Origin of the sequence: Streptococcus constellatus subsp. constellatus (genome assembly GCF_023167545.1) — a bacterium.
Classification (GTDB): domain Bacteria; phylum Bacillota; class Bacilli; order Lactobacillales; family Streptococcaceae; genus Streptococcus; species Streptococcus constellatus.
Map to the genome: position 1 here is coordinate 1,384,116 of NZ_AP014647.1, position 56,575 is coordinate 1,440,690.

General features: G+C 38.3%; 61 protein-coding genes, 2 pseudogenes and 1 riboswitch (2 of these 64 only partly in view). Of the genes and pseudogenes, 17 read left to right on the forward strand and 46 right to left on the reverse strand.

What is annotated here, in order from left to right:
- The 3 genes from feoB to SCSC_RS06735 all read right to left on the reverse strand — a co-directional run.
- On the reverse strand, positions 1-1,883 hold the 5' portion of the coding sequence (feoB, locus tag SCSC_RS06725) for a ferrous iron transport protein B (RefSeq protein ID WP_006269754.1). 262 nt of this gene lie to the left of the window's left edge; 1,883 of the gene's 2,145 nt are visible here — the first part of the coding sequence; its start codon is at positions 1,881-1,883; its stop codon lies beyond the left edge, outside the window.
- Positions 1,880-2,356 carry a FeoA family protein gene (locus SCSC_RS06730; RefSeq protein WP_006269767.1) on the reverse strand — a complete coding sequence of 159 codons (477 nt, stop codon included), beginning with the start codon at positions 2,354-2,356 and terminating at the stop codon, positions 1,880-1,882. The genes feoB and SCSC_RS06730 overlap by 4 nt, the downstream gene beginning before the upstream one ends.
- 167 nt (positions 2,357-2,523) lie before the next feature.
- The gene (locus tag SCSC_RS06735; protein ID WP_006267994.1) at positions 2,524-2,754 is read right to left on the reverse strand and encodes a DUF1797 family protein; all 231 of its coding nucleotides are present in this window, start codon (positions 2,752-2,754) and stop codon (positions 2,524-2,526) included.
- 238 nt (positions 2,755-2,992) lie between these two features.
- Between SCSC_RS06735 and SCSC_RS06740 the strand changes: the two genes are divergently transcribed.
- Positions 2,993-5,272, forward strand: a complete 2,280-nt coding sequence (locus tag SCSC_RS06740; protein WP_006269743.1) for an ATP-dependent Clp protease ATP-binding subunit — start codon at positions 2,993-2,995, stop codon at positions 5,270-5,272.
- Between the two features lie 46 nt (positions 5,273-5,318).
- On the opposite strand, the gene SCSC_RS06745 is transcribed toward SCSC_RS06740, so the two are convergent.
- From SCSC_RS06745 to SCSC_RS06755, 3 genes are read right to left on the reverse strand one after another with little or no spacing between them, the layout of a single operon-like run.
- The gene (locus SCSC_RS06745; protein ID WP_006269751.1) at positions 5,319-5,924 is read right to left on the reverse strand and encodes a GyrI-like domain-containing protein; all 606 of its coding nucleotides are present in this window, start codon (positions 5,922-5,924) and stop codon (positions 5,319-5,321) included.
- A 59-nt stretch (positions 5,925-5,983) separates the two neighbouring features.
- Complete coding sequence (locus tag SCSC_RS06750) at positions 5,984-6,706, reverse strand: helix-turn-helix transcriptional regulator (protein WP_003068187.1); 723 nt, start codon at positions 6,704-6,706, stop codon at positions 5,984-5,986.
- A complete protein-coding gene (locus SCSC_RS06755; RefSeq protein ID WP_003068185.1) occupies positions 6,672-6,875 on the reverse strand; it encodes a helix-turn-helix transcriptional regulator in 204 nt (67 codons plus the stop codon). The genes SCSC_RS06750 and SCSC_RS06755 overlap by 35 nt, the downstream gene beginning before the upstream one ends.
- Positions 6,876-7,031: 156 nt before the next feature.
- Between SCSC_RS06755 and SCSC_RS06760 the strand changes: the two genes are divergently transcribed.
- Both SCSC_RS06760 and SCSC_RS06765 read left to right on the forward strand, forming a co-directional pair.
- Positions 7,032-7,481, forward strand: a complete 450-nt coding sequence (locus SCSC_RS06760) for an NUDIX hydrolase (RefSeq protein ID WP_003068183.1) — start codon at positions 7,032-7,034, stop codon at positions 7,479-7,481.
- Between the two features lie 64 nt (positions 7,482-7,545).
- Positions 7,546-7,845 carry a DUF1827 family protein gene (locus tag SCSC_RS06765; RefSeq protein WP_003068181.1) on the forward strand — a complete coding sequence of 100 codons (300 nt, stop codon included), beginning with the start codon at positions 7,546-7,548 and terminating at the stop codon, positions 7,843-7,845.
- Between the two features lie 233 nt (positions 7,846-8,078).
- Here SCSC_RS06765 and SCSC_RS09545 read toward each other — a convergent pair whose 3' ends face one another.
- The 7 genes from SCSC_RS09545 to SCSC_RS06800 form a co-directional block, all read right to left on the reverse strand.
- Complete coding sequence (locus SCSC_RS09545; protein WP_269770895.1) at positions 8,079-8,531, reverse strand: transposase; 453 nt, start codon at positions 8,529-8,531, stop codon at positions 8,079-8,081.
- A 540-nt stretch (positions 8,532-9,071) separates the two neighbouring features.
- Positions 9,072-9,617 (reverse strand): tRNA 5-(aminomethyl)-2-thiouridylate-methyltransferase MnmM, encoded by a 546-nt coding sequence (gene mnmM, locus SCSC_RS06775; RefSeq protein WP_006269458.1) that lies wholly within the window; start codon positions 9,615-9,617, stop codon positions 9,072-9,074.
- On the reverse strand, positions 9,611-10,555 hold the full coding sequence (gene mnmL / locus SCSC_RS06780; RefSeq protein WP_021001949.1) for a tRNA modification radical SAM protein MnmL/YtqA: 945 nt from the start codon (positions 10,553-10,555) through the stop codon (positions 9,611-9,613). The genes mnmM and mnmL overlap by 7 nt, the downstream gene beginning before the upstream one ends.
- Positions 10,556-10,596: 41 nt before the next feature.
- Positions 10,597-10,923 (reverse strand): MGMT family protein, encoded by a 327-nt coding sequence (locus tag SCSC_RS06785; RefSeq protein WP_006269449.1) that lies wholly within the window; start codon positions 10,921-10,923, stop codon positions 10,597-10,599.
- A 22-nt stretch (positions 10,924-10,945) separates the two neighbouring features.
- Positions 10,946-11,596 (reverse strand): phosphatase PAP2 family protein, encoded by a 651-nt coding sequence (locus SCSC_RS06790; protein WP_006269455.1) that lies wholly within the window; start codon positions 11,594-11,596, stop codon positions 10,946-10,948.
- A complete protein-coding gene (locus SCSC_RS06795; RefSeq protein ID WP_003068171.1) occupies positions 11,586-12,149 on the reverse strand; it encodes an ECF transporter S component in 564 nt (187 codons plus the stop codon). Before SCSC_RS06795 ends, SCSC_RS06790 begins: the two co-directional genes overlap by 11 nt.
- A 148-nt stretch (positions 12,150-12,297) precedes the next feature.
- Positions 12,298-12,524: riboswitch (FMN riboswitch) on the reverse strand.
- A gap of 68 nt (positions 12,525-12,592) precedes the next feature.
- Positions 12,593-13,102, reverse strand: a complete 510-nt coding sequence (locus SCSC_RS06800; protein ID WP_006269444.1) for a tRNA (cytidine(34)-2'-O)-methyltransferase — start codon at positions 13,100-13,102, stop codon at positions 12,593-12,595.
- A 344-nt stretch (positions 13,103-13,446) separates the two neighbouring features.
- On the opposite strand from SCSC_RS06800, the gene trkA reads away from it, so the two are divergent.
- Together trkA and SCSC_RS06810 are read left to right on the forward strand one after the other, a co-directional pair.
- Positions 13,447-14,796, forward strand: coding sequence for a Trk system potassium transporter TrkA (gene trkA, locus SCSC_RS06805; RefSeq protein ID WP_006269456.1), 1,350 nt, complete (start codon positions 13,447-13,449; stop codon positions 14,794-14,796).
- Positions 14,797-14,799: 3 nt separating this feature from the next.
- Positions 14,800-16,239, forward strand: coding sequence for a TrkH family potassium uptake protein (locus SCSC_RS06810; RefSeq protein ID WP_006269470.1), 1,440 nt, complete (start codon positions 14,800-14,802; stop codon positions 16,237-16,239).
- A 32-nt stretch (positions 16,240-16,271) separates the two neighbouring features.
- Here the strand turns inward: SCSC_RS06810 and yidD are convergent, their stop codons facing one another.
- The 13 genes from yidD to SCSC_RS06875 all read right to left on the reverse strand — a co-directional run bounded on the left by yidD (position 16,272) and on the right by SCSC_RS06875 (position 24,632).
- Entirely contained in the window at positions 16,272-16,526 is a 255-nt protein-coding gene (yidD, locus tag SCSC_RS06815; RefSeq protein WP_003068165.1) for a membrane protein insertion efficiency factor YidD, read from the reverse strand.
- Complete coding sequence (locus SCSC_RS06820) at positions 16,526-17,251, reverse strand: pseudouridine synthase (RefSeq protein ID WP_006269463.1); 726 nt, start codon at positions 17,249-17,251, stop codon at positions 16,526-16,528. Before SCSC_RS06820 ends, yidD begins: the two co-directional genes overlap by 1 nt.
- Entirely contained in the window at positions 17,238-17,804 is a 567-nt protein-coding gene (gene scpB, locus SCSC_RS06825; protein ID WP_003068163.1) for an SMC-Scp complex subunit ScpB, read from the reverse strand. Before scpB ends, SCSC_RS06820 begins: the two co-directional genes overlap by 14 nt.
- On the reverse strand, positions 17,797-18,507 hold the full coding sequence (locus SCSC_RS06830) for a segregation/condensation protein A (protein ID WP_003068162.1): 711 nt from the start codon (positions 18,505-18,507) through the stop codon (positions 17,797-17,799). The genes scpB and SCSC_RS06830 overlap by 8 nt, the downstream gene beginning before the upstream one ends.
- Positions 18,507-19,238, reverse strand: coding sequence for a site-specific tyrosine recombinase XerD (xerD, locus tag SCSC_RS06835; protein WP_003068161.1), 732 nt, complete (start codon positions 19,236-19,238; stop codon positions 18,507-18,509). The genes SCSC_RS06830 and xerD overlap by 1 nt, the downstream gene beginning before the upstream one ends.
- Positions 19,235-19,696 (reverse strand): cyclic-di-AMP-binding protein CbpB, encoded by a 462-nt coding sequence (cbpB, locus tag SCSC_RS06840; RefSeq protein ID WP_003071900.1) that lies wholly within the window; start codon positions 19,694-19,696, stop codon positions 19,235-19,237. The genes xerD and cbpB overlap by 4 nt, the downstream gene beginning before the upstream one ends.
- Positions 19,693-20,214 (reverse strand): metallophosphoesterase, encoded by a 522-nt coding sequence (locus SCSC_RS06845; RefSeq protein ID WP_006269447.1) that lies wholly within the window; start codon positions 20,212-20,214, stop codon positions 19,693-19,695. The genes cbpB and SCSC_RS06845 overlap by 4 nt, the downstream gene beginning before the upstream one ends.
- Entirely contained in the window at positions 20,190-21,176 is a 987-nt protein-coding gene (locus SCSC_RS06850; RefSeq protein ID WP_006269452.1) for a nucleoside-triphosphate diphosphatase, read from the reverse strand. Before SCSC_RS06850 ends, SCSC_RS06845 begins: the two co-directional genes overlap by 25 nt.
- A complete protein-coding gene (gene racE, locus SCSC_RS06855) occupies positions 21,173-21,967 on the reverse strand; it encodes a glutamate racemase (RefSeq protein WP_006269459.1) in 795 nt (264 codons plus the stop codon). Before racE ends, SCSC_RS06850 begins: the two co-directional genes overlap by 4 nt.
- 92 nt (positions 21,968-22,059) lie before the next feature.
- Complete coding sequence (locus tag SCSC_RS06860; RefSeq protein ID WP_003068156.1) at positions 22,060-22,308, reverse strand: YneF family protein; 249 nt, start codon at positions 22,306-22,308, stop codon at positions 22,060-22,062.
- 337 nt (positions 22,309-22,645) lie between these two features.
- Positions 22,646-23,329, reverse strand: coding sequence for a Bax inhibitor-1/YccA family protein (locus tag SCSC_RS06865; protein ID WP_006269454.1), 684 nt, complete (start codon positions 23,327-23,329; stop codon positions 22,646-22,648).
- Between the two features lie 25 nt (positions 23,330-23,354).
- A complete protein-coding gene (locus tag SCSC_RS06870; RefSeq protein ID WP_003068154.1) occupies positions 23,355-23,846 on the reverse strand; it encodes an HDIG domain-containing metalloprotein in 492 nt (163 codons plus the stop codon).
- A 45-nt stretch (positions 23,847-23,891) separates the two neighbouring features.
- The gene (locus tag SCSC_RS06875) at positions 23,892-24,632 is read right to left on the reverse strand and encodes a TrmH family RNA methyltransferase (protein WP_006269450.1); all 741 of its coding nucleotides are present in this window, start codon (positions 24,630-24,632) and stop codon (positions 23,892-23,894) included.
- A gap of 31 nt (positions 24,633-24,663) precedes the next feature.
- On the opposite strand from SCSC_RS06875, the gene SCSC_RS06880 reads away from it, so the two are divergent.
- Together SCSC_RS06880 and yidC are read left to right on the forward strand one after the other, a co-directional pair.
- Positions 24,664-24,942: an acylphosphatase gene (locus SCSC_RS06880; RefSeq protein ID WP_003068151.1), complete on the forward strand. Its 279-nt coding sequence runs from the start codon at positions 24,664-24,666 to the stop codon at positions 24,940-24,942.
- A 79-nt stretch (positions 24,943-25,021) separates the two neighbouring features.
- On the forward strand, positions 25,022-25,939 hold the full coding sequence (gene yidC, locus SCSC_RS06885) for a membrane protein insertase YidC (RefSeq protein ID WP_006269468.1): 918 nt from the start codon (positions 25,022-25,024) through the stop codon (positions 25,937-25,939).
- Positions 25,940-26,013: 74 nt separating this feature from the next.
- Here yidC and SCSC_RS06890 read toward each other — a convergent pair whose 3' ends face one another.
- The 12 genes from SCSC_RS06890 to nrdR form a co-directional block, all read right to left on the reverse strand.
- Complete coding sequence (locus SCSC_RS06890) at positions 26,014-26,478, reverse strand: 8-oxo-dGTP diphosphatase (protein WP_006269462.1); 465 nt, start codon at positions 26,476-26,478, stop codon at positions 26,014-26,016.
- 76 nt (positions 26,479-26,554) lie between these two features.
- A complete protein-coding gene (gene greA, locus SCSC_RS06895) occupies positions 26,555-27,037 on the reverse strand; it encodes a transcription elongation factor GreA (RefSeq protein WP_003068147.1) in 483 nt (160 codons plus the stop codon).
- A 203-nt stretch (positions 27,038-27,240) separates the two neighbouring features.
- Positions 27,241-28,845, reverse strand: a complete 1,605-nt coding sequence (gene mltG / locus SCSC_RS06900; protein ID WP_006269457.1) for an endolytic transglycosylase MltG — start codon at positions 28,843-28,845, stop codon at positions 27,241-27,243.
- Between the two features lie 110 nt (positions 28,846-28,955).
- A complete protein-coding gene (locus tag SCSC_RS06905; protein WP_006269460.1) occupies positions 28,956-29,453 on the reverse strand; it encodes a GNAT family N-acetyltransferase in 498 nt (165 codons plus the stop codon).
- 2 nt (positions 29,454-29,455) lie between these two features.
- A complete protein-coding gene (locus SCSC_RS06910) occupies positions 29,456-29,974 on the reverse strand; it encodes a GNAT family N-acetyltransferase (RefSeq protein WP_006269453.1) in 519 nt (172 codons plus the stop codon).
- Positions 29,964-31,295 carry a UDP-N-acetylmuramate--L-alanine ligase gene (gene murC, locus SCSC_RS06915; protein ID WP_006269441.1) on the reverse strand — a complete coding sequence of 444 codons (1,332 nt, stop codon included), beginning with the start codon at positions 31,293-31,295 and terminating at the stop codon, positions 29,964-29,966. The genes SCSC_RS06910 and murC overlap by 11 nt, the downstream gene beginning before the upstream one ends.
- An 82-nt stretch (positions 31,296-31,377) precedes the next feature.
- Positions 31,378-32,010, reverse strand: a complete 633-nt coding sequence (zapJ, locus tag SCSC_RS06920; protein ID WP_006269471.1) for a divisome accessory protein ZapJ — start codon at positions 32,008-32,010, stop codon at positions 31,378-31,380.
- Positions 32,011-32,051: 41 nt separating this feature from the next.
- Positions 32,052-35,162 carry a pilus expression-regulating Snf2 family helicase gene (locus SCSC_RS06925; RefSeq protein ID WP_006269466.1) on the reverse strand — a complete coding sequence of 1,037 codons (3,111 nt, stop codon included), beginning with the start codon at positions 35,160-35,162 and terminating at the stop codon, positions 32,052-32,054.
- A 455-nt stretch (positions 35,163-35,617) separates the two neighbouring features.
- Positions 35,618-36,928: a ribosome biogenesis GTPase Der gene (der, locus tag SCSC_RS06930; RefSeq protein WP_006269446.1), complete on the reverse strand. Its 1,311-nt coding sequence runs from the start codon at positions 36,926-36,928 to the stop codon at positions 35,618-35,620.
- A gap of 78 nt (positions 36,929-37,006) precedes the next feature.
- Complete coding sequence (dnaI, locus tag SCSC_RS06935) at positions 37,007-37,906, reverse strand: primosomal protein DnaI (RefSeq protein ID WP_006269440.1); 900 nt, start codon at positions 37,904-37,906, stop codon at positions 37,007-37,009.
- Positions 37,907-39,058: a DnaD domain protein gene (locus SCSC_RS06940; protein ID WP_006269461.1), complete on the reverse strand. Its 1,152-nt coding sequence runs from the start codon at positions 39,056-39,058 to the stop codon at positions 37,907-37,909.
- Complete coding sequence (nrdR, locus tag SCSC_RS06945) at positions 39,059-39,532, reverse strand: transcriptional regulator NrdR (protein ID WP_006269445.1); 474 nt, start codon at positions 39,530-39,532, stop codon at positions 39,059-39,061.
- A 198-nt stretch (positions 39,533-39,730) separates the two neighbouring features.
- Between nrdR and SCSC_RS06950 the strand changes: the two genes are divergently transcribed.
- Complete coding sequence (locus SCSC_RS06950; protein ID WP_006269443.1) at positions 39,731-40,219, forward strand: hypothetical protein; 489 nt, start codon at positions 39,731-39,733, stop codon at positions 40,217-40,219.
- A gap of 46 nt (positions 40,220-40,265) precedes the next feature.
- Here SCSC_RS06950 and SCSC_RS06955 read toward each other — a convergent pair whose 3' ends face one another.
- The 4 genes from SCSC_RS06955 to gndA all read right to left on the reverse strand — a co-directional run bounded on the left by SCSC_RS06955 (position 40,266) and on the right by gndA (position 45,620).
- Complete coding sequence (locus SCSC_RS06955) at positions 40,266-41,081, reverse strand: endonuclease/exonuclease/phosphatase family protein (protein WP_006269465.1); 816 nt, start codon at positions 41,079-41,081, stop codon at positions 40,266-40,268.
- A gap of 16 nt (positions 41,082-41,097) precedes the next feature.
- Positions 41,098-43,287 carry a PTS transporter subunit IIBC gene (locus tag SCSC_RS06960; RefSeq protein WP_037565534.1) on the reverse strand — a complete coding sequence of 730 codons (2,190 nt, stop codon included), beginning with the start codon at positions 43,285-43,287 and terminating at the stop codon, positions 41,098-41,100.
- Positions 43,288-43,497: 210 nt separating this feature from the next.
- Positions 43,498-44,187, reverse strand: a complete 690-nt coding sequence (locus SCSC_RS06965; RefSeq protein ID WP_006269448.1) for a response regulator transcription factor — start codon at positions 44,185-44,187, stop codon at positions 43,498-43,500.
- 8 nt (positions 44,188-44,195) lie between these two features.
- Positions 44,196-45,620, reverse strand: coding sequence for an NADP-dependent phosphogluconate dehydrogenase (gene gndA / locus SCSC_RS06970; RefSeq protein ID WP_006269467.1), 1,425 nt, complete (start codon positions 45,618-45,620; stop codon positions 44,196-44,198).
- A gap of 204 nt (positions 45,621-45,824) precedes the next feature.
- Here gndA and SCSC_RS06975 point away from each other — a divergent pair, with 204 nt between their 5' ends.
- From SCSC_RS06975 to SCSC_RS06990, 4 genes are read left to right on the forward strand one after another with little or no spacing between them, the layout of a single operon-like run.
- Positions 45,825-46,490, forward strand: a complete 666-nt coding sequence (locus SCSC_RS06975) for a TetR/AcrR family transcriptional regulator (protein WP_006269469.1) — start codon at positions 45,825-45,827, stop codon at positions 46,488-46,490.
- Positions 46,480-47,214 (forward strand): ABC transporter ATP-binding protein, encoded by a 735-nt coding sequence (locus SCSC_RS06980; RefSeq protein WP_003029928.1) that lies wholly within the window; start codon positions 46,480-46,482, stop codon positions 47,212-47,214. The genes SCSC_RS06975 and SCSC_RS06980 overlap by 11 nt, the downstream gene beginning before the upstream one ends.
- Positions 47,198-47,926, forward strand: coding sequence for an ABC transporter permease (locus tag SCSC_RS06985; RefSeq protein WP_006269451.1), 729 nt, complete (start codon positions 47,198-47,200; stop codon positions 47,924-47,926). The genes SCSC_RS06980 and SCSC_RS06985 overlap by 17 nt, the downstream gene beginning before the upstream one ends.
- A complete protein-coding gene (locus SCSC_RS06990; RefSeq protein ID WP_003029926.1) occupies positions 47,926-48,153 on the forward strand; it encodes a hypothetical protein in 228 nt (75 codons plus the stop codon). The genes SCSC_RS06985 and SCSC_RS06990 overlap by 1 nt, the downstream gene beginning before the upstream one ends.
- A 266-nt stretch (positions 48,154-48,419) precedes the next feature.
- On the opposite strand, the gene SCSC_RS06995 is transcribed toward SCSC_RS06990, so the two are convergent.
- Positions 48,420-48,959, reverse strand: coding sequence for a DUF177 domain-containing protein (locus tag SCSC_RS06995; protein ID WP_006270463.1), 540 nt, complete (start codon positions 48,957-48,959; stop codon positions 48,420-48,422).
- A gap of 187 nt (positions 48,960-49,146) precedes the next feature.
- On the opposite strand from SCSC_RS06995, the gene SCSC_RS07000 reads away from it, so the two are divergent.
- From SCSC_RS07000 to SCSC_RS07010, 3 genes and pseudogenes are all read left to right on the forward strand, one after another.
- A complete protein-coding gene (locus SCSC_RS07000) occupies positions 49,147-49,347 on the forward strand; it encodes a hypothetical protein (RefSeq protein ID WP_006270459.1) in 201 nt (66 codons plus the stop codon).
- On the forward strand, positions 49,331-50,560 hold the full coding sequence (locus SCSC_RS07005; RefSeq protein ID WP_003029922.1) for an MFS transporter: 1,230 nt from the start codon (positions 49,331-49,333) through the stop codon (positions 50,558-50,560). The genes SCSC_RS07000 and SCSC_RS07005 overlap by 17 nt, the downstream gene beginning before the upstream one ends.
- Before the next feature lie 161 nt (positions 50,561-50,721).
- Positions 50,722-51,978 (forward strand): annotated as a pseudogene (locus SCSC_RS07010) (ISL3 family transposase).
- A gap of 41 nt (positions 51,979-52,019) precedes the next feature.
- On the opposite strand, the gene htpX reads toward SCSC_RS07010, so the two are convergent.
- Both htpX and SCSC_RS07020 read right to left on the reverse strand, forming a co-directional pair.
- Positions 52,020-52,922, reverse strand: coding sequence for a zinc metalloprotease HtpX (htpX, locus tag SCSC_RS07015; RefSeq protein ID WP_006270462.1), 903 nt, complete (start codon positions 52,920-52,922; stop codon positions 52,020-52,022).
- 1 nt (position 52,923) lies between these two features.
- Complete coding sequence (locus SCSC_RS07020) at positions 52,924-53,484, reverse strand: LemA family protein (RefSeq protein WP_006270461.1); 561 nt, start codon at positions 53,482-53,484, stop codon at positions 52,924-52,926.
- 147 nt (positions 53,485-53,631) lie between these two features.
- Between SCSC_RS07020 and rsmG the strand changes: the two genes are divergently transcribed.
- Both rsmG and SCSC_RS07030 read left to right on the forward strand, forming a co-directional pair.
- Positions 53,632-54,345, forward strand: coding sequence for a 16S rRNA (guanine(527)-N(7))-methyltransferase RsmG (gene rsmG / locus SCSC_RS07025; RefSeq protein WP_006270458.1), 714 nt, complete (start codon positions 53,632-53,634; stop codon positions 54,343-54,345).
- A gap of 130 nt (positions 54,346-54,475) precedes the next feature.
- On the forward strand, positions 54,476-56,002 hold the full coding sequence (locus SCSC_RS07030) for an IS1182 family transposase (RefSeq protein ID WP_115342911.1): 1,527 nt from the start codon (positions 54,476-54,478) through the stop codon (positions 56,000-56,002).
- 86 nt (positions 56,003-56,088) lie between these two features.
- Here SCSC_RS07030 and SCSC_RS07035 read toward each other — a convergent pair.
- Positions 56,089-56,575, reverse strand: a pseudogene (locus SCSC_RS07035) (glycosyltransferase family 8 protein) (it continues 285 nt past the right edge of the window).

The following is a 56,575-nucleotide window of genomic DNA, read 5'->3' on the forward strand; positions in this document are numbered from 1 at the left end:
GCAAAACAAGGGGCACAAAGCAAGTTAAAGACAAGAAATGAATAGGCAGAAAGTGCCGTATAATGCTGTTGGAGATTGCTCCATAGTTCTTTCGTAGTCTCTGTCGCATCAGTCACTTTATACAAAATTCCAAAAGTCGAAATCACCGTCTCTTTAGCTAATAAGCCGGTGATGGCCGCTACAGTTGCTCGCCAATTACCAAATCCAAGAGGAGTAAAGATCCAAGCTAGTCCCTTTCCTAAGGTCGCTAGAATACTATTTTCCGTTTTGACAGCCTGCAAGCTAAAATTGTAAGAGCTAGCAAACCAAATAAAAATGTTGGTCACAAAGATAATCGTTCCAGCCCGTTTGATAAAACTCAAAGCCTTCTGTCCTGCATAACGCAAAACAGTTTTGACTTGTGGCAAATGATAACTCGGCAGCTCCATGATAAAAGGTGCCACAACACCACCGAGAATCGTTGTCTTTTTCAGAGCAATTCCCGATAAAACAATGGCTCCCATTCCAACAAAATAAGCGCTTGGTGCAATCCAAGGATTATTAGGGAAGAATGCTCCAGCAATCAAAGAAATAATTGGTAATTTGGCGGAGCAAGGCATAAATGTTGTTGTCATAATCGTAATCCTACGGTCACGTTCATTTTCAATAGTTCTACTCGCCATAACGCCAGGAACACCACATCCCGTAGAAATCAGCATAGGAATAAAAGATTTCCCAGATAAGCCAAAGCGTCTAAACAGCCGATCCATAACAAAGGCAATCCGACTCATATAACCAATGTCTTCCAAAATTCCCAAGCAAACAAATAAGACGAAAATCTGCGGAACAAAGCCCAAGACAGCTCCACAACCTGCAACAATCCCATCAACAATCAAAGATTGAAGCCAATCAGATACTGCTAAGTGTTCCAACAGTGATTTGATACCATTCGGAATCCATTCTCCAAAGAGGATGTCGTTTGTCCAATCCGTTCCCATCGTTCCAATCGTTTGAATAGAGAGGAAATACACCAACCACATAACAAGCGCAAAGATTGGTAAAGCTAAATAACGATTGGTCACAATACGGTCAATCTTGTCTGACAAACTTAATTTAGTAACATCGGCTTGCAGCACCATTTTGACTGCTGACTCAATAAACTCATAGCGCGCATTAACAACAATGGTCTCTGCGTCTTCAGTGTAGATTTCCTCCGTAATCCTAATCGCATCTTCAATCTCCGCTTTTTGGAAATCAGACAACACCAGCTGTTCGGATAATTCTTTATCGCGTTCAAAAAGCTTAATGGCATAAAAACGAGCCTGTTTTTGAGGCACTGCATTTCCTAAAATGCGGATAATTTCTGACAAAGCCGCTTCAAAATGACTGTCGTAAACAGGATAGAGCGTTTCATCCGTGCGCTCCATTTCTCGTAAGACCTGCTGCATGACTTGGTCAATCCCAGTCTTTTTCAAAGCACTGGTCGCAACGACTGGCACACCTAGCTGATAACTTAATTTAGTCGTATCGATCCATTTCCCTTGTTTTTCAACGACATCGCTCATATTTAAAGCCAGCACAACCGGAATTCCTGTCTCAATCAATTGCAAGCTCAAGTATAGATTTCGTTCCAAATTGGTTGCGTCAACTACATCCAAAATCCCGTCTGCATTACCGCTTAAAAGATAATTTCTACTAACCACTTCTTCAGAAGTATAAGGCGACAACGAGTAAATTCCCGGTAGGTCTTGGATAATAATTTTTTTGTTTTTGCTAAACAGACCACTTTTCTTCTCGACAGTGACACCAGGCCAATTTCCCACATGCTGGCTACTACCAGTTAATAGGTTAAACAAACTAGTCTTTCCACTATTCGGATTTCCCGCAAGCGCTAATTCTTTCATTGTTTTGCTTCCTTTTCACCTTTCACCACACTAATCAAGCTAGCCTCCGACTTTCTTAAGGTCAAGTCATAGCCCCTAAGCTTAATCTCAAGTGGATCACCCAACGGTGCAACTTTTTGCAATTGAACGTTTGTGTTTTTGGTCAACCCCATGTCCATCAACCGTCGTTTTAAAGCACCATCTGCATGAATTGCTTCGATGTATGCCGAATCTCCAATAGCCAACTCAGATAAAGGAAGAGAAGATTTGCTACTGCCCTTTGGCACAACATCCAGTTTTTTCAAAATAGAATTATCCAAGGCAATCCTCGCAGCTCGAACTAAGAGAATAGCTGTGTCGTTTGTTTTTGAAATGACTTGAATAAAACTGCCTATCTTAATCCCTAGATCAGCTAAATGACGGACACTCGCTTCCTCTAGATCGATTCCGACAATTTCATATTCTGTTACTAATTTTATTTGAGATAAATCCATACTCTCTCCTTTTTATTTTGTCAAGAAATATGCTTACTACCATCATTAGTATACCACTTTTTTCTAAGAATTTCTGACAATTCTAAGATAGATAAGCAAAAATTATTGCAAAATAAATATCCCCTAAGCAGATGCCTAGAGGACATATTTATTAGAGACTAACAAATTTAATATAACAATTCATAGATTTCCATTGCAATCAAATCAATGCTATCAAAAGTATAGGTTTCACGCGCTGCAACATCGCGAAGAGTGAATACTGAGCCATTTTCTTCGTCATAGCTATAAGTTACTTCTGCTACAACAACCCCGTCACGTTCAAAATTACGTTTCAAATTGCCACCATCTTTTGTCATAGCATCTAAACGATTGATAATTCTTACTAAATGTGATTCCATTTTCCTTCTCCTATTCATTTATACGTTACTATTTTACCACAAATGAAAGATGAAATACCAGCAAAAGACCCATTTTTGGTAAATTTAACACAAAATGAAACGCTCAAATATAAAATTCTATCTTTTAACACTTTATTCTTGCAATGTTTTAGAATACTGCTATAATGAAAATAAGAAGTTTGACTATTATTGACCAATTGATTTCCGTCAAGCAAATTTTAAAAGAAAGAGGTAGCACATGCTTTGTCAAAATTGTAAAATAAACGAATCAACTATTCACCTTTACACAAATGTGAATGGAAAACAACACCAAGTTGACCTCTGTCAAAATTGTTATCAAATCATGAAAACAGACCCAAATAATGCCTTATTTCGTGGCATGACCAATATGAACAATCAAAATAATTTAGACCCTTTTGATGATTTCTTTAGCAATCTAGGGAATTTTCAAAATCATCAAGAACCGCAGACCCCTCCTACTCAATCAGGTGGCGGATACGGCAACGGAGGCTATGGTTCCAATCAAGGTGGCAGCACGCGCCAACAAGTACCACAACAACCCAAAGGCCTCCTAGAAGAATTTGGTATCAATGTAACTGAATTTGCTCGGCGGGGCGAGATTGACCCTGTAATTGGTCGTGACGAAGAAATTGTGCGCGTCATTGAAATCCTCAATCGTAGAACGAAGAACAATCCTGTCCTCATCGGAGAGCCCGGTGTCGGTAAAACAGCAGTTGTCGAAGGCTTGGCTCAGAAAATTGTAGACGGTGATGTGCCACATAAACTCCAAGGCAAAGAAGTCATTCGTTTAGATGTCGTTAGTTTGGTTCAAGGGACTGGGATCCGTGGTCAATTTGAAGAACGAATGCAAAAACTCATGAACGAAATTCGCTCTCGTCAGGATGTTATATTATTCATTGATGAAATTCACGAAATTGTTGGAGCTGGTTCTGCTGGCGATGGAAATATGGATGCTGGAAACATCCTAAAACCAGCACTTGCTCGCGGTGAACTCCAATTAGTCGGTGCCACAACTCTCAATGAATACCGGATTATCGAAAAAGATGCTGCACTGGAACGCCGTATGCAGCCTGTAAAAGTTGATGAACCAACAGTTGAAGAAACGATCACTATCCTCAAAGGTATTCAAAAGAAATACGAAGACTATCACCACGTCAAATACACAGACGATGCCATTGAAGCAGCAGCTGTCTTGTCCAATCGTTATATCCAAGATCGCTTCTTGCCTGATAAGGCCATTGACTTGCTAGACGAAGCAGGCTCTAAGATGAATCTGACACTTAACTTTGTCGATCCAAAAATCATTGATCAACGATTGGTAGAAGCTGAAAACCTCAAGGCACAAGCTACTCGTGATGAAGATTTTGAAAAAGCTGCTTATTTCCGTGACCAAATTGCCAAATACAAAGAAATGCAGCAAAATAAAATGGCTGATCAAGATACGCCTCTTATCAGTGAAAAAACCATTGAACATATCATTGAGCAAAAGACAAATATTCCAGTTGGCGACTTGAAAGAAAAGGAACAATCACAATTGATTAGTCTGGCTGATGATTTGAAAGCTCATGTCATTGGTCAAGATGATGCTGTTGATAAAATTGCGAAGGCCATTCGCCGTAATCGAGTTGGACTAGGTACACCAGACCGACCAATTGGTTCTTTCCTTTTTGTTGGGCCAACCGGTGTCGGCAAAACAGAACTTTCTAAACAACTAGCGATTGAGCTCTTTGGTTCAGCTGACAGCATGATTCGTTTTGATATGAGTGAGTATATGGAAAAACATAGCGTAGCAAAACTCGTCGGAGCGCCTCCAGGTTACATTGGCTACGAAGAAGCTGGACAATTAACAGAACGTGTACGTCGTAATCCTTATTCTCTCATTTTACTTGATGAAATAGAAAAAGCTCACCCAGATGTCATGCATATGTTCTTACAAGTACTGGATGACGGACGTCTGACAGATGGACAAGGTCGGACAGTCAGTTTCAAAGATACGATTATCATTATGACTTCCAACGCCGGTACTGGAAAAGTCGAAGCAAACGTTGGATTTGGTGCAGCGCGTGAAGGACGAACTAATTCTGTTATCGGTGAATTAGGAAACTTCTTCAGTCCAGAATTTATGAACCGTTTCGATGGTATTATTGAGTTCAAATCTCTTAGCAAGGAAAATCTCCTACAAATCGTAGATTTGATGCTTGAAGATGTGAATAAACGCTTAGCTGTAAATGGTATTCACCTAGACGTAACAGACAAAGTCAAGGAAAAATTAGTTAATCTTGGTTACGATCCAAAAATGGGAGCTCGTCCACTTCGTCGGACAATCCAAGATCACATCGAGGATGCTATCACCGACTACTATCTTGAACATCCAAGCGAAAAAGAGCTCAAAGCTGTCATGACGAGCAATAGCAAGATTGTTATCAAGTCGTCCAAAAAGTCTGAAAACGAGACCGAAAAAGAAATTAAAACAACAGCAGACGACACTGCTAACTGACTATGAAAATCACTCCTTAGAAGTTTCTCTAGGGAGTAATTTTTCGTTACTGAACTCTATATCTCAAAATTGTCTTCAACTTCTGGAGAGCTGTTCGATTTTTATTGTTCAAATAAATTTCACGATGATATGCTGTGCAGCGTTTTAACCCATTTTCTTGACAGAAAGCATCCATTTTCGCGAAGATTTGTGGTTCATCGTCAAATGATCCTACATGAAACATGGAAACGCTGCTTCCTTCGCTTATTCGTTCAAAGCGAATCTCATTATAAAACGGATTTGGTTTTTTCACTTTTACTTTTTCGAGAGCTGTTTCAACCATTTCATTTGTAATAAACTCTGGCTGAGCAATCATAATCGTATAAACCAAGTCATCTTTTACTAAAACTTCTGCTTCTTTTTGCCACCAAATCCCTTCCAGCGGATAGACTGTAAAATCTGTCACTTCTAGCTCTGGATTGGATTTTTTATAATCCATTTTAACTGCATAAGCAAGAGAGTGCAGAGCCAAAACCCGCTCAGAGAAATCAGGGCTATTTGGATTGCCTGCTCCGTCAATCATAATGAAAGCTTGCTCCGGAACCGTTACTAGCGTCGGACTTGCCTTTACACCATATATAGCTTTTTCAGCCCTTCTCCATTCATATTTCATTTGTTCACCCCTTCCGTTTTTCTATCATCAGCATAACAAAGTAAACTTGTCAGTTTCTGTCAACTTTTATATTTTTGGGAAATTTCGTTTAATTTTTTTGCTAATTTCTGTCGCACTTCAGGTGGACCTAACACTTCCACTCCGTCCAAAAAGGATGAAAGATAAGCATAAAGACTGTCATGATTCGGAAATTCTGCTTCTACAAGTAAATTTCCTACCACATCTGTCGAAATCAAACCAGAAAATTCTTCATAGACACGAAAAGCTTGATGTTTTTCAAATTTCAATTGTAGCCGAATTGTTTCTTTTTGGCTTTCTTTACTTTGAAAGTCAGCTTGTCTTAACTCTCGGTCAAATATTTCAGTTGATAGCTGGCAGTGATTGACTCGACTTAGTTTGAATAACCGAAAATCCTGTTTTCTCCGACAAAATCCATATAAATACCAATCTTGACTTTTAAAGATCAATTGCATAGGTTCAACCCATCTGCTTGTCCCTTCACCCTGTTGATTCAAGTAGTCAAACTGAAGAAGCCACCTCTGAAAGATTCCTCTCTTAATCTGCTCAAACATTTCTTGATGGTATTTTTGCCCACGCCAATCTGTAAAATCAATTTGTAGCCAGTTATCCATTTTAATTTGAAACAAAGCCTGCAGCTTTTCTAATACTTGATGTTCTTCTCGTAAAGTTTGTAAGCCTTGTACAGATAAAAGCAATTCTTCTTGCTCCTGAGCCGATAGTAAACTTTTATCCAGTACAAATGAATCCAGTAAAAATACCACCGCCTTTCCCCGGATTACAATAAATAGGGATACCTACACTGCTTAACCGATCCACATCACGATAAATAGTACGAATCGACACCTCAAACTTCTCAGCCAATGCTGGTGCTGTAGCATGTCCATTTCCCAGTAGATAATAAATGATACCTAGTAATCTTCCTTGAGTCATGTTCTCACCTCTCTATAATTATACCACTATAACTTGCCAAATCTTGTCTCGTTTTAATACCAAGTGATTGAACAAAAAGAAATCTTATTAAACCCTTGACAGTAATCACTTCATCCTTTATGATAATAGTAAACTAGTCACAAAAGAGGAACAAATATGACAGTCGCAACTTTTGGAGAAAAGAAAGAAAGCGTTCAATATGTAAATCGCTATGGTGTTTACGCAGTTATTCCAGATGCTAAAAAAGAAAAAATCATCTTAGTGCAAGCACCAAATGGAGCTTGGTTTTTACCAGGTGGTGAAATCGAAGAAGGTGAAAACCATCGAACCGCACTTGAACGCGAATTGATTGAAGAACTTGGCTTCACAGCTGAAATCGAGCAATATTACGGACAAGCAGACGAATACTTCTACTCTCGCCATCGTGATACCCACTTTTACAATCCTGCCTACATTTACGAAGTAAGCCATTATGAGCAATCACAAGCACCTTTAGAGGATTTTAATCAGCTTGCTTGGTTTCCAATCGAAGAAGCTATTTCCAAACTAAAACGCGGAAGCCATAAATGGGGAATTGAAATGTGGAAAAAGAGTCATAAAGTCTGAGAAATTGTTCACATTTCTTATGGAAAAGTGCTATAATAGGGTTAGCATATAGGAGGAAATCATTATGAAGCTTATCAATACAACCAATAGCCACGCGAATCTTGTCCAAAGCCAGTTAGAAAGCACAGATGCCACTTTAGTTGAAACTTTTTCTGCTGGAAATACAGATGTTGTTTTTACGCAGGCTCCACTTCATTATGAAATCCTGATTTCAAATAAACACCGCGCTATTCGCGAACAAGAAGTTGAAAAAATTCGGGAATTTTTCCTAAAACGAAAAATTGATACAAAATTGATTGATGCATCTCGAATTAAAACACTCTACTCTACTAACTTGATTGAAATTTCTATTCCAACAAAATAAGCCCACAAGGGCTTATTTTTTATCTTGCATTTCGCGCTTAAGAAATCACCCCAAAAGTTAGATAGAAAAATCTAACTTTTAAGACGATTTTTATTTCGCCAAACCGCTTTTCTCTAACTATGACTTAAATCTTTTACTTCCATAACGTGCTACGAGATAAATAATTAAAGCAGAATATATACAAGTAAATATAGCTAGAAAAACAGTACAAGAAACAATAGATACTCGCGTTGCTAGTTGATAAAAAATTCTAAATGGTAGGCTAAAAGAACCTGTTCAATCTCCAATTGCCATCCTGCTAAAGACCTAACAATCGGGTGCTCAATGTCAAACATTGCATTTAGAACAAAGATTCGAATTTCAATAGTTCTTCGGATGGCTAGAATTGCAGGATTGTTATGCTCATCGGCGCTCTCCATATTTTTACAAAGCGGCGTCCAAAGATGAATCCCCTTTGCCTCCAAGCGTTCTTTCAACTCTTTACTTAGGTATCCCAAATCTCCTAAAATGCGAGAATAAGGGACACGGTCTCCAGCAATTCTTCTGCTACCTGAATAGGCAAGGGTAACCAGATAATCCAAAATATAGCCCGACTCTGTCACCGCCAAATGCACTCTCAAACCGTAAGACCACATCTTTTTGGAAGTACAGTAACCAATGTTGACCACCTCATTCAAAACCTTGATCCGATGATTTCTGACAGGCTAGCAAAGGAGGAGGACTGGAAAACTATCGATGATGACCAATTCATCAAAATCTAGCTGATTGAAATAGAGGCGAATCAACCGAAATAGGGGCATTAAATAACAAGAACGACGATAAAAGCAGCTTCTCTCCAGTCCGGTGAATCCGAAGAAATTGCAAATCAATTGGTAAAACCTTCGCTGTGACTTCATTCCAATTTCTGCCTGGAACAGCATTAAGGTCAAAACAGAAACATCTGAAACCTTGCATTGCTCTACATTCTTACAATGAACCAGCTCATCAGGAGCAATCTTTTGATATAAGTCACATCAGACTTCACGAAGCTGTGGCATACTGAGTTGAAGAGGATGACGATTCGGTGTATATAATGGAAAGTGTCCATTTGGTTTACCTCTCTGCTTTTTTCTTCACTTGCAGTGTACACCAAATGGGCTTTTTTGTGAAGCAAAATCAACTAGCAACAGGGGTATATGTAATATTTTTTAGCCTAACTAGGCTTTACGCTATCCTGACTGAGTTAATTACGAATTAAATTTCTCAATCATTACCAAAAAAGGCGGTTGATTGATCTGATTGATAGTTTTATACAAAGTCACGGTAAATTCCTGTTGGGGTAGATGGCTCGCAAAATCTAGTACCGCATCCCGCTCTATCTCGCCACCTATATGCCCATAGTAAATCATGAGCGCAATCCGACCGCCAGCTTCTAAACGCTGACATAATTTTTCCAAGGCCTGTATGGTTGTATGTGTCTGGGTAATCACCGACTTATCTGCCGATGGAAGATAGCCCAAATTAAAAATAGCTGCTTTAATAGTTTCAATGTATTGATCCACATTTTCGTGACCTGTTAAAAGCAATTCAACATTGTCTACTTTAGCTTCTACCAAGCGCTTAGTGGTTTGCTTAATAGCTTGTTCTTGAATATCAAAAGCATAGACTTTTTTAGCCAATTGTGCCAAGAAAAGGGTGTCATGCCCATTTCCCATAGTAGCATCTACGACTATATCTTCTTTGGTTATGATTTCTGATAAAAAGGCATGTGCCATCTCCAACGGTCTCAACATGTATATCTTTGCTCCTTTGCCCTACAACCTTGCACGCTACCACGACGTTTCATTTCTTGCTCAATCGCATTTAGCACTTCCCACTTTTTGAGACTCCACATGGGTCCAATGAGCATGTCCCGTGGCGCATCTCCTGTAATTCGATGAATGACGATATGTTCAGGGATTATTTCTAATTGATCACAGATAATAGCAACATACTCATCTTGGCTAAGCAACTGCAAGCGTCCTTCATGATAATCTCGTTGCATCCGTGTGTTAGTCATTAAATGCAAAAGATGTAATTTAATCCCCTGAATATCATTGTCTGTCACACAGCGGCGAACATTTTCTATCATCATCTCATGGCTTTCACCAGGCAAACCATTGATTAAGTGGGAAACTATCTCGATTTTTGGAAATTTCCGCAGCCGTTGAACCGTTTCAACGTATAATTCATATGAATGTGCGCGGTTAATCAATTGCGAAGTAGTTTCATAAGTCGTCTGCAGGCCCAACTCTACCGTCACATGCATACGTTCAGATAATTCTGCTAGATAGGCAATCGTCTCATCAGGCAGGCAATCTGGTCTGGTACCGATATTGATACCTACAACCCCTGGCTCATTGATGGCCTGTTCATAACGCTCACGAATAACTTCTACCTTATCGTGGGTATTGGTGAAATTTTGAAAATAAACTAGATATTTTTTGACTTCAGGCCACTTTCGATGCATGAAGGCAATTTCTTTATAAAATTGTTCACGAATCGGTGCTTCAGGAGCTACAATCGCATCACCAGAACCTGACACCGTACAAAAAGTACAGCCACCGTGAGCAACCGTTCCATCTCGATTGGGACAATCAAATCCCGCATCAATCGGAACTTTAAAAGTCTTCTCTCCAAATAGTTTTCGATAATAAGCATTCAAAGAATTATAAGGTTTCATAACTTTCATTGTACCACAAAATAAAACAGAACTCGCGCTCGGAGTTCCATTTACACTTTACTAATATCCGTTGGCCTCCATTGGTGTTTTTTTAAATCCACACAGCCATTCGTTTTAAAAGTCACTCCTTCGGCCCAAAGGAGATGTCTCTGCTCCTCCCACGCTGGCGCTAAGCGTCCTGCGGAATTAACCACACGATGGCAAGGATACTTCCCATAAAGTCCAGCCTGAGACAGGACGCGACCTACCAAACGAGCATTTCTTTCTCGCCCAATCAACTGCGCAATTTGCCCATATGTCGCTACGCTTCCTAAGGGAATACAGGACACAACTGATAAAATTTGATGTACTAACTTGTCATTTAACACTTTTCGCATCATCTTTTTCCTTGTAGCAATGCTATTTTTGTTTTCCTTTGAAACGCCATTGAAAACGCAACTTATCATAATAAGGAAATTCAACATGCAAAATTCCTAGGCCTAAGAGAAAGCTTCCCAACACATCTGTCGGATAATGTACTCCCAGATACACACGTGACGTCATAATGATAAAAATCATCACAATCATCAAACTTTGCAAGATACGCTTCGTCTGCACTGATTTTATTCGTTGACTAACGATAATCAACAGCGTACCAAAGATTAGTGTAGAAGCCAAGGCATGCCCACTCGGAAAAGAAAATCCACCTTCTTCTACCAAATGTTGAATAGCAGGACGCGAATGTTGATAGATATTTTTCAAAAAAGCAACTAAAAGCCCCGTCAAGGCAAGATTCCCAATTAAAAGAATAGCCTCACTCCACCATTTCTTATAAAGGAAAAAACCAGCCAAAACTGCGACCCAGGTCATAATAACGGGCGTATTAATCAGACTCGTTACGCTAGAAAAGAAAAATGTCAAAGTATGTGGCAAATCTCCACGTAAAGTTATCTGAATTAGACTATCAAAGTCTTTTAAATAATTAGGATGAAACTTGACAACATAGCCTAGAATCACAAAAAGTAAAAGGGCAAAAGAGCCCTTGGTTAAAAAAGTTTGTTTATTTTTCATATTTAATTAAAATCGGTTTTAAAAGCAAGTTAATGACCCAAAAGGCAATTGCAAAAACTACACCTTCCAATAGATTAAATGGAATGACCATCGCAAACAGATAATTTGCTACACCAAGAATCTTTGAAATATCAAAATTAGCAAACGTTGCATATAGCGGAATTGCATAGATATAATTCAAAAGAAGCATTGCCACAGTCAATCCCAGTGTTCCCACCACAGAAGCAATCAGAAAACGAACGATTGTCTGTTCTTTTTTCCAAATAAGCGCAAAAGCGATTACGAAAACAGCAACTGCAATGATATTCATCGGCAAACCAATGTAGGTATTGACCCCTTGGTTGTTCAGTAGAAGTTTGAGCACTGAACGAACCAGTAAAATGCTTAAAGCTCCTCTCAGATTCAGTACCACTAATCCCAATAGAATTGGTAAAATACTAAAATCCAACTTCAAAAAGCTGGCTCCCGGCAAAATCGGGAAATCAAAGAACATCAGCAAAAATGAGATAGCTGAAAGAATGGCAATAATAGCCATTTTGCGTGTATGTGTCATAACAGGTTCCTCCAATTTTATTAAATTAGAGAAGCTGGAAAGGCTTGCTGAAGAATAACTTATCCCAGTCAGTGAAACCTTTATGATAGTATAAGGAAGTCTCCTTAAATAAAATTAAAAGCCACAGTCTTGGGACTTCTCCCCTGCCTTTCGTCTTCTCTCATCCAGACTGTACTGTCGGTTGTGGAATTACACCACATCAGCTTGCGCTCGCGGACTTAAAACAGTTCCCTTAGTCGACAAAGATTTTATTTTTAGATGATGTTGCACCTCAAAGATCTATCAAGAAGCTACATTACTATATAAAAAGTAAAAGATTGTCAACGACTGAAAATTACCGCCGGTCGGGAATTTCACCCTGCCCTGAAGACCCTTTAATCATAACAAAAAAAGCCTGCAAGAGCAAGCGTTTTATCTGATATACAAAAATTATTCTGATACCATTATTTTAATTTGTCATGTTCGTATTCGTGTACTAGATCTAATCCTGTAAAATCTTGCTGCCGCAGGGCTTCATACACCATCATACAAACTGTATTTGACAAATTCAGACTTCTGACATGCTCATCGTTCATCGGAATACGCAGGGCTTTTTCAGAATGAGCACGCATAAAATCCTCTGGCAATCCTTTATCCTCACGCCCAAACATAAAATAATGATTTCCAGCGATTGTAAAATTTTCTGCTGCATAAATCTTCTCCGCAAATTTAGAAATCAAATAGAGATGTCCATCCATTTTACTCATAAACTCTTCTAAATTGTCATAATAAGTAATATCCAGCTTATCCCAATAGTCCAAACCTGCTCGTTTCATCTTACGATCATCAATCGGGAATCCCATTGGTAAAATAATGTGAAGTGGTGAATTCGTTGCTGCGCAAGTCCGAGCAATATTACCCGTATTCTGTGGGATTTGCGGTTCAAAAAGAACAATGTGGTTTTTACATATCATAATTTTTCATTCCTGATTTCATTACTACTATAAAAAAATAGCCACACTGCTCGGAGTCAAGCTCAGCAAACAGCGTGGTTAAGGCATCATTAACTTACATCACAACAGGTTTGAGGTAAATCAATGAAGGTACTTTCTTAGTATATCACTTTCTTTGCACATGTCAACAAAAAAAGCTTAAAATTTTCATATTTTCTAGATTATTTGTCAATTTTTTCAAGAATTCTCTTATCGTTTTCATCAGGACGCTTTAATAAGACAAAATATACATTTTTCTTTCTTCAAAATGATGAAATTTTTGCAAAAAAAGAGTATGATATAGAAGTATACTTGGGAGGTATAACATGAAAATTATTGTCGTTGGTGGCGGTAAGGTCGGATCTGCACTCTGCCGTTCACTTGTGGCTGAAAAACATGATGTGATTCTCATCGAGCAAAATGAGTCCGTACTCAATCGGATCACAAAACGTTATGATATTATGGGCATTGTGGGTAACGGTGCTAATTTTAAAATCTTAGAGCAGGCTAATGTAGAGCATTGTGATATTTTCATTTCCATGACAGAGCATGACGAAGTCAATATGGTGTCGTCTGTGCTGGCTAAAAAAATGGGGGCAAAAGAAACGATTGTCCGCGCTCGCAATCCAGAATATTCAAATTCTTATTTTAAAGAAAAAAATATCCTTGGTTTTTCACTTATTGTCAATCCTGAGCTACTAGCAGCCCGTTACATTGCCAATATCATCGAATTTCCTAACGCACTTTCTGTAGAACATTTTTCAAATGGACGTGTCAGTTTAATGGCATTTAAAGTCAAACAAAATAGTAATCTGTGTCAGATGACTTTATCTCAATTTCGGAAGAAATTTGGAAATGTCTTGATTTGTGCTATTGAACGTGATAATCAATTGCTCATTCCAGATGGTGAAATTACCATTTTGCAGAATGATATAATCTATGTCACTGGAAATCGGGTGGATGTTATTCTTTTCCATAATTTCGTTCGACCAAAAGTTATAAAAAGTTTGATGCTCATTGGAGCAGGGAAGATTGCTTATTACCTACTCAATATTCTAAAAAATAGCAAAATCAAACTGAAAGTGATTGAAATTAATTCAAAACATGCTGAATGGTTTAGTCAAGAATTTCCGCATTTACATATTGTTCAAGGTGATGGTACTGCAAAAGACATTTTACTAGAAGAAAGTGCTCAACACTATGATGCAGTTGCGACCCTGACTGGTGTAGACGAAGAAAATATCATTTCTTCTATGTTCCTTGAAAGCATGGGGGTTCAAAAAAATATCACGAAAGTCAATCGGACTAGTTTACTTGAAATCATTGACAGTCAGGAATTCTCAAGTATTGTGACGCCTAAGAGAATTGCAGTAGATACAATTATGCACTTTGTCCGCGGACGTGTGAATGCTCAGTATTCCGATTTGCAAGCTATGCACCACTTAGCTAATGGACAACTTGAAACCTTGCAATTTCAAATCAAGGAAGAAAATAAAATGACTGGAAGACCACTTTCTAGTTTGAAACTAAAGAAAGGTGTCTTAATTGCAGCCATTATCCGAAATGGAAAACCTATTTTCCCGACGGGTGAGGATTACATTCAAATAGGTGACCAAATCATTGTCACAACGCTCATTCAAAGTATCACACAAATATATGATTTGTTAGAGAGGTAAGCCATGAATAGAAATATGATTCGTTTCCTCCTCTCCAAGTTGTTAATCATTGAAGCTGGACTACTTCTAGTTCCACTCATTGTGGCTTTCATCTATCGCGAGCCTCATCAAAATTTACTTTCCATTAGCATCACAATTGGAATCCTCTTGGTGGTCGGACTTTTAGGCAGTTCTTTTAAGCCCAAAAATCATCATATTTATGCCAAAGAAGGGGTTTTAATTGTCGCCTTATGCTGGATACTTTGGTCCTTCTTTGGGGCACTTCCTTTTGTTTTTTCAGGACAAATTCCTCACCTCATAGATGCTTTCTTTGAGATCAGTTCAGGCTTTACAACAACAGGTGCCTCTATCTTACCAGATGTCTCTGTCTTATCACATTCTCTACTCTTTTGGCGTAGTTTCACCCACTTAATTGGAGGTATGGGAGTCCTCGTCTTTGCCCTTGCTATCATGGAAAATAATAAAAATAGCCATTTGGAAGTGATGCGAGCAGAAGTTCCTGGTCCTGTCTTTGGTAAAGTTGTCTCTAAATTAAAAGACACGGCACAAATTCTCTATTTACTCTATTTGGCACTTTTTGCTATTTTTGTAGTAATCTATTACCTTGCAGGAATGCCTTTATTTGATAGCTTTATCATCGCCATGGGAACAGCTGGTACAGGAGGCTTTGCAGTTTACAATGATGGTATTGCTCACTATAACAGCTCTCTCATTACGTATCTAGTCAGTTTTGGAGTACTTATCTTTGGAGTAAATTTCAACCTCTACTACTTTTTACTATTGAGAAAATTTAAAGCATTCTTTGGAGATGAAGAATTGCGAACCTATCTCATTATTGTAATATCAACTACTCTTCTCATCTGTTTGAATGTCTTTCATATTTATCAAAATATAGCTAAGACTTTAGAAATTTCTCTTTTCCAAGTAGCGAATATCATCACCACCACTGGTTTTGGTCTTGGTGACATTACCTCTTGGCCACTCTTTTCCCAATTTATTCTCCTCATTCTCATGTGTATAGGAGGTTCTGCCGGATCAACTGCAGGAGGTTTAAAAATTGTTCGTGGCTTAATCTTAGTCCGCATTGCTAAAAATCAAGTTTTATCCACTCTCTCACCAAAACGTGTACTGACCCTGCATGTCAACCATAGCGTGATTGACAAAGATACGCAGCATAAAATCTTAAAATACCTTGTGCTTTATACGATGATTATCATCAGTCTTATTTTCATTGTCAGTCTAGATAATAATAATTTGATGACCGTCGTGAGCGCTGTTCTTAGCTGTTTCAACAACATTGGACCAATGCTTGGTACAACAGAGAGCTTTGCAATCTTTAGTCCAATTTCCAAATTCCTGCTCTCTCTTGCTATGATTGCTGGACGTTTAGAAATTTACCCAATGATTCTGCTCTTTATGCCACAAACTTGGTCCAAACGATAACTAGATCCAATAAAAACTCGCCAGTCAATAGACTAGTGAGTTTCTTTATTTTCTGAGTGATTGCGTCTCAAGCTAAAATCATCCGGTACAGGATCATCTCCTCCATTCGCCCATGGATGGCAACGCAAAATACGTGCAATCCCCATCAACAAACCCTTGATGCCATGTTTTTCTATCGCTTGAATCATGTAGTTTGAGCAAGTTGGCTGATAACGACAGGAAGGTGGAAAAGCCGGTGAGATAAATTTTTGATAAAAACGGATTAGCGCGATAAGAACTTTTTTCATTATTTTTTCTTTGTAACAGCTAGATTATGTAACTGACTGACCTCTTTTTTATTGAGACGGCGAGCTTCACCTGGACGAAGACCAGTTAAATTTAGATGGCCAAATTGCGTGCGGGAAAGTTTATCTACTTGCAAACCAACAGCCTCAAACATCTTTTTTACTTGATGATTTCGTCCTTCATGGATCGTCAACTGGATAATCGAACGATTCTTAACCGAATCTACTTTCAGAATTTCATAAACAGCTGGTTTGGTTTTCTTACCATCAATTTTTACACCTTTTGTCAACGGTCGAAGGACCTCTTTATCAGCTATCCCCTTGACACGAGCGACATAGACCTTATCAATCTCATTTCGAGGATGAATCATTTCATCTGTAAAATCTCCATCATTTGTCAAAATTAAGGCACCTGACGTATCCCAATCAAGCCTCCCTACTGGATAAATCCGTTCTGTGACATTTGGTAACAAATCAACTACTGTTGGACGACCTTTGTCATCTGTCACGCTAGAAATAACACCACGTGGCTTATTTAAGAGGTAGTACACTTTTTCTTCATTGTAAATTGGCTGACCATTTACCTCCACGCGATCTCCAGACTTGATCGTCGTTGCCAATTCACGAATAACTTGTCCGTTTACAGTGACCAGCCCTTGCTTTATCAATTCTTCTGCTTTTCTACGACTAGCAATCCCAGCATGGGCAATATATTTATTGATTCTCATCCTCTATCCTTTCAACAAATAGTTGACTTTCCTCTGTTATTAACTCTGTTTCTTCCACTACTGGCAATTCTTCTATACTATTGATGCCCATATAATCCAAAAAATAATCAGTCGTCACATAAAGATTTGGGCGACCAAGCACTTCTTTTTTCCCATTTTCGCGAATCAAATCAAAAATCTGTAATTTAGAGATTGCACCACTAGAATTGACACCACGAATCTCATCCACTTCAATTCTTGTAATGGGCTGCTTGTAAGCAATAATCGACAAGGTTTCAAGTGCAGCTCTTGATAAACTTTGATTGATCGGAGCTCTTGAATATTCCCGTAAAAGGTCAGCGAAATCTTGTTTGGTAACAATTTTATAAGCATTCGATGTCTCTAATAGAGCAAGACTTGAATCTTCGTCTTTTCGATATTTTTCTGCTAATTTCTCCAAACTCTGTATCACACCCGTAGGCGGTATAGAGAGGAGATCTGCTAGTTGACGGACACGCAAGCCGTCCTCACCTGCTACAAAGAGCAAGGCTTCAATCTCTGCTAATTTACTCATTTCTTTTTCCCATTAGATAAATATTCCCAAAATTTTCTTCCTGCACCACTTGAATTTCTTGCACTTTTACCAATTCCAATGTTGCTAAAAATAGAGTAATGACTTCATTTATATCTTTTGTTTCTGAGAAGATCGCTTGAAGAGCAATTTTTTCTTGTAGATGGCAACGATTGCGTATTACATTCATCATGTCTTCAATTTTATATTCGTCTTTGACAATGGTTGTGTGGTTTTGAGCAAATTCTTCTCTTTTTTGTGTCATCAACTTTGAAAAGGCCAGAAACAAATCAATCGTTGTTTTGTCATGACGTAACTCAGCATTTCCATATACCAATTCGATTTTAGGCTTGGAGTAATAAAGAGCCCGTTCTTCATGCTGCTCTGCCATTTTCTCACCTAACAATTTGAATTTCCGATATTCTTCGATTTGAGCAAGTAAATCTTGCTCCAGATTCTCTTCAGTTTCTACGGTATCCGCCACTTTTGGCAAGAGCTTCCGACTTTTAATCAACATGAGCTGACTCGCCATGACCATATATTCACCTGTCACTTCTAACTTCATAGCTTGAAGGGTCGCTACATAAGCTAAGTACTGCTCAATAACCTCTGTAATCGGCACATCATAGATATCCATTTGGTATCTTGACACCAAATGAAGTAATAAATCCAACGGGCCTTCAAAATCTTTAATTTTTATGTCCATTATCTATATTTTTCCAACGTCATCATTGTTTTCAAACCTAAATTGCGCGCAATTTCATATATTTCTACGCCTTTCTCTCGCTGACGTAAAATATATTGCTCTCGCAAACTCTGAGCAGATAAAGTAGCTTGATTTTTTTCAATCAAAAAAGCCTCTAATTGACGAAAGCCCCATTGCCGTGAATAGGTTTTCCCATTTTTTTCTAACAAATAAGTCCCTTCCAGAGTCGTTCCCAGTTCTCCAATCAATTGATCTGGAATAGGAACAATACGCTTTTGACCTGCTTTCTCAATGCGAATAATCTGAAAATCTAGATTTACATCTGCTACTTTTAACTGCAAAATTTCACTTGGTAACAGCCCCATTTCCAAAATGAGAAGTGCAATCAAACGACCGTTGTATTGATTTGTGTCGGCATAAAAATTAGATAAGTCCAAAATCTCCGCATCGTGTTCTTTCGGAATTCCAACTTTTGGCAATTCCAGGCGATAAAAATTTGAAATGAAGCGTTTGTTGTATAAATAATACAAAAATTGATTGACAGCAGATAGCTTTCGCTTTTGAACAGAAGGTTTGAAGTCAGCAATAGAAGCCCGATAAATTCGAAGATTAGTATCTGTAATTTTTGCATGAATCACATCTACAAACTGCTCCAAATCATAAAAATAAGCTGTTTTTGAATTATCAGATAAATTTTTTCCTTCTAAAAAGGTGATTATTTCTTCTTTCATTTTGGATGGATCTCGTATTCATTCGCAAAGCTGTGTAAAAGAGCATTGACTGCTTTTAAGATAGATTTACGCGTAATAATTCCTTGAAACGTATTTTCCTGATCAACAACTGGCAAGAAGGACTCATCTACTAATTTATGTAGTACTTCTGTCAATGTAAAATCTGGGCCGACAGTTAGGTCATCTTTTTTTGCCATATGCACAATATCAGTTGTCATAAACTCCTCATCAGGGATTTCGTGCTGCATTTGATAAGACAAGATATCTGTTAGCGAAATCGTACCCACAAACTTTTTCTGATCCGTTACTACTGGTACTCGTGAGTATGTCATTTGACTCAGTAATAAAATAGCATGGTCTGCATTATGGGTATCAATCAAGACAGCCAAGTTTTCTGCCGGTGTTAAAAAAGTGTCTTCTTGCTGTAAAAGAAAATTTTCAAATTCTTTGGCAATCATCGAGAAAACTCCTTTGAGAGGCGAGAGTATAGCTCGTGCTGACGTGTATAGTAATCTACATGGAATGCATCATCAGTAATCTCTACCTTGGCATAAAGTCGCTCATTAATAACACCTCGTGGTTGACTGATCGACCCCGGATTTAAAAAGAGCGTTTTTCCTTCCATCCACGCATCTGGAATATGCAAATGCCCATATAAACAAATATCCGCATCTACCTCTTGTGCCCACAAATCCAATTTTTGAAAACCAAAGTTGATATGCTGAAGGTGACCATGAGTTTGTGCAATAACGGTACCATTTAAATCCGTCACCAAACGATCTGGATAGCCACCATAGAAATCCATGTTCCCTGCTACAACATAAATTCCTTGCCACACTTCGTCATCACTTGGCAGCTCAGAATCACCATTATGAAAAATAGCATCTACTTTTCCGAGATAATAGGTCTTTATCTCTTCTACAATAGCACGATCTCCATGAGAATCACTCATTACGATGATGGTTTGTTTTGCCATGTTGGAAATACCTCCACTAATTTTTGAACTGCTTGAGCTCGATGTGATTGAGCATTCTTTTCTTCCATTGTTAATTCTGCAGATGTTTTGCCTGTTTCACCTACTAAAAATAACGGATCATAGCCAAATCCATTCTCCCCTTTTGGCTCAAAATTAATATAGCCTGCCCAGTCAGCCTCCACGACCAGACTTTCTTCAGTAGGACTTGCTACCACAAGAGTTGTATGAAACTGTGCTGAGCGATCTTTCAACTCGAAAACCATTGCCAATTCATGTAGTAGTTTTGCATTATTTTCTAAGTCTGTCGCATCATTTCCGGCAAAGCGAGCAGACCAAACTCCAGGCAGACCACCTAACGCATCTACTTTTAAGCCTGAATCATCTGCCAATACCATTTTGCCAGTCAGCTTAGAGATAGTCTCTGCTTTTAAACGAGCATTTTCTTCAAAAGTCATCCCAGTTTCTGCGACTTCTGGTAAATCAGGATAATCATTCAGATTTTCAATCTGATAGCCTAATTTTTCAAAGATTCTGCGGAATTCAGCGGTCTTTCCCTCATTACGAGTAGCAATTAAAATCGTATCTCCTACTGTCAAACCTGACAATTCTTGTTGAGAAAAGAAAACATTTAATTTGACACCTTTTTTAGGTAAGTGCACTAAAACTAATTGTTCCTTTTCCGTGATTAAAATAGCACCCTTATGAAATTGTGCCTGAAACTGTGATCCTTGATTTTCATTGATTAGTTGCAAGACGAATTGAACAAAAGACATGATTGAGTTATATTGAATCACTGCAACAGAAAAAGACTGTCCTTCAACTACTAATTGACGGAGCTCTTCCTCTATTCGACTAAGTTCTTCTGAAATGACATCTTTAAAATAGAATCCGCCGCCATAGGAAGACCATTCTCCAACATACCAATCTTGAGCATCTTTATACTCATAAACTTTATTGCTCATAATGTTACATGCTCCACATTTATTTTTTTGTTTAACCACGTTTCTGCAATTTCAGCAAACCTTTTCGCATTAGCTGTTGTAAAAAAGCAGTGTTGTGGAACTTTTCCTTCTCTACTGTGGTTGATTTCAAAATAGTTTAGTAAGACAGAAATGTCTCGTACACATTCTGCTCCACTATCAATCAATTTCACAGTTGGTCCCATCACATTTTGAATGATTGGTTTTAGTAAAGGATAATGAGTACAGCCTAATACTAAAGTGTCCACCTTGCCTTTTAAAGGCATTAAGCTTTCATACACCACTTTTTTCGTAATACTAGACGACAGTTCATTAGATTCTACTAGCGGTACAAATTTGGGACAAGAAAGACTTGTCACTTCCACTTCCGGTAAGAGACGTTCGATTTTTTGACGATAAATATCTGATTGAATCGTCATTGGCGTTCCTATAATGCCAATCGTTCCGTGTTGAGATGCTTTGATTGCTGCACTAGCTCCTGGTAAGATGACTCCTAAAACCGGGATATCTAATTTTTCTTTGATTTCTTCCCAAACCACAGCAGTAGCTGTATTGCAGGCGAGAACAATCATTTTGACATTTTGGGTTAAAAGGAATTGTACCAATTGCCATGTGTACTCACGAATCTGCTCTGCAGGTCGGGGACCATAAGGCGCACGTGCAGAATCGCCAATATAAATTACTTCCTCATGTGGAAGTTGCCGCATCAACTCACGAACAACTGTCAAACCGCCCACGCCTGAGTCTAAAAAACCAATTGGTCGATTATCCATAAGTTCTTCTTTCTAAAGAAGGGACTGGGTGCAAATCCCAAATCCCCATTCATTTATCTCTTTAAAAATCAATTTATCGTATAAAACAAAGATTATTTTTTCTTTTTAGCATTTTCAAGTGCTGCTTTTTGTTGATTTTTAATTTGACGATACACTTGTTGTACCTTTGCTTCATTTGGTTTTTGTCCGTTTGCGGATAGCATCGTACGGACAGCATCGATATTCAAACGTGGATTGTCTGCAAATTCTTTTTCAATTTGTTTGCGGACAAGATACATGCCAGCGACCATGCCACCAAAAAAAGCAAGAATAATCAACAAAATAGCTAATAGTAAATTCATAAATATGTAATCCTCTTTTCCCTTTTTACATCTTCTTATTATATCAAAAATTGTCTATTTTTCAAAGTCCAAACTATAGAAAACGATACTCTTGTCAATGGGCTAAGACATCTAACAAGCTCATTCTTTCATAAACAAAAAGAGACTGAGACAAAAATTCTCAGTCTCCTAAAACTATGTAGCAAAATTTGCAAGACGCAGTCACTGTCTGGCTTTAAAGGCGCTTATATCAAGCTTTTTAAAGCCTAGCCATCGTTGCGGGGATGGGACGACAAAATCGAACTCTTCGAGTTACCGATTTTTGTCCCACTTCCAATCATTAATATTTCTTTCACTCCTAATTATCTCTTCCAAAAATACGAAGAATACTTAGGAATAAATTGATAAAATCAAGATACAAACTCAAGGCCAATGAAACTGCCCAACCAGCTGCTACATTTCCTCCCGATTGCTCATAGACATAGCGGATTCGTTGATTATCCCAAGCAATCAAACCAGAAAAGATAATCACACTAATAATACTAATGATGAAATCCAGTCCAGAGCTCCTAAGGAAAATATTCACCAAACTAGCAATAATAATTCCAATCAGACCTGCAATAAAAGCTCTGCCTAGACCAGACAAATCCTTCTTAGTAAATTTGCCAATCAGTGCCATCGCAAAAAACATTGCAGAAGAAGTAACAAAGGCTGCTAAAACTGTTGCTTGTGTGTAAAGAGCCAACACTAAACTAATCGTAAAACCATTTAAAGCTGAATAAATTAGAAAAGTTGGCAATGCAGCTGGATTGTTTTTGACAGACATGCCCGAAGCCACCCAGACAAGGATCAGCTCAGCAAAAATTGCTAAGTAAAAAATCCAAGTATTTCCTGTCATGACAGACAAAATCACATCTTGAAAGATGGTCAGCATTAGTGCTGATACAAGAGCAGAAATACCAATCCCCATTCCAACTAAAGAGTATACTTTTACATAAAAACTATTGATGCCACTATTTTCTTGAATAATTGTATTGTTCATAAGCTCTCTCCTTTATTGTTATATGTTATGATTTTAACATTTTTCTGTGGAAAAGTCTTCTTTTAGCAATCTTTTTCCGAACTGGTGCTATTGCTTCCTTGATTGCCCAGTATTTATCCACCATGGTGACAATATAGCCCTCTTTATACCGCGGTGGCGCTACTGTTGCACCCCACATGTGTTTGAGAATGATATCTTCTTCGACTTTATTTAGTTTGGTTACTTTCCGTGCATTCCTCACCGCTAACCGAGGATGTACCCAAGCATGACTTTTATTAAATTTCGTTTCTCGCCAATCATAATAAAACATATCGTGCAAAAGACCTCCACGCGCGGTACTTTTTGCATCCCAACCTAATTTCTTAGCAATTTTATAACTCGTATAACTAACATGAATCGAATGTTCCAAACGGTTGGAATAAATGTGATGTGTTATGGTTTTTAATTTCTGGACGCGTGGTTGAGCAATCAATTGTCCAACATGCTCCATATACTCTTTATCTTCTTTATAAAGCATAGAACCACCTCCATGTGCTTCAAATTATAAATATATTTCTAAATTTTAACTTAAAGAAAAGATGAGAATTCCTGCTGCAACGGCTACATTTAAACTCTCAGCTCGTCCTTTCATCGAAATATGAACCAGTTGATCTGCCTTATCCATCATCTGCTGGCTGATTCCTTGCCCTTCATTTCCCAATACAAGAACAAAATCTGTCATTGGTACTAATTCTCGATAATCAATAGAATCTCTTGAAAGTGTCGTTGCCAAGACCGGCAATTGTATTTGTTTGGCAAGCTCAAGAAAATCTGATGTTTTCATTTGATAAATAGGCAAATGAAAATGACTGCCCTGCATGGAACGTAGGGTTTTAAGATTGTAAATATCTGCCGAATGCTGCGAAATAAACACTCCATCATAACCAGCTGCATCAGCCGTTCGGATAATCGTTCCTACATTTCCGGGATCCTGCACATCTTCTAAAAAGAGATATTTCCCTTTGAGAAATGAAGGAGCAGATTGTTTTTCAAAAGCAATCTCTGCCACAATGCCCTGCGGCGTTTTCGAATCAGCCAAATCAGTCAAAATTTCTGAGGTTACCACATGAACTTGAGAAAAATCTTTCACTTTATCAAAAAAATTTTTTAAAACAAAGATATGTCGAATCTCAGCTTGTGCATTTACTGCTTCTTCAAATAAATGCCAACCCTCAATTAAGTATGAGTCCTTCCGATACTTTTTTTGAAGTAATTTTTTAGTATTTTTTACCACATTATTAGCTTTTGAGGTTATAATATTCATAGGTATATTATATCACAAAAAGGAGGCTCGCATGCAAAAAGTAAGAATGATTGCACAAGGTCGCGTACAAGGGGTCGGATTCCGTTGGGGAGTCTATAGGCTTGCTACAGAAATTGGTGGCATTACAGGGCGTGTCTGGAATAATGAAGATGGTACCGTAGAGATTTTGGCGCAAGCAGAAAACTCTGCCCTTATGGCAAAATTTATCCAAGAAATCCGCAAAGGACCAACGCCATTTTCAAAAGTCAGCTATTTAGATGTTACAATGACGAATTTTGAATCCTATTCAGATTTTAAAATTGCAAATTAAGTCCTAAGAACTATTGTATATTTAGGAAAAAAACAGTAGAATAGAAAGGTATTATTTTTTAGAAAAAGGAAACAAACACGTGAAAAAATTAAATCGTATTTTATTCTCAGGATTAGGGTTATCTATGCTTCTGCTGCTCTCAGGATGTGTGCAAGTAAAAGATGGTAAGCCTGCTGGGTTTGTCTGGGATATCATTGGAAGACCAATGAGCTTTGCCATTCAGTATTTTGCTAATAACATGGGGCTAGGTTTTGGTGTTGCTATTATCATTGTTACCCTGATTGTGCGGCTGATCATTTTGCCACTGGGACTTTATCAATCATGGAAAGCAACTTATCAATCTGAAAAGATGAACTACTTGAAGCCTATTTTTGAGCCTATCCAAGAACATATGAAAAATGCTGAAACACAAGAAGAAAAACTTGCTGCTCAGCAAGCACTCATGGCTGCTCAAAAAGAAAATGGTGTCAGCATGTTTGGCGGGATTGGCTGCTTACCATTACTGATTCAATTGCCTTTCTTCTCGGCTTTGTACTTTTCAGCTCAATACACTGAAGGAATTGCACACAGCGTATTTTTAGGTATTCCACTTGGAAAAGCCAGCATTCTCCTTACTGCTATCGTCGGTGTTTTGTATTTCATCCAGTCTGCTTTAACTCTTGTCGGTGTTGATGAAGTTCAAAAAGAACAAATGAAAAAAATGATGTACATGAGCCCGCTCATGATTGTTATCTTTTCTTTCACAGCTCCAGCAGGTGTAACACTTTACTGGGTAATCGGCGGTTTCATTATGATCATTCAACAATTGATTATCAATCATTACATCCGTCCTCAGCTCAGAAAACGCGTAGCTGAAGAATACAAAAATAACCCACCTAAAGCCATTAAAAATTCTACTTATAAAAAGGATGTAACCCCTCAAGCACAGGCCGTTATCGAAAATAGAAAACAAAATAAAAAGAAAAATCGTAATGCTGGAAAACAACGTTCAAGATAAACAAAAAAAGCTGGGATAATCATTCCAGCTTTTTGCTTGCCGTTCAATTTAAATATTCTCATTCAAAAATAAACTTACCAAAATTCACGAACAAAATCATTTTCTAAGCGCTCACTATAAAATAATTCTGACAACGATTTATCATCAAAAATACGTAGTAGATTTTTTAAATCATAAGCCAACTCCATAGTATCTAGGTCTTCACGCGCCACCCACATAACTTCACCTTCTTCTGACGAACGAATATGACCAGAAAATTCATTTGTACGATAAAGAAAGACCAGATAACGAATACCTTCCGCCGTGTACCAATGTTTCATACCAACCAGTCTAGGACGATGGATTGTTAATCCCGTTTCCTCATATACTTCACGCACAACTGCTTGGTGGAGACTTTCTTTTTCTTCTATATGTCCGCCAGGTAGAGCTGCTCCTGACCAAGAATACCGTTTTGGATCCCGAATCTGCATAACAATACGATTCTGATCATCTTCAATTAGACACATGTTGGTTAAAATCACTTGGGACTGATGGGACATGTTTCCCTCCTCTATGTTTTACTGAGACGCGCCCCGTGATTGTGATGATACCATGGGGCGCGTTTTCTTTTTTTAATTATGCTGTTTTTTCGACTTTTAGGATTTTTACATCATAACTACCAATAGGTGTTTCAACTGTAGCTGTGTCACCTGTTTTCTTGCCAATTAGAGCTTGTCCAATAGGACTTTCATTAGAGACTTTTCCAGCAAAAGCATCTGCTCCAGCTGCGCCAACAATCATATAGACTTCTTCGTCTGTTTCACCAACTTCTTGAATCGTAACAGTCTTACCAATAGCGACTTCATCATGAGCTACTGCATCGCTGTCTACAATTTCAGCGTAACGAATCTTGGTTTCTAGACTAGATATTTGTCCTTCAACAAAAGCTTGCTCATCTTTGGCTGCTTCATACTCACTATTTTCTGATAAATCTCCATAAGAACGAGCAATTTTAATACGCTCTACTACTTCAGGACGGCGAACCAATTTAAGTTCTTCTAATTCTTTTTCAAGTTTTTCCTTTTCTTCAAGGGTCATAGGATAAGTTTTTTCTGCCATTATTTTCTTCTTTCTATTTTTTAAACAAAGAGATTGGGACAATAATGTCCCAACTTTCTAATATCGTGTGTGATTCCTTTGCAAGGCACAATCTCCATCCAGTCTAAAATATGCTTATTGCACTCTATTTCAGACATAATTTTCATTGCGCTAAAGGAGAATCAAATCAAGTTCTACGAAGTACCGATTTTGCCCTACTCCTTTTAATTCGAACTACTTGGCTTTGTCAATTTACTATTGACATGCTCCTGAACATTTTTCTCATGTTCTGCATAGGTAGTTGCGAAATAAACTTTTCCTGTTTCTGTATTAGCTACGAAGTATAGATAATCAGTTTTAACTGGATTAACCGTCGCTTCAATAGTAGAGAGACTCGGATTATCTACAGGGCCAGGCATTAAACCAGTGTTTTTATAGACGTTGTAAGGCGAATCAATATTCGTATCAATTGCAGCGTCTTCCGATAAGGTCGTTTTTTGTCCAAGTTTTCCTTGAGCATACAGAATTGCAATATTGCTTTGTAAAGGCATATTTTGATTCAAACGGTTGTAAAAAACACTTGCAATATTTTTCCGATCTTGATCCGTTGAACCTTCTTTTTCAACCAAGGATGCAATTGTTAAAACATCGTGCACCGTCAAGTTCTTCGTTGCTAAAACATCATAATATCGTGACATAGTCTTATCCATTGCAGCTAACATTTGATCAATGAGAGTTTCAGCTGTTGTACTATCTGTCACATTGTAAGTAGCAGGGAAAAGATAGCCCTCTAAGCGATACTTCACACCACTCTCTTTTTTAGCTAGGCTTTCCAATAATTTCGGATATTTCGCAGCTTCCTGAGTGATAAAATTATCATCTTGTATTTTCTTTAAGAAAGCTTCTGAAGATAATTTATTTTTCTTCAGCTTCGCAATCATTTTTGCAATTTGTTCAATCGTATATCCCTCTGGAATCGTCAATTTTTCCATTGATGGATCTTGCGGAGTATCTGTTCCACCTTGCTGTAGTTTTTTAGCAATTGCATCCAAATTCATACTCTTTTGCAGATTGTAATAACCTGATTGGAAATCTGCATAATTGTTAAATTTGGCATAATAGCTAAAAATCTGAGCATTTTTGATCAAACCAGCTTTTTCCAAGACCGTTCCAATTTCTTTGGTACTCGATCCAGTCGGAATCTTAACCGTCACATACTTGGTATTTTTCGCATCAACTGGTTGTAGTGCCGACGCAACATAACGATAAGCAAAGAAACCAGTTATTCCAATTCCTAAAAGCAGTAATATCAAAACAGTTTTAACAATTTTTCCTGCGATTTTGTTTTGACGCTTCTGAGTAGTGACTATCTGAGAAGTCCGATTTGAACGAGAAAGTTGCTTTGTTTCTTTCTCTGTTCCGTAAACTGCAGGCTGAACCAATTCTTCTGGAACCTTGATTTCTTCGACCGCTTTATTGATTGGGTAAGAAACAGGGACTTTCGTTGTATGAGTATTAAACTCTTTCTCTTCCCTAGCTGCCGCTTCGGCTTCTATTTGCTCAATGGTTGGAAGAGGACTTTCTAATGGAGCCGGCTCTGGCTCGTTAGTTTCTTCTTTTTGCACCTGTGGTATATCCATTTCAGAAGCAAGTGTTTCCTCTTCTTCCTGAATAGAAGGAAGTGTCGATTGGCCTAGCCCCAACTTTTCGTGTAAATCATTAGATTTTTCTACAGGGGTAGGTTGTTCAGTCCCCTTTGCTCTAGCTAAGTCTCGCAGAATTTGCTCTTTAAAACTCAACCCTTCTTTTTCTTGTGAATCTTCAGCCAAATAGTTGACCTCCTTGTTCAATATCCCTACTATTATATCTTAAAAGGAAAAGAAAAGCAATAAGAGAAAGCCTTTCTTTCAGGCTTTCTACGAAATAATCAATACGTCTCTCAATTACTAGGCGTTTCCCAAACCATATCATACCAAAGTTCACCTGCATAGGTAGATTGAGACAGGCCCTCATTGATAAAACCATGCTTTTCATAATATCCGACTAAATAATCATGACAAGTTAAGTTGATTCCCAAGCGCTGGTCTCGAATAGCAATCTCTTTCATTGCATCCAACAAGCTACGACCTAGTCCCATATTTTGCGCATTTTTAGAAATCGATAAACTGGTCAACGAAATATAATGATTCGGTAAATGACTATAATCTTTTACTTCTGAAGTAAAGGATTGGTCTACTAGATGGCGTTCTGGACGAACAGGTCCCTCTAGGTAGCCTAACATCTGACCGCCTCGTTCAGCGACTAAGAAACTTGTTGTTAATTTTTGAATATGAATTTCTAAAATCTCTCGACTTAAGGCTTCCTCTGGTCCAAAATTCTCCAACTCAATAGCCGCAATAGCATCCAAATCTGCTAAATTTGCTTGTCTAATCTTCATTTTTACTCCTTAAAATACGGATTATCCCAAACCATATCATACCAACCAACTCCAGCATGAACGGAATCTGAAATTCCTTCATTCTTAAAATTATTCATTTCATAATAGGAAATCAAATAATCATGACAAGTTAGATTGATCCCTGGTCGATTTTGAACGACTGCTTTTTCTTTTAAAGCTGCAAGTAGCAGAGTTCCAATTCCCTGTCCTTTAAAATCCGGATGAATTGATAATCGTTGAATCGTCATAAAATCAGAATCTTGTTGCCATTTTTCCAAATTGTCTGATGTATTATTTTTCAAACGATATGAAAAAACGGCTGCCCCGACAATATAGCCAGCTATTTTTTCATTTAATTCTGCTATTAAGCATGTATTTGGAACATGTGCAATCCATTTTTGAATAGTTTCTGCACCAACCGCTGTTGTGGAAAAATTCACCTGTTCGATAGCCTTGATTGTTTCCAAATCTTCCAAAATAGCTTCTCGAATAGTGACTTGAGGAGTTAGATTACTGGACATTGCTTGTCAAATTGGATAATAAGCGTTCAAAAGAATATTCATAGGTTTGAATATCACCAGCCCCCATGAAAACGTAAACCGCATTTGGATGTTCTAGTAAGGGAGAAACATTGTCAACGGTAATGATGTCTGCTTTTTTCACGATCTTCGCTGCCAAATCTTCTACTTTGACATCTCCATGATCCACTTCACGTGCAGAACCATAAATCTGTGCTAAATACACTGCATCTGCTTGATTCAAAGCTTCTGCAAATTCGTCCAAAAGTGCGATAGTCCTAGTAAAGGTATGGGGTTGGAAAATTGCAACGATTTCTTTGCTTGGATATTTCTGGCGAGCTGCATCTAAAGTTGCAATGATTTCAGTAGGGTGATGAGCAAAGTCATCAATAATTGTCGTTCCATTCACCATTTTTTCAGTGAAGCGACGTTTCACACCACCAAAAGTAGCCAAATGCTCTCGAACCAAAGTCAAATCAAATCCAGCTGTATACAATAAACCAATAACAGCTGTTGCATTCATAATATTGTGGCGACCAAAGCTAGGAATCTTGAATTCTCCTAATTCTTTTCCGCGGAAAGAAACTTTAAAGCTGGAACCCGTCGTAGAACGAAGCAAATCATGAGCGACAAAGTCATTTCCTTCCTTAAAACCATAATAATAAATAGGAGCATTGGCTGTAATCCGACGCAACTCCTTGTCTTCACCGTAAACAAACACCCCTTTGCTAACTTGTTTAGCATAATCATTAAATGCATTGAAAACATCTTCTAAGCTGGTAAAATAATCTGGGTGGTCAAAGTCAATATTCGTAATAATCGAATATTCAGGATGATAAGGCATAAAGTGACGCTCATATTCATCTGCTTCAAACGCAAAATATTTCGCATTTGCAGAGCCACGTCCCGTACCGTCACCGATGAGATAACTAGTATCTGTAATATTTGACAAAACGTGTGCTAACATGCCAGTCGTTGATGTCTTTCCATGTGCACCCGCCACCCCCATGCTGACAAAATTACGCATAAAGATTCCAAGAAATTCATGGTAACGCTTATAAGAAATGCCATTTGCATCGGCGTAGGCAATTTCAAGATTATTATCCGGACGGAAAGCATTTCCTGCAATAACTTCTACATCTGCTTGAAGATTTTTTTCGTCAAAAGGCAAGATTTTAATTCCTGCTTGTTCTAAGCCACGTTGAGTGAAATAGTATTTTTCAACATCGCTTCCTTGAACTTGATGTCCCATTTGATGCAGCATCAATGCTAAGGCACTCATTCCAGAGCCCTTAATCCCGATAAAATGATAGGTTTTTGTCATAATTTCTCCTTAAATACAAAGAACATTAAATAGGTGAAATCGCGTTCACACCAAAACGTCTTTACTTTTTGTCAACATTCAATTATTTTTCTTCCAACCGTGTTAAATTTAGCTCTTGCGCTATCCGACGCTCTCTTTGCTTTTGCAATTCTTTTTTGTTATAAATTTGACTTGTTTTTAAAAAGTCATAATTATTTTTAGATTTTTTGGGTGATTCCTTCGGCAAAGAGGTATTTACTTTGATATCTGCTAAAATATAATGATCCTGCTTTAAATTTCGACTATATTTTGATAACCCACTACCATTTTCCTTTTGGAAAAATGCTGTTGGTTGATGTGAAATAGCTGTATTAGCAGTATTAACAGCAGGATGGGAGCGTTTTTTAGTTATAAAGTCTGAAGTCAAATAAGCTGCTGAGCGTTTCTTTTTTAAATCCGCTCTGGCTTCTTCTCTAGCCAATTCTGCATAGCTTTTTGGGGCAGGTTTGGCGACTTCAGCAGACGGAATAGCTGAAGTTGCTTGGTAAGCTTTTCCTTCTTTTACCTGACTATCTGCAATTTTCTTTACAATTGGTTCCCATTCTAAATAATTTTTATCAACATAGTCACCATTAATATTGCTGATAAGATCACTTTCATCGTAAAGGTTCATACGCGGCATTTCTGATAACATGATTTCATCATCAGAAATCAACGGAAAAGTTTTTTCTTTCATGAGCACATTTCCTTTCAACACTTCATTATAACCTATTGGTGCTATTTTTCAAGTGTTTCTGTAGAAATTCCTAGAATTTCTCGTATTTCAGCAACGGTTAGGCTACTACGGGATTCTGTTCCATCTAGGATAGTTGATACGAGATGACGCTTGCTTTCCTGCAACTCTTGAATTTTTTCTTCAATCGTTCCTCGCGTAATCAATCGATATACTTCTACATTTCTTTCTTGACCCATACGGTGAGCTCGACCAATTGCCTGAGACTCTACTGCTGGGTTCCACCAAAGGTCTACTAAGATAACAGTATCAGCACCAGTTAGATTCAAGCCAACACCACCAGCTTTTAAAGAGATTAAAAAGGCGTCTCCTTCCCCATTATTAAAAGCATTTGTCATTTCTTGTCGCTCTTTTGCTGGTGTAGAACCTGTAATTTTAAATGTCTCCATTTTCATCTTTTTCAATTCTTTTTCGATAATGTCTAGCATTCCTCGGAATTGAGAAAAGATTAACACACGGTGGCTTCCTGTCTGAATCTGCTCTAATAGTTCTAGCAGGCTTTCTAGTTTGCCACTCTCTCCATGATAGTCCTCCATAAAGAGCGTGGGAGTATCGCAGATTTGACGTAACCGCATCAAACCAGACAAAATTTCCATTTTGCTACGATTCAGTTCTTCCTCTGTAGAAGTAAGCACACGCTCCTGCATTTGTTTTAGTTGCGCTAGGTAGATAGCCTTTTGACTATCTGCAAGCTCATTGCGATAAGAAACTTCGATGAGTTCTGGCAATTCTTGCAAGACATCTTCTTTCTTTCGCCGCATGACAAATGGTTTGATAAAACGAGCAACAGTTTCTGCAGGCAGTTTCAAAAAGTTCTTTTTGCTAGGTAATAATCCTGGCAAAACAATTTGAAAAATAGACCATAATTCGCTGAGGTTATTTTCAATCGGTGTTCCAGAAAGAGCAAAAGTATTTTTGACCTCAAAATTTCGTAAATGATGAGCAATCTTGGTTTGCGTATTTTTCATGACCTGTGCTTCATCTAAAAAGAGATAATCAAAGTTCAATTGACTATATTCTTCAACATCTTGACGGAAAGAGGCATAACTTGTAATCATCACCTGATGGCGTTCTGCAATTAAGTTATCTCTTATTGATTTTAAGCCATAGATGACTGCCGCATCAATATCTGGTGCAAACTTTGCAAACTCATCCAGCCAATTGTAAATCAAACTAGATGGCGCCAAAATTAAGACGTTCGTTTCCTTTTTTAGCCTACTACTTAAAAAGGCTATCGTTTGGAGTGTTTTCCCAAGCCCCATATCATCTGCTAAAATACCACCAAACCCGTAACGGTCAAGCATGCTTATCCACTTGACACCAGTTTCTTGGTAATCACGCAAAGTTGCCTCCACTTTTAATGGCGGCAGTGTAAATTCCTCCGGATGCGTCAAATCAAAAGCTAAATGGCGAAACTCTTCTGAAAAGTTCACTTTTTCTTGGTTTTTAAACAATTCAGATAGCTGATAGGCAGCAATCCGCTGCGTCTGGAAAATACCATTTTTTCCTTTTTTAGCTCGTAAATCCTGTAAGGTTTTGCTGACTCTTTTTGTTTCCTCATCAAAAACGAGCACCTTGCCAGATTTATTGATGAAATAATCATTAGTCGAAAAAAGAGCTGCTAAAGCATCATCCACTTCCGCCTGGTCAATACTGGTAAAGTCAAAACCGATATCTAGCAAACCACCATTTGTCTGAATCGAAATTGTCGGTCTTTCAACTTGGTATAAAGCTGCCAAATTTTCTGATACAATTACCTTTCCCAATCGTTTGAAACGAGGAAGAGTTGATGTGAAGAATGAATAAAGCTCTTGTGGTTGCAGCGGAGGACGCTTGCTTACAAAATTTGCTTCAAAACCAGCAGATAGAGTTTGTTGAAAAACTTTTTGTTCTAACTGAAAATCACTAGCAAATGGTAATTTTTCTAACTCCAAACGACTGGCGACTATACGAGTTCCATAATCAAACTGAATTTTGAGACTGATTTCTTTAGACTCTAACAACTCAAAATTAAATAACGGGGTGAAAGTATGAATCACCAGACTTTCTGGTGCATGAATAGAGCCGATTTTGCGAAATTCTAGTAATCCTGAAGCCAGTTTCGCTTGATCACTTGTATCAAATTGCAGGCGTTTTTTACGATCGGTGTCCACAGGCAATTCTCGCATCACCTGAATCATACGCTTTTGCTGTTCAGTTAATTGGTAAAAATGATTTCCATAAAAAATAAAGTCACCACCGTATAGAATTTTATAATTTTGCTCTGTAATAGTGAGTTCAAAATAATCTGAATTTTCCTCTACTGTAAAATCATAAATTCCTACTTCGGCATGTAAATCTTGGAAAAAAACTTCGTCATAGTCATAAAGACTGTATTCTAAGCGGAAATGCGGCAAATTCATAAGCCGATTCAAGCCTTCCTCAAACAGACTAGATGGAAAATAAAGATGTCTAGCTGCATTTGGAAAAATAAAAGAAGTATCTTGATCTTGCTGATAAGAAACAAGCCCTCGTAAAAACTGAATCACCTCTTGGCTGGCTTCGTCAAAAGCAGCTAATTGCATTTTTTCATAGTAGTGTTTTCCGATTTGATAATAATCGCCTTTTTCAACAATTTTTAAAAAAGCACGAATATCTCGAACAACATAAGAGCGTTCATCGGGTAAACGACTGATACGCAAAGTCCACAGAAATTGTCCTGTATAATCATCTTCTTGCCCAACTGCCGATAATTCATATCGAACAGGTATTTCTTCTGTTAGAAGAATTTTATCCAAAAAAAGACTGCCAAAAGAGACCTTTGTTTGTGTTGCCTCAGAAGTTGTCTGTTCTTCTTCCAGATTGGCCAAAACAACTTTTCCTTCGGGGTCATTTTTTAGAAAATATTCTAATCCTGCGAGATGAGCACAATATTTCTTTTTTTGAAAAAAATCACAGGCACAAAAAATGGCTTCGTCGTCCAAGCTATATCGCAGATTGTGATTTTCAACTCGGCTGTAAATCATCCGATCTTTCACTTTAAGAATTTCAATTTTCCCTGCTTCATAAAGAGTCGTCCCTTCTGTCCGAATCTTCCCAGGAATCAATTTTGCCATAAGTACCACCTTTATTTTATCTGTTCATTATATCATATTTTCGGCATAAAGAAAAAAGCAAGCTCTTTCTTGCTTTCTTTTAAAAAATATTTTCTTTGAGCTTTTTATAGCATTTAGTGCGTGTTACTAGGAACACTAAAAAGAGCCAAATCTCCAGTAAAGGGAGAGAGAATTTTGTTATCATAAGTCAAATGGTTCCCAACGTTATGGCAGTCAAGATGTGCAACTCCTACAAATATCAGACTAAAAAGTGATAACCATTAACGAAAAACAAATGGTTTATACTTTCTATCATCGTAGTAAATATTCGCATAAGCTAAACTTGCAGTTCCAATGAGCACTGCCCTAGAAACATTCATCCAATTCATATTTCTTTCTCACATAGGTACATTAAACTAATCACCTTGTGCTTCTCCTATTATTTTTATGCCAGTCCTTGTTTAGCTGGCTCCGCCCTACTTCCGCTTTCTGGCAATAAGATGAATTGGTGTCCCTTCAAAAACAAAGGCCTTACGAATTTGATTTTCTAGGAAACGAAGGTAAGAAAAGTGCATGAGTTCTTCTTCATTGACAAAGATGATAAAAGTTGGTGGTTTAGTCGCAACTTGTGTCGCATAGAAGATTTTCAGCCGTTTGCCTTTGTCGGTTGGTGTTGGATTGATCGCAATAGCATCCATAATGACATCATTGAGCACTGCAGACGGTATGCGGGTATTTTGACTTTGACTGATATTTTTAATCATCTCTGGAAGCTTATGCAAACGTTGCTTGGTAAGAGCTGATACAAAGACAATCGGTGCATAAGAAAGATACTGAAATTGGTCGCGAATATCTGCTTCCCAATTTTGCATGGTCTTGTTATCTTTTTCCAGCGTATCCCACTTGTTCACAACGATAATGATTCCTTTACCAGCTTCATGAGCAAAACCGGCGATTCGCTTGTCATACTCGCGAATGCCCTCTTCAGCATTGAGCACCATCAGAACGACATCTGAGCGGTCAATGGCCCTCATAGCCCGCATGACAGAGTATTTCTCCGTATTTTCATAGACCTTGCCTGACTTGCGCATACCAGCCGTGTCGATCATGGTAAATTCCTGTCCCTCGTTGTCTGTAAAGACCGTATCAATAGCATCACGAGTGGTTCCAGCTACAGGACTAGCAATCACGCGATCTTCTCCCAAAATCGCGTTGATCAAGCTAGACTTGCCGACATTAGGACGGCCAATCAGACTAAACTTAATCATATCAGGATTTTCTGCCACTTCTTCATTTGGAAGATTTTCAACGATGGCATCAAGAACATCTCCTGTACCAATCCCGTGGACTGAAGAAACTGGGAATGGATCGCCTAAGCCCAGCGCATAAAAATCAAAAATTTCATTACGCATCTCTGGGTTATCTACTTTATTGACCACTAGAATAATCGGCTTATGGGTCTTGTAGAGCATACGAGCCACGTATTCATCCGCATCTGTAATACCTTCTTTTCCAGACACAACAAAAACGATAACATCTGCCTCATCCATAGCAATCTCTGCTTGGTGCTTGATTTGCTCCATAAAAGGAGCATCCACATCATTAATACCACCTGTATCAATCATGCTAAACTTGCGATTCAGCCATTCAGCCGTCGCGTAAATACGGTCACGAGTGACCCCTTCAACATCCTCAACAATAGAAATCCGTTCCCCGGCAATCCGATTAAAAAGTGTTGATTTGCCAACGTTGGGACGACCGACAATGGCAATGGTTGGTAAAGCCATATTTTCCTCTTTCTTATTTATTCACTAGTCAACTGATCTACATAAAGTAACTTCTCATCTAACAATGAACTATTTCATTCACCGGCGATTTTCTCCTTCCAGACGCACTTCCTCTGCTAAGAATTTTATTCTTTCCATGACCCGACGAGCCTGCCAAGTTTCATCTCCGTTTTTGGATGTAGCAAAATGGCGTTCCAAATCCGCAAAATTAAAATTTGATGTAAAGAAAGTTGGCAAATTTTCCTGCATCCGATGCTGCAAAATAACCTGCAAAATCTCATCTCGCATCCAAGGACTTGATTGCTCCGCGCCAATATCATCCAAAATCAAGATTTGTGCTACTTTTACCTCATCAATCTTTTCCTTAACCAGACCAGAAGAAATAGCATTCTTTATATCTAATACAAAACTAGGATAATGGAGTAACGTCGTAGAAACACTACGTTTTTCTGATAAATCATGTGCCAACGCAGCCATCATGTAACTTTTTCCTACGCCAAAATCACCATAAAGATAAAGGGCTTTTTTGTAGTTTGGATAATCCGCTACAAAATTCGTCAGCAACTCAAAAGCCTTGTAACGACCAACATCGTCTAAGTCTACTTTTGCTAAACTGGCTTCCTTGAGACTAGCTGGAAGACTAATCAAATTTAAACGTGCATTGATAGCCGCTTGCTTCTGTGCTTCAACTAGCTCTGGAGTTTCCTCATAAGAAACATCAGCATATCCCTCATTTTTCACTAAAATTGGCTTATATCCTTTAGCAATATAAGCCTCATCGCTTAGTAAAAAACGATTTCGCTCAGAAATATACTGATTAAACTTAGAAATGCTTCGTTTGATTTCAGCTGGTGTCATCCCTTCTGACTGGATAAAAGCCGCCACATCTGGATCAGCCATGATTTGCTCGACCAATTTATCATAATCAAATTGCTGCGCACCATTTCTACGTGACATTGCTTGTCCAACACGTTCCATTTAGTCACCTCCTTGATCTAATTTGGCTAACAATTTACGTTTTTGTTTTTCTAATTCTACTTGCTTTTCAGCACTGGTTTCGTTTTTATAATCAGGATTGCTCCAGCTAGGCACATTACTTTTTGGAGCAGAATCTTTTGCTGCTTTTTTGCTATGCTGTGCTTGATAACGTTCACGAATATACACCACAGCTTCTTCAGCTGAAAAGATTTTTTGATAGGAAAAGTCATTTGCTACTTTTAAAGCATACTTTTCATTAAGGTTGGCTGAATTTACCTTATTAAAAGTCAATAGTAAAATCACATTGATTACTTCATCTAACAAGCCCAAATTTGCCATTTCTGTCAAGCACTGACGCTCCCCGTGTGTAATCGTTGCATGCTTAGTTTTCTTGATTTCCGCCAAAAATTGCACAGCTGCCTTACTCTTAGCCTCTCGAAGAATCGTTTGCTCTTGAGTTGAAAACAGTTCATTTGAAACCTTTTGCTGTAATTTTTGCTGCATCCGCTTCGTGGAAATTACTTGCCCTACAGCAGTTTCTTTTGCCAACAGATACGTTTCATACCAAGTCCAATTTTGTCGCTCTGCAATGGCAAAGAGTACCAGCAAATCTTCTTTTTCGTTTTCAAAACGCAAGTTTTCTCGCGCCATCAATTGTTTAAAGTAATCCAATTCAAAATGATTCTGTTTTGATTGCGTCTCTGTCTTTGCATCTTCCACTTGAAAAATCTCTGACAGTTTCACACCTTGCTTCTCACCCTTTGGTTGACTAGGCAACAAAGCCTCTACCGCAGCTTCACCAATCTTCTTTTCTAACAGGCGCTTGTAAACAGGATTGCTTAAAAACTCACCAGACGCTAATGTGGGCTGCAAATAGACCTGAAAATAATTCTCTGCATGATAAAGCTCTACTAACTGCATAGCAGACAACATTTCTAAACTTTTTTGCAAGGCATTCATCCCCAGATTGAGATGATTCAAAATGTGCCCAAAAGTATAAGATGATTTTCCATCGTCCCAAAAAGCAAGAAAATATTGATAGATAGAAGTCGCATCAAACCCTAGAATTGGCAAATACAGACGAATCAAATTGGTGCTATCCTGACTAATCAGATTATTCTTCACAAAAGAAAATTGATCATTCGGTTTCATCTATTGTTCCTTTTTCTTTTTAGCTGTTTTTGTAATCTGTTTCAAGAGGTTTTCCAGCTCGCTCACATCTTTAAAGCTACGATAAACACTAGCAAAACGAACATAAGTAATTTCATCTAAATCCGCCAACTCTTCCATAACCAAACCACCGATATACTCGCTTGCGATCTCATTTTCATTACTACTGCGCACTTTTTGCTCAATTCGGCTAACAATTGCTTCAATCTCATCACTAGAAACAGGACGTTTTTGCGCCGAACGAATGATTCCATTAAAGATCTTATCTCTTGAAAATTGTTCCCGCGTGCCATCTTTTTTAACGACAACGAGCGTCCGTTCTTCTACACGTTCATAAGTTGTAAAACGATATTGACACTCTTCACATTCACGACGACGACGAATTGTATTACCATCTTCAGCCTGCCGACTGTCAATAACACTCGATTTACTACCACCACACTTAGGACAACGCATCTGCTTCCCTCCTGAATTCTTAATACTTCATTATACCATGTTTTAAGAAATAACAAAAGGCAGCATTTTTAGTACAACCAGGTCTGTCGATTCCTAAAAATTGGACAATATCAATCAATCTGTTATTCTCTTTTTCGATAAATTTTTATATAATGCTTTCGACAAATGTTATCATTTTTTTGTACAAAGGAGATTATTATGATGATATTAAAGAAAACAATTACAGCTTGCTCTTGTATCCTGCTAATCTGCATTATCCTTTCTAGCTGCTCTTCGAATACAGAAGCTACCAAAACTATTTCCAGCTCCTCCTCTTCTGCAAAAATTAGCCTATCAAGCAGCAGTTCATCTACACAAAAAGATAAAAAGGAGCAAGAAGAAAAAGCTAAAGCAGAAAAAGAGACCGCAGAAAAAGCAGCAAAAGAACAAGAAATAGCTAGACAAGCAGAAGAAAAACGAAAACAAGAAGAAGCTGCGGCTGCTCAAGCGCAGCAACAACAAGAGGCTGCTACAGTACAAGAAGCTCAACAGCAGGAACGAACCGTTTATGTAGCTCGTAACGGAACTGCTGAGGTTTATTGGTACAGTAAAGATAATATGCCACGCAATACACGGTTTGACAGAGTAGTCACCATGACTGAAGCCGATGCTATCAATGCTGGAAAGCGCCACACCTCTAAAGAATGACAATCAAAAACGGGAAGTTTTATCTTGAACTTCCCGTTTTTGATTGTTAAAATGTCACTTCTGCTTCTAACCCAAAATGGTCACTAACGACAGGTGTTGCTTTGCCGTCAAAAACAACAGCAGATTTTTCAATGTTGAAATCTTTACTTGTAAAGATATAATCAATTTTCAGAGCATCCTTATTTCCAGTCCAGCCAGCAATGTCACCTTCAACTGTTGCTGTACCAAGCACTGTGGCAGCAACAACATGACTGTCTTGCAAAGCAAGTGGACTTTTCAGAATGTACCGATAGCCCTCATAACCGACAGGATTATTAAAATCTCCCATCAATAGTAGAGGCATGTTGCGCTGCAATAATTCTTTTTCTACTTGTCCCCATTCTTCTTGGAACCCTTTGTTCCACCAGGAAAGATGACAGGAAGCCACTGTTACAAGCCGTCCAGCAACTTCTATTTCCGCCAAAAGTACTTTTCTAGTGTGATAATCCGTTGGATCGTTGGTCTTAGAAACCAACAACTCACTTGCTTTCAATGGATTTAAAGATAAAATAGCAACTCCCTCATGAAACCGATCAAATCCAATATGATTATAAGCCCAAGACCAATGATAAATAAGACCTTTCTCCACCAATCTCTCCACGAGACAATATACAAAATGATCCTTATGAATCGCAATGGCGTCATCTACCGCATGATAAAACGGAGCCTGAACAACCTGTTCAGACTCCATTTCTTGATTGACTTCCTGCAGGCAAATGACATCATATTTTTCTTGAAGAATCCGCTCAGCTAGTTGATCTAACTTTTTTTCTTGCTCATCTTCCATCCAACTATGAGTATTTAAAGTCAGGAATTTTGCCATGATTTCTCTTTTCTATCTACAATTCTACTTTAGCAACAACTGTTTTCGCTGCTACTTTGCCGAATGTTTCAACAGTTACAGATCTAATAGCTTGTGCATTTGTGAAGACAACAACCGTTGAAGTCTCACGACCTGCTGCTTTGATCGCTTCCAAATCAGCAGTTACAAGCAAATCACCAGCTGCTACTTTTTGTCCCTCTGCTACATGCACTTCAAATGGTTTACCTTCAAGACTGACTGTATCAAGTCCGATATGAACAAGCACTTCAAGACCATTATCAGTCAAGAGACCGAGAGCGTGCTTTGTAGGGAAAATGCTGCTAACCGTACCTGCTACTGGTGAGTAAATCTTGCCATTTTCAGGTTCAACAGCAAATCCGTCACCCATCATTTTTTGAGAGAAAACTGGATCTTTGACATCTGTAATCGCAATCACTTCACCGTCTGCGACTGTCTCAACTTCTTCTGTCACACCTTTGTAGTTCGCTTCGGCAGCTTGTGAAGCTGTCATTTGGCTCGGAAGAGTTTCGGGAATCACTTCGCCTGAGTCAAGTAAGTCTTGAATGTCAGATTTCAAAACATCCGCTTTCGGACCATAAATGGCTTGAACACCTTGACCTTTCATCACCAAGCCCATAGCTCCTTCGGCTTTCCATTGCTCTTCTGTACCAACTTTTTCTGCATCTTTAACAGTTACACGAAGACGTGTCATACATGCGTCAACATCAACAATGTTTGCACGTCCACCAAGAAGATTGATAATATTCACAGCTTGAGATGCTTCTGCTACTTTGCCACCAGCTGGGGCAGACGAAGGACTATCTTCTCCATCAGCTGTTTCATAGTTTCCGTTACGTCCTGGAGTTGCGTAGTTAAATTTCTTAATCATGAAGTTGGCAATAAAATACATTCCAACTGCAAAGAGCACTGTTACCCAAACAAAATTAATAATATCCATACCCAAACCAGCATTGATGGCTAGTGGAGTACGAGTCAGAAATTCGATTGAACCAAATGAGTGCATACGCAAGTGAACAATATCTGCCATAGCAAAGGCTAACCCTTGCACAACAGCATACACCAAATAAAGAGGTGTTGCAACAAACATAAACATGTATTCAATTGGTTCTGTAACACCTGTTAAGAAAGTTGCAAGTCCTGTTGCAATCATCATCCCTTTGTATTTATGTTTCTTATCATCATCTACATTTCGATAAATTGCAAAGGCAACCCCCATCAAAATACCAAATGAACCAATCATTTGCCCAACTTTAAAACGAGCTGGAGTAATACTATTTAGAAGATGTTGATATTGGTCAGCGTGTGAACCTTTTAAATTAACAAGGTCTGTTACCCAAGCCAACCATAATGGATCTTGACCAAATACAGTCGTTCCTTTAGCAGCCCCTGTCAACACTTCATATGTCCCACCTAATTGAGTATAGTTGATTGGAATTGTCAACATATGGTGAAGTCCAAATGGTAAAAGAAGACGTTCTAAAGTACCAAACAAGAATGGTGCGAGAATTGGAGCTGTCTTTTGAGAGTTAGCAATCCAAATACCAAAATTGTTGATTCCAGTTTGAACAACTGGCCAAAATACTGCAAGAATCAAAGCCACAATTGTAGAACGCAAAATAACAACGAATGGCACAAACCGTTTACCATTAAAGAATGAAAGCGCATCTGGTAATTTACGGTAATTATAATATTTGTTGTAAGCAGTTGCTCCAACAAAACCGGCAATGATACCAACAAACACCCCCATATTAAGAGCAGGAGCTTCAAGTACACTTACAAAATAATCAGCCACCTTAATGGTTCCACCAAAGACAGTTTTTACAGTAGCTCCTTGTTTTGTAAGAAGGTCTGAAGTTACTCCAAAAAAGACCCCTGTAATACGGTTAATTAAAATAAATGAAAGTCCGGCCGCAAATGCACCACCAGCACGTTCCTTTGCCCAGCTACCTCCAATAGCTAATGCAAACAAAATGTGAAGGTTTCCGATAACTCCCCAACCAATTTGCTCAAGAATACCGCCTGTTGTAACAAGAGCAGCTACGTTTGGATTGATCATTGGAATTGACTTACCAATACTGATCATCAAACCAGCCGCGGGCATTACTGCGATAACGACCATCAGAGCTTTTCCGAATTTTTGCCAAAATTCGAAACTGAATATGTTTTTGAATGTCTCTTTCATCATTCATATCTCCTTATAAAATTTTCCGCAAGCGCTTTCCGCAAACGTTTGCATTTATTTGACTCTTTAATTATATCATATATTTCTATTTTGTAAAGCGTTTTTATATAATATTTTAAAAACTTTCCCTATTTTTTACTTGCAAAGTATAACAGATTAAAAAACATCCCCATTAGAAAAGTGCAGAAAAACGATATTTCCTGCACTTCACGTTTATTCTTGCATAGCATAGCCAACACCACGCACGGTTTTTATGTAACTTTTCTGCCCTGCTATATCAAGTTTACTACGAAGATAACGAATATAGACATCAACAACATTTGTTTCAACTGCTCCTTCGTATTTCCAAACGCGCTCTAACAGCTGTTCACGGCTTAAAGCCTGATGACTGCCCATCAGCGTTGCTAACAAATCATACTCTCTTCTAGTCAAGGAAATTATTTCATTCCCTCGATATACAGTATGATTTTGCACGTCAATGCGAAGATTCCGATAAGATGTTGAAACTTTCATCTGACTACAATGATGATCAATAAAATCACGCCCACGAAAAATAGCAGAAATTTTTTCGACCAAGTCCATCGCAATGAAAGGCTCTATCATATAACTAACAGCAAAACGTTGGATTTCCTCAGTATATTTTAAAATAATATCACGATTATCCAATACAATAATGACTGAAGCAGGCTTTATCAAACTTAATTGCTCAGCAAACTCCGTTCCTGTCATATCTTCAAGCATAAAATTCAACAGGAATAAATCGTATTGATTAGCTCTCGCAGATGCTAAAGCATCTTTTCCCGTTTCAAGAAGATCCACTCGATAACCTTCATTTTGCAACTCTAAGCAAATAAATTGTGCTAATTTTTTTTCATTCTCAACTAATAAAATCCGCTTCCCCATAGCTTATCCTATTTTTCATCATACCAAGAATAGTGGTAAATGCCTTCTTTATCCTTGCGTTCATACGTATGCGCCCCAAAGTAATCGCGCTGCGCTTGAATCAAATTGGCTGGCAAGTTTTCTGCACGATAGCTATCAAAATAAGCAATCGCACTAGAGAAAGTTGGCACTGGCACACCCGCCTGAACAGCTAAAGCAACTACATCGCGAACAGCTTGTTGATATTTTGCAGTAACATCCATAAAGTATTCATCAAGAAGTAAGTTTGCAAGATCTGCATTACGGCCATATGCATCTGTAATTTTTTGTAAGAAACGAGCACGGATGATACATCCAGCACGCCAAATAGAAGCAATTTCACCAAATGGAAGATTCCAAGCCTGCTCTTTAGATGCAACACGCAATTGTGAAAAACCTTGTGCATAAGACATGATTTTCGAGAAGTATAGAGCTTGGCGAATTTTTTCAATTAATTCAGCCTTATCCCCATCAAATTTAATAGCAGTAGGTTTTGGAAGAACTTTGCTAGCTTGAACACGTTCTTCTTTATAAGCAGAAATATAACGTGCAAAAACAGACTCCGTAATAAGTGGAAGTGGAACACCAAAATCAAGAGCTGATTGGCTCGTCCATTTACCCGTTCCTTTATTTCCAGCTGCATCCAAAATGTGATCAACGATTGGTCCATCTTGTCCTTCATCATCTTTACGTGTCAAAATATCAGCAGTGATTTCAATCAGATAGCTATCCAACTCACCCTTATTCCATTCAGTAAAGATTTCAGCCATTTCTGCTGCTGAAAATCCAAGCAAGTGCTGCATTAAATCATAACTTTCTGCAATCAGTTGCATATCGCCATACTCAATCCCATTGTGGACCATTTTTACATAATGACCTGCACCATTTGGTCCGATATAAGTTACACATGGTGCCCCATCCTCTGGCGCTTTCGCTGAAATTTCTTCCAATACATCTGCTACTAATTCATAGGCTTCTTTTTGTCCACCAGGCATGATAGATGGACCTTCAAGCGCACCTTTTTCACCACCAGATACACCTGTCCCGATAAAATTGATTCCAGAATTTGCCAATTCTTCTGAACGACGAATAGTATCTTTATAGAACGTATTTCCACCGTCAATCAAGATATCTCCCTTATCAAGAAACGGTAACAATGCCTGAATCGTTGCGTCTGTCCCTGGCCCAGCTTTAACCATGAGCATGATCCGACGTGGTTTTTCAATAGAATTCACAAAACTTTCCACATCGTAACTTGGAACAAAGTTTTTTTCAGGATAAGATGCAATCACATCCTCTGTTTTATTCGCTGACCGGTTGTAAATTGCTACTGTATAGCCACGAGACTCAATATTAAGGGCAAGGTTACGACCCATAACGGCCATACCTACAACGCCAAAGTTTGCTTTTGTCATGTCTTACTCCTATTCATAGTTACTAGTCTTATTGTAACATTTTGCAAGCATAATTGAAAGTACTTTGCCATGATATGAATTATAAAAAGAGCGAAACTGCAACTAGGTGAACAAAATATTTTTCACTGCTTGACAAAAAAGACCTTTTGTTATACAATAAAAACCGACCAGCCGGTATGTATTTTAAAAAAGAAGGTAAATAATATGCAAAAAAAGTATGATTCAAAGGTTACTATCGAAACCATTTTAACTGTTTCAACCAAATTATTTTTAGAAAAAGGTTTTGATAAAACCAGTATGCGAGATATTGCAGAAGCAGCAAATGTGTCAAAAGGTGCCATTTATCATCATTTCAAATCGAAAGATGATGTTATAAATGCTGTAACAAAAAGGCAAACTGAAGCTACAAAAGAGACAATGAAGCTCTTACTATCCCAAACAAGCTCTCTGAGCGGAAAAGAACAATTGTCACTTATTTTAGAAAAGACTATTGAAAATCAAGAAATTCATTATTTAGATGATGCCATGGTTCCAAAAATGAAAAGTGCAGAATTTGTTATATCCTACATGAAAGATTGTGTAAATAACGATGCTCCTTTTCTTTCTAAAATTATTCAAAAAGGGATTGATGATGGATCTATTGTTACAAAATATCCTGATGAATGCGCAGAAATCTTTTTGCTATTATTAAATGTGTGGTGTGACCCTGCGGTATTTACTTGTGATGAAGAGAAGCTATTAACACGATTAAATTTCTTACAAACCCTAATGGCTTCTCTAGGCATTGATGTATTGAATGATACGCTCATTGAAAAATTCATGAACTTATTGCACAGATTATATTTTAAGGAGGGTAACAATGAAACATAATTTAGCAGTCGAAACAGACAATCTAACCAAAACCTTTGATAAAAAAGAGGTTATCAGAGCTTGCAATATTCACGTAGAAAAAGGAAGTATCTACGGATTTCTAGGAGCAAATGGAGCTGGAAAAACAACTGTATTTAAACTACTGTCCGGGCTACTCATACCAACAATGGGCAAGATACAAATCTTGGGATTAGATATTGGAAAACAGCGAAATGAAATCCTATCAGAAATAGGCACCTTAATTGAAACGCCTGTATTTTATGAACATTTATCAGCCGAGGAAAATTTACAAATCCATCTCTCCTATATGGGAAAAGAAGGTAAAGATTGTGTCTCTGCTTTGCAAAAGGTTGGGCTAAATAACACTGGAACCTTGCCAGTATCTAAATTTTCTTTGGGCATGCGACAACGTTTAGCAATCGCGCGAGCCATTGTCCATGAACCAGAACTACTCATCTTAGACGAACCAATAAATGGTCTGGATCCTATGGGAATCAGAGAAATGCGAGAATTATTCTTGCAACTAAAGAATGAACAAGGTATGACCATTCTAGTATCTAGCCATATATTAAGTGAAATAGAACATATTGCAGATACTATCGGTGTCATTGTGAATGGCACCGTTGTAGAGGAAGTTAGCTTGTCTGCAATAGAAAATCAATTCCCAAATGGACTGGAAGACTATTTCTTCAATATCATGAGTGGGGGTGAAAAAATTGTTTAAATTGATAAAATTAGAATTAAAAAGAAATAATATCAAAACATATGTAATTGCAAGTAGCGTTACCTTTATTGTAATGCTTGGCTTTATTTACTTGTTTGCATATGCCCCTCAAATAAATCCAGACCCAGATCTACAAATATTTGCAGGATATCCTAAAATTATTTCCTTATTTTCAACACTAAGTATGGCTGTCTTCGCAACACTCTCTGCCACCATGTGTACACGGTTTATCATTGATGAATACAAAGATAAACGAGCTATTTTATTATTTTCCTACCCTATCAGAAGAGATAAAATATTATGTTCAAAATTAATGGTTGTCTTTCTTTTTACGCTCATGGCAATGGTATCTTGTAATGTGCTAGCCTTTGGCATATTTGGCATCACAGAGTCCATTAGTCCTTTGGTTGAAGGCACATGGACTGTCTCTCTTATGATGAGAGCAATCAAAATAACAATCATCATGTCCATGATAGCAGCATCAACTGGAATTATAGCTGTAGGTATTGGTTTTTCGAAAAAATCTATACCAACTACCATTTTGTCGGCTGTCTTTCTTTCCTCTTTATTGTGTAATATCCTGTTTAGTTTTATAGGAAATAGCAATAAAAATGATGTAGCCGCTCTTATCTTAATGTGCCTTACTGTTTTGGGTGGAATTGGTGTGTCATTGTTGCTTACTAAAAAAATAAACCATATGGAGGTAGAATAATGGAACGGACCTTAGATAATACAGTTAATACTGTGCTTGAAAGCATTTTTGGTAAAAACGGTTTGCAAATCAATATGATTTTTGGATTTATCATCTTAGTAGTAGGAATAGGCATGTTTTTATTTTCAAAAAACAACTCGTCTTCCAAAAAGCGAACAATTGGATGGATTTGCATTGGATTAGGCTGCTTAGGAATTATCAGTGGTATCATTCAGTTATTGTTATAATTATTCTTAGTTACTTTCAATTTTCCAAGAGATATCCACGTCAAAAGAATAAATCCTAACATTTAAAAATATTGAGGCTGGGACAAAAGTTTCCAACTTCTGAAAGAGTTTCGTGATAAACAAATGACGCAGTAGCTGATTGGACTCTTTCTTCGCTGTTCAAGCTCGCAAGAGTTCCTAATCATCTTTGCGGGGGTGGGACTACGAACTTAAAATTTTTAATTTTGAGTTCTGTCCCACTCCCTTCTTCTATCTGGATTATTAACTCAATTTTCTTCATCAAACAGGTTCTTCAGGCTAGCAAAAGGGCTCTTGCTTGCTTTTTGCTCTTCTTGCTGGCGGCGGTATTCTTCCTCGGTCATGACCTGCCAGTCTTGTCCCACTGGAAAATCCTGCCCTGCTTCTTCCTCAGCCGTCAAGACCTTAAGCGGGATATTGAGCAAGATATTATCCGCTACACTTTCTACCAGATCAATCTCATCGCCCTCAAGCCCCAAAACGAGGTCATCATCAATCAAGTCTTGGCTGATCTTCTCGCCATGATTTTCCATGAAAATCTCATTGACCAAGTAAGTTTCCTTGCGCTCAACAGGCTCCATGCTGCGGCTGGACGCCAGAGTAATCGTGTAGGACAAATCATAGTCTAAAAAGTAAAGACCGTCCTCATACTGAGCCTTGCCTCTTGCAAGCACATCGCGGATGCCCAAAATTTCAGGGTTACGCCCTTTTAAATCAGCAACTAAGTCAAAATTCACTTCAAAGTCTAGTCCATCGGGGTTCTTACGAATTTCATGAATATTTAGCATATACTTTTCCTCCAATATTCCTTAAACCATTATAGCATTTTCTTTCTGTTTGTGCGCCTTTCTTTGCAACTTACCCTGCCGTTTTCTACCAGTCACTTTCCCTTTGACACCACTTGGCTAAAAGACCTTGAAAACCCTGTTATACCCCGCTATAATGGTGGCAATAAAGCTTTTAGGAGAACAATTTATGAATATATACATTGAAAAGAAAAGAATTACTCTCACATCAAGTGAAAGTCGAATTGTTAAGCGAACCATAAAGAGTGATATTCGTCAGGTTTGGGAATTTGTCACACAGGGTAAAAGGTTTCAACTCAAAAGTCCTAGCCTCGCTAAACAACTTGTCAAAAAATATTCAGGAGATAAAGCAGATGAAACTACTGATTAAAAATTCACTTTTTCGTGTCATAGCTCTTTCTCGCTTTTTCAACTACTTAGGAGCCTCTATCTACAATCTCGTTTTTGTAGTTTTTGCAGCAAGTCTGCCCCACGCTAAATTCGCAGTGGGAACTGCCAATATTATCTTACTTGCCCCTATCCTCTTTACTGTTTATGTCGGTAAACGGGCTGACCAAACGCACGAAAAAGGGTACTGGCTGATTGCCACAGGCTACATTCAAGCAATATTGTTCGTCCTTGTTGCAATGCTGACTTATCAAAAAAGTCTAATCGCTTTTTCCTTTGTTTGCTTGATTAACATCATCTCAGATATTCTCAGTGACTATCGTGGCGGTTTGCAAATGCCTATTTTCCAGAAAAATATTCCTGAAGAAGACCGCATGGAAGCTTATAGTTTCACCCAATTTCTCTCCATTATTTGTTCTATTTCGGGGCAAGCTCTGGGAGTATGGCTACTCGCCATTAGCAATCAAAATTTCTTTTTCGTTGCCTCTATCAATGCCCTAGCTTTCCTGCTTTCTTCAACTGTCCTCTATTTCTACCGCAAACAGCTAACTCATGCACCTGTCACTGTCAAAAAATTAGAGAAAAAGACTTCTTTCCTTACTCAAGCTAAAGAAATTTTTAAATTGGGCGAAGAAATTTTCCAAAAAGAAGAAAAAAGCAATTTTATACTGCTCCTAGCCAGCATTGCCATTATTAATGCCTTGGGTGGCAGCTTAAATGCCATCTTTAACCTCAGCCTTTTAAATCGTCCTTTCTGGAATTTCACTTTCAGTCAATCACTATTTCTCATTCAAGTAGTAGTCATGGCAGGTATGGTTCTCGGAAGTCTCACTCCCAGAGACTACTTTGCTAAACTCTCCGTCGCCCAAATTGTTTTATGGGCAATCCTTCCCATTGTTCTTATTGGATTAAATCAAATATTTTTTGGTTCTCAACTAATTACTCTTCTTTCTACCATGTTCCTCATGTATCTGGCAGCGAAGGTCAATCCCAAACTCAATGCTCTTCTTCTCAACAGCCTTCCTTCTGATGTTCTCGCACAGACCAGCTCTTTTTTATCCCTTCTCTTTAGTCTCTCCCTTCCTGTCGGAACTACTCTTTTTACAGCTCTTGCTGTTTGGAATATGACTATTTGTTGGACTGTCTTTACTCTACTAGGAGTACTCGCCCTTGGACTTGCTTGGAAAAACAGATAAGAAAACTCTCCCAGTTATGTCATTGGGAGAGTTATTTTGGCTCTATAATTTCTGTAGTGGGTAAAATCACTTTAGGAATTATGGAGCCTATTTTATTGTAGAAAAAAAGTCCCATAAGACCTATAATGAAAAGCGACCAAACCATCATTAGAAAGAATCTTATGGAACAATTAAATTTTATCACAAACTTACTCGGAATTAAAGACCCTAACATCACTATTTTGGATGTTCTAGATGCTGGTACACATAAAGAAATCATCGCTAAGCTAGATTATCCTGCGCCTAAAGGCCCTCACTGCCAAGGACAAATGGCTAAATATGACTTTCAAAAAGAATCGAAAATCCCCTATTTAGAGTGTGCGGGATACAAGACTATGATTCGAGTGAGAAAACGCCGTTTCCGCTGTAAAGTCTGTCGGAAAGTAGCTGTCGCTGAGACTCCCTTAGTCAAGAAGAACCACCAAATCGCAACCATCGTCAAGCAGAAAATCGCTCAAAAACTGATGGAGAGGCTTTCTATGACGGCCATCGCTGAAAGCTTAGCAGTTTCCACGTCAACCGTCATTCGCAAACTAAAAGAATTCGAGTTTAAGGCGAATCTCAACTGCCTGCCAGCACATATGAGTTGGGATGAGTACAGTTTCAAGAAAGGCTAGATGAGCTTCATTGCACAGGATTTCGACTCAAGACAGGTCATAACTATCCTAGATGGACGAACGCAAGCAACCATTCGTAATCACTTTCTGCGCTATTCCAGACAGGTCCGAAACGGCGTTAAAGTCATTACCATGGACATGTTTAGCCCCTACTACGACATCGCTAAGAAACTCTTTCCTTCTGCTAAAATTGTCCTCGATCGTTTTCACATGGTACAACATCTTAGCCGTGCTAGGAGTCGTCTTCGCATCCAAATCATGAAGCAATCAGATCGAAAATCGCACGAATATAAGGCACTGAAACGTTACTGGAAACTCATTCAACAAGACAGTCGAAAACTAAGTCATAAACGCTTTTATCGTCCGACTTTTCGTATGCATTTGACCAACAAAGAGATTCTGGAAAAACTCCTTGCATACTCTCAAGAACTCAGAGAACACTATGAACTCTACCAACTCTTACTTTTTCATTTTCAAGAGAAACAAGCTGAACATTTCTTTGGACTCATTGGAGAAACAATTTCTTGTATAAATCCTATCTTTCAGACTGTTTTTAAAACCTTTCTCAAGGACAAAGATAAAATTATCAACGCTCTTGGACTCCCTTACTCAAATGCAAAGCTAGAGGCCACTAACAACCTCTTCAAAGTCATCAAGCGAAATGCTTTCGGCTTTCGGAACTTTGACAACTTTAAAACTAGAATCCTCATCGCTTTAAATATCAAAAAGGAGAGAACCAATTCGGTTCTCTCCAGGGTATGACTTTTCGTTAACCCACTACAGTTGACAAAGAGCCGTTATTTTTACATATTTTTCAAACGTTCAATCCGCTCACTAATCGGAGGGTGAGTGTGAAAAAGTTTTTGCAAACCACCTGGCTTTTTAGGGTCATTGATATAGAGAGCTGCACTAGCATCATCAACCTTGCGATGCATGGGCTCACTTCCATCTAACTTTTGCAAGGCATTGATCATACCTTGAGGATTACGAGTCAGCTCAACACTGGAGGCATCAGCTAAAAATTCCCGCTGGCGCGAAATAGCCAACTGCACCAAAGTTGCCGCTAGAGGAGCAAGAACAATGACTATCAAAGATAGCAACAGCATGATGACCCCCAAACCGCCGCCACTATCACGATCATCATTGCTTCGACGTCGGCTGCCACCACCAAACCACATCATACGCCCTGCCAAGCTTGATAACATCGTTACCGCACTAGCAAGCGCTACTGCAATCGTTGAAATTCGAATATCATAATTACGAATGTGACTCACTTCGTGTCCAATAACAGCTTCTAATTCTTCACGATTCATCATATTCAACAGACCTGTTGTCGCTGCTACTGCAGCATTTTCAGGTTTTGAGCCTGTTGCAAAAGCATTGGGTGATGAGTCTTCAACAATATACACTCGTGGCATAGGAACTTGGGCTACCATTGCCATATCTTCTACCACATGATAAAGATCAGGAGCCTCAGCTTCCGTGACTTGTCGAGCACCATTCATGGACATGACAACCTCGGTAGACTGAAAAATCATGCTAAAAGCATAAATCCCTCCAATGATAAAGGCAATCAACACTCCGCCAAGAATCGAATCGAACCACAAATAGCCAACTGCAGCACCAATAATCGCTAAGAGAGCAAAAAATGCAATCAAGAGAACCCACGTTCGTCTTTTATTACTAGCAATTTGATCAAAGAGCATATTAGTCACCTAAACCGCTAAAATCAACTTTTGGTACGGATTTTTCTTCCTCTGGAACAGCCAAGAAATCTGCTGGCTTAAAACTGAACATTCCAGCAATAATATTACTTGGAAATGTTTCTAACTTCACATTATAATTGCTTGTTACGCTATTATAAAGTTGACGCGAATACGAAATTTTATTTTCAGTATTAGTTAATTCTTCTTGCAATTTTACAAAATTTGTACTTGCTTGCAATTCTGGGTAATTTTCTGCAACAGCAAAAATTCCTGAAATCTGACGCGTCAAGGCATCACTTGCTTTCATAGCTTCTGCTGGAGTTGTTGCAGCAGCCACCTGCCGACGCAGTTCTGTTACTTTTTCAAACGTTGATGCTTCATATTTGGCATACCCTTTGACCGTTTCAATCAAGTTTGGTAGCAAGTCATTTCGACGTTTCAATTGAACATCAATCTGACTCCATGCTTCTTTGGTTTGCATACGACTTTTGACAAGACCATTGTAACTAGCAATTACAAACAGCACTAGTACCACTACAATAGCTAAAATAATTATCCACATAGTCATTCTCCTTTTAATTTATTATAGATATTATACCAGAAAAATGAAAATAATAAACATTTTGACTTCTTCAAAAGAGAAATTTTAAAGATTCTCTTCTGATTATCTGGTATAATAGAAGCAAGAAGATACAAGTAAGGACAAATGATGACACCCGAAGAATTTTATCAACTTTTAAAACAGCAACAGATTGAACTCACGGACCGACAACAGATGCAGTTTGAACGCTATTTTGAACTGCTCGTTGAATGGAATAAAAAAATCAATCTGACAGCTATCACTGAAAAAAAAGAAGTGTATCTCAAGCATTTCTATGACTCCATTGCACCCATTTTGCAGGGACGGATTAAAAACCAAAATATCAAACTATTGGATATTGGAGCTGGGGCAGGTTTTCCTAGCCTCCCTATGAAAATCCTCTATCCAGCGTTAGATGTGACGGTTATTGATTCTCTAAACAAGCGCATTCTATTTTTAAATCATTTGGCTGACGAATTAGATTTGGAAAAAGTTCATTTCTATCATGGTCGGGCAGAAGATTTTGCTCAAGATAAAGACTTCCGCGCCCAATTTGATATTGTAACTGCGCGCGCCGTTGCCCGTATGCAAATCTTAGCCGAACTAACCATTCCTTTTCTGAAAGTTGGTGGACGTCTTTTAGCACTCAAAGCTACTAATGCCCCTGAGGAATTAACGGAGGCTAACGATGCTCTCAAACTTCTATTTAGCAAAGTCAAAGAAAATAGTAGCTATCAACTTCCAAATGGCGACCCACGCTATATCACTATTGTTGATAAGAAAAAAGAAACTCCCAATAAATACCCTCGCAAAGCAGGAATTCCTAATAAACGCCCCTTATAAAACGAAACGAGTCTGGGACAATAGTCCCTTTGCTACAAAAAAAGCAACGGATTTGCCGTTGCTTTTTGCATGGTTGCGATAGTCTTGGTAAAATAGAATTGCCCAATAAACCATTTAGAAAGGCTATCCCATGCATATTCACTATAACACAAATCAAACAACTTTACCACTAGAAATCAGTTCTTTCTTGCCACAAGACCATCTCGTCTTTACTATTGAAAAAGTGGTGAATGCCTTGGAGGATCGTCACTTCCACACGTTCTATCATAACTTTGGTCGCCCGTCTTATCACCCTAAAATGCTTTTAGCCGCTCTACTATTTGCCTACTCGCAAGGGATTTTCTCTGGACGAAAAATCGAAAAAATGATGATTGAAAATCTGGCTATGCAGTACCTAACAGGACAGTTGGTTGTCAGCTACCGCACTATCAATCGATTTCGAGTCGCTAAAGGGATGGAAGACCTCATTCGTGATCTTTTCATTGACCTCAATCTTCGTTTAAAAATGGAAGAGTTAGTGACCTTAGATTGTCTGTTTATTGACGGGACTAAGATTGAAGCCAACGCTAACAAGTATAGTTTCGTGTGGAAAAAGGCCACAGACAAGTTTTCCGTCAAACTTCAAGAACAGATACAGGTCTATTTTCAAGAAGAAATCACTCCCCTTATCCATCAGGCCATTAGGCTGGACGAAGAAGAACCGATTGCTTCAGAGCAGTTGATTGAATTCGCTCAAGTCCTCGAAGAAGAATTGGAAAAACTGAACCAAGACATTGAGGAGACACCCGTTAAAGGAAAGGATGAACGTAAAACTCAACGTCGGAAACTCAAGAAAGTCCTGCGTAAAGTCAAGGATGATTTTTCAGTACGTGCTGAAAAATATGAAGGCTACCAAGAGACATTTGAAGGGCGTAACAGCTTTTCCAAAACAGATACAGATGCCACTTTTATGCGGATGAAAGAAGACCACATGAAGAATGGTCAACTCAAGGCTGCTTACAATCTTCAAATCGCTACTGAAAATCAATTTGTTCTTCATTATGATGTCTTCTCAAATCCGACAGATACCAAGACTCTCCTGCCATTCCTTGAAACTTATCCACATGACTTGAAGACCGTTGTCGCAGATGCCGGCTATGGAAGTGAAGAGAACCTCCTTCGTTTAGATGAAAATGAGGTGAACCATCTGATTAAATATGCCATGTTTGATCAGGAACAGAAGAAAGGGTATAAACAGTCGGCTAGAAACTTAGCGAATTGGTACTATGATGACAAGGAGGATAGCTACACTCATCCTGATGGCTGGTGCTATCGTTTTCATCATATCAAACATCAGAAAACACAGACGGACTTTCAACAGGAAATCAAGGTTTACTACGCTGATGAACCTAAATCAGCCCCTCAAAAGGGACTATATATCAACGAACGTTATCAACACTTAAAAGCTAAAGAATGCCAAGCGCTTTTATCTCCCGAAGGTAGACAGATTTTCAATCAACGTAAGATTGATGTGGAACCTGTCTTTGGGCAGATAAAGGCTTATTTGGGTTACAAGAGATGTAACCTAAGAGGCAAGCGTCAGGTGAAAATTGACATGGGTTTAGTGCTCATGGCCAATAATCTCCTTAAATACAATAAGAGAACGACTCAAACTTAAAAAGCTAGAGTTCCATAATTGGGAATCTCTAGCTTTTTTGTGACTGAGAACTATTTTGTCTCAGACTCTTCTTTATTATATCCAATTTAGTCCACTTTTCTACAACAATGCTGGACATGCTTATAAAGTGCGGCATAGTGGCCGTGGTAATCTTTCCGCCAAGGCTTATCTAGGCCACAAAAGTGAAGAAAAACAGTATGTTTTATAACCCAATCTAAATCCCACTCTCCCTTATTTCTAGCGTAATAAAGAACATTATAGCGTACATCGTAATTATATAATTCATCTGGAATCTGGAGTGTCAAATGCCCGTACAAAGCATTTAGTACATCTTGGTCTGGTAAAAAAAGTTTAAAACGATTTTGAGCAATATCATCTAAAATAGCGTCACGCTTCACTTTTTGTCGAATTGCTGTCAAATTCATGAGTAAAACTCCTGAATTATAGTAACTTTCTGCCTCAAAATTTTGTAAGCGTAGCTTATTGACTAAATCTGTCATGTTAGTATCTGAACCATGACTAGCTGCAGCATATAAAGCAGCACCTAACTCCATTTTATAAAGTGGAAAAATA

What these genes read in the sequence shown, in the direction of transcription:
- SCSC_RS06745 (WP_006269751.1), bottom strand. Translation starts at nt 5,924, where the DNA reads ATGAAATATGAATGGAGAAGGGCTGAAAAAGCTATATATGGTGTAAAG.
- yidD (WP_003068165.1), bottom strand. Translation starts at nt 16,526, where the DNA reads ATGAAAAAAGTTCTTATCGCGCTAATCCGTTTTTATCAAAAATTTATC.
- SCSC_RS06955 (WP_006269465.1), bottom strand. Translation starts at nt 41,081, where the DNA reads ATGGCAAAATTCCTGACTTTAAATACTCATAGTTGGATGGAAGATGAG.
- dnaI (WP_006269440.1), bottom strand. Translation starts at nt 37,906, where the DNA reads ATGGAACGTGTTGGACAAGCAATGTCACGTAGAAATGGTGCGCAGCAA.
- SCSC_RS06850 (WP_006269452.1), bottom strand. Translation starts at nt 21,176, where the DNA reads ATGAGCAATAAAGTTTATGAGTATAAAGATGCTCAAGATTGGTATGTT.
- SCSC_RS06980 (WP_003029928.1), top strand. Translation starts at nt 46,480, where the DNA reads ATGAAACATAATTTAGCAGTCGAAACAGACAATCTAACCAAAACCTTT.
- SCSC_RS06785 (WP_006269449.1), bottom strand. Translation starts at nt 10,923, where the DNA reads ATGCGAAAAGTGTTAAATGACAAGTTAGTACATCAAATTTTATCAGTT.
- cbpB (WP_003071900.1), bottom strand. Translation starts at nt 19,696, where the DNA reads ATGATTGCCAAAGAATTTGAAAATTTTCTTTTACAGCAAGAAGACACT.
- SCSC_RS06790 (WP_006269455.1), bottom strand. Translation starts at nt 11,596, where the DNA reads ATGAAAAATAAACAAACTTTTTTAACCAAGGGCTCTTTTGCCCTTTTA.
- mnmL (WP_021001949.1), bottom strand. Translation starts at nt 10,555, where the DNA reads ATGAAAGTTATGAAACCTTATAATTCTTTGAATGCTTATTATCGAAAA.
- zapJ (WP_006269471.1), bottom strand. Translation starts at nt 32,010, where the DNA reads ATGAAAGAAAAAACTTTTCCGTTGATTTCTGATGATGAAATCATGTTA.
- SCSC_RS06735 (WP_006267994.1), bottom strand. Translation starts at nt 2,754, where the DNA reads ATGGAATCACATTTAGTAAGAATTATCAATCGTTTAGATGCTATGACA.
- SCSC_RS06990 (WP_003029926.1), top strand. Translation starts at nt 47,926, where the DNA reads ATGGAACGGACCTTAGATAATACAGTTAATACTGTGCTTGAAAGCATT.
- SCSC_RS06995 (WP_006270463.1), bottom strand. Translation starts at nt 48,959, where the DNA reads ATGCTAAATATTCATGAAATTCGTAAGAACCCCGATGGACTAGACTTT.
- gndA (WP_006269467.1), bottom strand. Translation starts at nt 45,620, where the DNA reads ATGACAAAAGCAAACTTTGGCGTTGTAGGTATGGCCGTTATGGGTCGT.
- SCSC_RS06800 (WP_006269444.1), bottom strand. Translation starts at nt 13,102, where the DNA reads ATGATATGTAAAAACCACATTGTTCTTTTTGAACCGCAAATCCCACAG.
- nrdR (WP_006269445.1), bottom strand. Translation starts at nt 39,532, where the DNA reads ATGCGTTGTCCTAAGTGTGGTGGTAGTAAATCGAGTGTTATTGACAGT.
- trkA (WP_006269456.1), top strand. Translation starts at nt 13,447, where the DNA reads ATGAAAATTATTGTCGTTGGTGGCGGTAAGGTCGGATCTGCACTCTGC.
- der (WP_006269446.1), bottom strand. Translation starts at nt 36,928, where the DNA reads ATGGCTTTACCAACCATTGCCATTGTCGGTCGTCCCAACGTTGGCAAA.
- SCSC_RS06870 (WP_003068154.1), bottom strand. Translation starts at nt 23,846, where the DNA reads ATGCTTTATAAAGAAGATAAAGAGTATATGGAGCATGTTGGACAATTG.
- murC (WP_006269441.1), bottom strand. Translation starts at nt 31,295, where the DNA reads ATGACAAAAACCTATCATTTTATCGGGATTAAGGGCTCTGGAATGAGT.
- SCSC_RS06940 (WP_006269461.1), bottom strand. Translation starts at nt 39,058, where the DNA reads ATGAAACCGAATGATCAATTTTCTTTTGTGAAGAATAATCTGATTAGT.
- SCSC_RS06765 (WP_003068181.1), top strand. Translation starts at nt 7,546, where the DNA reads ATGAAGCTTATCAATACAACCAATAGCCACGCGAATCTTGTCCAAAGC.
- SCSC_RS06910 (WP_006269453.1), bottom strand. Translation starts at nt 29,974, where the DNA reads ATGTCCAGTAATCTAACTCCTCAAGTCACTATTCGAGAAGCTATTTTG.
- SCSC_RS06740 (WP_006269743.1), top strand. Translation starts at nt 2,993, where the DNA reads ATGCTTTGTCAAAATTGTAAAATAAACGAATCAACTATTCACCTTTAC.
- SCSC_RS06875 (WP_006269450.1), bottom strand. Translation starts at nt 24,632, where the DNA reads ATGAATATTATAACCTCAAAAGCTAATAATGTGGTAAAAAATACTAAA.
- SCSC_RS07020 (WP_006270461.1), bottom strand. Translation starts at nt 53,484, where the DNA reads ATGTGGATAATTATTTTAGCTATTGTAGTGGTACTAGTGCTGTTTGTA.
- SCSC_RS06755 (WP_003068185.1), bottom strand. Translation starts at nt 6,875, where the DNA reads ATGACTCAAGGAAGATTACTAGGTATCATTTATTATCTACTGGGAAAT.
- scpB (WP_003068163.1), bottom strand. Translation starts at nt 17,804, where the DNA reads ATGAGTAAATTAGCAGAGATTGAAGCCTTGCTCTTTGTAGCAGGTGAG.
- SCSC_RS07030 (WP_115342911.1), top strand. Translation starts at nt 54,476, where the DNA reads ATGCATATTCACTATAACACAAATCAAACAACTTTACCACTAGAAATC.
- mnmM (WP_006269458.1), bottom strand. Translation starts at nt 9,617, where the DNA reads ATGTTGAGACCGTTGGAGATGGCACATGCCTTTTTATCAGAAATCATA.
- SCSC_RS06890 (WP_006269462.1), bottom strand. Translation starts at nt 26,478, where the DNA reads ATGTCCCATCAGTCCCAAGTGATTTTAACCAACATGTGTCTAATTGAA.
- htpX (WP_006270462.1), bottom strand. Translation starts at nt 52,922, where the DNA reads ATGCTCTTTGATCAAATTGCTAGTAATAAAAGACGAACGTGGGTTCTC.
- SCSC_RS07005 (WP_003029922.1), top strand. Translation starts at nt 49,331, where the DNA reads ATGAAACTACTGATTAAAAATTCACTTTTTCGTGTCATAGCTCTTTCT.
- SCSC_RS06730 (WP_006269767.1), bottom strand. Translation starts at nt 2,356, where the DNA reads ATGGATTTATCTCAAATAAAATTAGTAACAGAATATGAAATTGTCGGA.
- SCSC_RS06865 (WP_006269454.1), bottom strand. Translation starts at nt 23,329, where the DNA reads ATGAACAATACAATTATTCAAGAAAATAGTGGCATCAATAGTTTTTAT.
- SCSC_RS06925 (WP_006269466.1), bottom strand. Translation starts at nt 35,162, where the DNA reads ATGGCAAAATTGATTCCTGGGAAGATTCGGACAGAAGGGACGACTCTT.
- greA (WP_003068147.1), bottom strand. Translation starts at nt 27,037, where the DNA reads ATGGCAGAAAAAACTTATCCTATGACCCTTGAAGAAAAGGAAAAACTT.
- SCSC_RS07000 (WP_006270459.1), top strand. Translation starts at nt 49,147, where the DNA reads ATGAATATATACATTGAAAAGAAAAGAATTACTCTCACATCAAGTGAA.
- SCSC_RS06950 (WP_006269443.1), top strand. Translation starts at nt 39,731, where the DNA reads ATGATGATATTAAAGAAAACAATTACAGCTTGCTCTTGTATCCTGCTA.
- SCSC_RS06795 (WP_003068171.1), bottom strand. Translation starts at nt 12,149, where the DNA reads ATGACACATACACGCAAAATGGCTATTATTGCCATTCTTTCAGCTATC.
- SCSC_RS06845 (WP_006269447.1), bottom strand. Translation starts at nt 20,214, where the DNA reads ATGGCAAAACAAACCATCATCGTAATGAGTGATTCTCATGGAGATCGT.
- SCSC_RS06905 (WP_006269460.1), bottom strand. Translation starts at nt 29,453, where the DNA reads ATGAAGATTAGACAAGCAAATTTAGCAGATTTGGATGCTATTGCGGCT.
- SCSC_RS06975 (WP_006269469.1), top strand. Translation starts at nt 45,825, where the DNA reads ATGCAAAAAAAGTATGATTCAAAGGTTACTATCGAAACCATTTTAACT.
- SCSC_RS06860 (WP_003068156.1), bottom strand. Translation starts at nt 22,308, where the DNA reads ATGAATTTACTATTAGCTATTTTGTTGATTATTCTTGCTTTTTTTGGT.
- SCSC_RS06965 (WP_006269448.1), bottom strand. Translation starts at nt 44,187, where the DNA reads ATGGGGAAGCGGATTTTATTAGTTGAGAATGAAAAAAAATTAGCACAA.
- SCSC_RS06960 (WP_037565534.1), bottom strand. Translation starts at nt 43,287, where the DNA reads ATGATGAAAGAGACATTCAAAAACATATTCAGTTTCGAATTTTGGCAA.
- SCSC_RS06880 (WP_003068151.1), top strand. Translation starts at nt 24,664, where the DNA reads ATGCAAAAAGTAAGAATGATTGCACAAGGTCGCGTACAAGGGGTCGGA.
- rsmG (WP_006270458.1), top strand. Translation starts at nt 53,632, where the DNA reads ATGACACCCGAAGAATTTTATCAACTTTTAAAACAGCAACAGATTGAA.
- xerD (WP_003068161.1), bottom strand. Translation starts at nt 19,238, where the DNA reads ATGAAAGAAGAAATAATCACCTTTTTAGAAGGAAAAAATTTATCTGAT.
- SCSC_RS06760 (WP_003068183.1), top strand. Translation starts at nt 7,032, where the DNA reads ATGACAGTCGCAACTTTTGGAGAAAAGAAAGAAAGCGTTCAATATGTA.
- SCSC_RS06810 (WP_006269470.1), top strand. Translation starts at nt 14,800, where the DNA reads ATGAATAGAAATATGATTCGTTTCCTCCTCTCCAAGTTGTTAATCATT.
- SCSC_RS06830 (WP_003068162.1), bottom strand. Translation starts at nt 18,507, where the DNA reads ATGGACATAAAAATTAAAGATTTTGAAGGCCCGTTGGATTTATTACTT.
- SCSC_RS06820 (WP_006269463.1), bottom strand. Translation starts at nt 17,251, where the DNA reads ATGAGAATCAATAAATATATTGCCCATGCTGGGATTGCTAGTCGTAGA.
- racE (WP_006269459.1), bottom strand. Translation starts at nt 21,967, where the DNA reads ATGGATAATCGACCAATTGGTTTTTTAGACTCAGGCGTGGGCGGTTTG.